Origin of the sequence: Herbaspirillum hiltneri N3 (assembly GCF_001267925.1) — a bacterium.
Lineage (GTDB): Bacteria > Pseudomonadota > Gammaproteobacteria > Burkholderiales > Burkholderiaceae_D > Herbaspirillum > Herbaspirillum hiltneri.
In genome coordinates this window covers 3546840-3604510 of record NZ_CP011409.1, presented here as the reverse complement: position 1 = coordinate 3604510, position 57671 = coordinate 3546840, and the positions used below count along the sequence as shown (strand labels likewise).

Here is a 57671-nt window from a genome sequence, read left to right as displayed (position 1 = left end):
GCACAAGCTGAAACCCGTGCAGAACATCGGTACAATCCGCCCATCATCCACACAGTGAGCCCGCCATGGAAATCAACCTGCTCCCGCACGCACTCAACATCACCACGCTGGCGCTGTTTGCCGTCGTCGCGCTCGTGACCATCGCCACCCCCGGTCCGACCGTCTTGCTGGCGCTGGCAAACGGCGCGCGTTATGGCGTGCGTCGTTCCTTGCCCGGCATGCTGGGCGCGGTGTCGTCGGACTTCGTGCTGGTCGGATCGGTGGCGCTCGGCCTGGGCGCGGTGCTGGCGGCGTCGGAGTTCTGGTTCTCGGTGGTCAAGTGGATCGGTGCGATTTACTTGGCGTGGCTTGGTATCCGGCTGTTGCGCTCCAAGGGCGGACTGGATCTGTCGCGTACGCAGGCCGACGACGGCGAAGCGGCGCCGATGCGTATCTTCGCCAAGTCTTTCCTGGTGGCGGTGACCAATCCCAAAGGCTATCTGTTCTGCTCGGCGCTACTGCCGCAATTCATCAACGCGGCCGAACCGCAGTGGCCGCAATACGCAGCCATCAGCGTCGTGTTCGCGGCGCTCGATTTCTCCGTGATGCTCGGCTACGCCATCATCGGTGCGCGCGCCGTCAGCTTGTTGCGCCGGCGTGCAGTGCTGTGGCTCGATCGTTCCTGCGGCGCCATCCTGCTGGCGCTGGCGGGCACCATGGCGTTTTATCGACGCAGCGCAAATTGAAGATGCTGAAGATGCGTTGACGATGCGACACTGAACGCGCAAAAAAACCGGCATGAACCATGCCGGTTTTTTTATTGCCGCATTGCCTTGAGACTTATTGTTTCAGCAAGCTGCACTTCGATTCCGCAACAGTCGTGAACGCCTGTTCGCCTGGGATCGTTTCCACCAGTTTCAGGTAGTCCCACGGCTTCTTCGATTCGGCCGGCGACTTGACCTGATACAGGTACATGTCGTGGATGTTGCGGCCATCGGCGCGGATGTAGCCCTTGTTGTAGAAGTCGTCGATCTTCATCTTCTTGAGCTCGGCCATGACCTTGGTCGAGTCATCCGTCTTGATCGCCGCGACCGCCTTCAGGTAGGTCGTGGTGGCGGAATAAGCCGCGGCCTGGTGCGTGCTCGGCATCTTCTTCATCTTCAGGAAGAAGCGGTTGGCGAACTGGCGCGAGGCCTCGTCCTTGTCCCAGTACCAGCTGTCGGTCATCATCAGGCCCTCGGCGTTGTTCAGGCCGAGAGCATGGATGTCGTTGATCACCATCAGCAGGCCGACCAGCTTCATGGTCTTGGTGACGCCGAATTCCTTGGCCGCCTTGATCGCATTCACGGTGTCGTCGCCCGCATTGGCCAGGCCCAGGATCTGCGCTTTGGAGCCCTGCGCCTGCAGCAGGAAGGATGACATGTCGGAGGCGAACAGCGGATGTTTCACCGAACCCACCACCGTACCGCCATTGGCCTTGACCACGGCACCGGTGTCGCTGGCCAGCGCATGGCCGAAGGCGTAATCGGCCTCCAGGAAGAACCACGATTTGCCGCCTTGCTTGAGGACCGCCTTGCCGGTGCCCTTGGCCAGGGCCACCGTATCGTATTCATAGTGCACCGTGTAGGGCGTGCATTCTTCATTGGTCAGGCGCGCCGAGCCGGCGCCGATGTTGATGTAGACGCGCTTCTTTTCCGCCATCACCTTGTTGGTCGCCAGCGCGGTGGCCGAATTGACGCCGCCGATCAGCATGTCGAGGCCGCGCTGGTCGGCCCATTCGCGCGCCTTGGTGGCGGCGATGTCGGCCTTGTTCAGGTGGTCGGCGGACATTACTTCGATCGGCTTGCCCAGGACCTTGCCGCCGAAGTCGGCCACCGCCATGCGGATTGCTTCGAGGCCGCCGGCGCCGTCGGTGTCGGCGTAGGGGCCGGACATGTCGGTGATGAAGCCGATGCGCACGGCGTCGTCCGACACTTGCGCCTGCGCGGCGCCAGCTCCGGTGCAGACCAGTGCGGAAGCCGCGATCAGGCGGGCGAGGGTGTTCAGTTTGAATTGTGCTTGCATGTTGTCTCCTGGTTATCGATGCTTTCTGATGAAGCGATCTTTTTTGTGTTGCGGGTGCTTCTTGTTTGTTTTTTATTTGGTGTTTATTTTCCGCGACGCTGGTTGAGCAGCTTAACCGCAAAATCGACGCGCACGTCCTTGGCGGCGACCATTTGCTGCACTACCCAGTCCATCTCGTCTGCGGAGGCGCCCGCCGCCAGACCGATATTGCGCGCGTGCAGCGCCATGTGGCCGCGCTGGATGCCTTCGGTGGCGAGCGCGCGGAGGGCGGCCATGTTTTGTGCGAGGCCGACGGCGACGGCGATCTCTGCCAGTTCCTGCGCCGACTTGACGTCCATCATCTTGAGCGCCAGGCGCGCCAGCGGGTGCGTCTTGGTGGCGCCGCCGACCAAGCCGACCGGCATCGGGATTTCCAGCGTACCGACCAGATGGCCGTCGTTGCCGATTTCCCAGGTGGAGAGAGAAGTGTAGTGGCCGTTGCGGCAGGCGTAGGCGTGCGCGCCTGCTTCCACTGCGCGCCAGTCGTTGCCGGTGGCGACGATGACGGGATCGATGCCGTTCATGATGCCCTTGTTGTGCGTGGCGGCACGATAGGGATCGACGGCAGCGAAGGTGTAGGCGTCGACGATGCGGTTGATGACGTCGGCGCCGTCGTAGTCGGCCGTGGTCAGCGCTTCAGGCGAGACGCGCACATGGGCGCGTGCCAGGCGCAGGTCGGCCAGGTTGGACAAGATGCGCAGGCGCACCTTGCCGCCGGTGATCTGTTCGATATGGCCGGCCACCGCTTCGGCCATGGTGTTGACGGTGTTGGCGCCCATCGCGTCGCGCACGTCGACGATCAGGTGCACGATCACCATCGCGCCGCGCGCGGTGTCGGGGAACACGTGGACTTCGATATCCTTGCAGCCGCCGCCCAGGCTGATGAGCAATTGGTCGCGGCTGTTGGCGATGTCGATGATGGCCTGGCGGTCCTTGAGAATGGCCAGACGCGCGCCGTAAGGATCGCTCACGCCGATCACTTGCACCTGGGCGCGCATCAGCGGCGCGCTGCTCGAGGTGTGGAAACCGCCGCAGTCGCGGATCAGCTTGGCCATGAAGGAAGCGGCCGCGACTACAGACGGTTCTTCCACGGCCATCGGCACCAGCACGTCCTTGCCGTTCAGCTGGAAGTAACCTGCCACGCCCATTGGCAGCTGAAAGGTGCCGATCACGTTTTCGATCATGCCGTTGGCGACTTCCAGTGGCAGTGCGGCCGGGTTGGCGAGCAGGGCGACTTCGTCGGCGGTCAGGTTGGCGCGCTGGGCGATCTGCTCCAGGCGCTGCTGCGGGTTGAGCGAACGGAATTGCGGGAGTCGGGAGTCGACGGTCATGTGAACCTCTGCCTTTTTGTCTCAGTGTTGTCTTGGTTTTATGCGCCGGCAGGCGCCGGATGGAATGCAGCAAGAATAGCAGGCTGTACCCAATTTATTTGGTACACTTTTGACGAACAGTGCAGTAACTGTACCCAAGACACTTGTCCTGCGATGCAACATCCGCCCGGAGCCGCCATGCCCAGCGTTTCACCTTCTTCTTCCATTCCTTCCACGCTAACTCAGCGACTGGTCCAGCTGATACGCCGCCAGATCAGCGAAGGCGTTTACGCTCCGGGGACACGCCTGCCGTCGATCCGCGACATGGCGAAGACCCATGACTGCGCCAAGAACACTATCGTCAACGCCTTCGATTACCTGACCGCGCTGGGCGTGCTGGAGCCGCGTCGCGGATCCGGTTTCTTCGTCTGCGCGGCGGCGCCGGCGATCAAGGACGACGACGAAGCCTCGTCGCTGAGCCGCGCGATGGATGTGGTCTGGCTCATGCGGGAACAGTTGAAGAGTGATCCCGAGCACTTGCGACTGGGCGACGGTTTTCCGCCGGTGGACTGGCTCAACGAAGTGCGGCTCGACAAATTCCATCAGAAGGTGGTGCGCACCGGCCTCGGCGCCTTGTTCGGCTACGGCAGCCGCTTCGGCTACCAGCCGCTGCGCCAGCATCTGGTGCACCGGCTTGCGAATCACGGTATCGAGGCCTCGGCCAGCCAGATCGTGCTGACGCACGGCGCCAACCAGGCGCTCGACATCGTGATCCGCAATTTCGTCAAACCGGGTGATCGCGTGCTGGTCGACGAGCCCGGCTATTACATGCTGTTCGGCAAGCTCAAGCTGGGTGGCGCACGCATCGTCGGCATTCCGCGCCTGGCCGACGGGCCGGACCTGGAAGCGCTGGAGCGCGAACTCAAGATCGGCAAACCTTGCCTGTTCTTCACGCAGACGCTGGCGCACAATCCGACCGGTTCCGACACCTCGCCGCACAAGGCGCACAAGATCCTGCAACTGGCCGATCGCTACAACGCCATCATCGTCGAGAACGATACCTTCGCCGATTTCAAGCCCAACGCCGCGCCGCGCATTTCCACGCTGGATCAACTGCGGCGCACGATCTACGTCGGCAGTTTTTCGAAGTCGGTGTCGGCGGCTTTGCGGGTCGGCTTCCTGGCCTGCCATCGCGATCTCGCCAGCGACCTTGCCGATATCAAGATGCTGGTGCACGTAAGCAGTTCCGAATACTGCGAACGCACGCTCGACGTCATCCTCAGCGAAGGTCATTACAGCCGTCACGCCGCGCGCCTGCGCGACCGCCTGACCCACGCCACGGAGAGCGCACGCCGTCTGCTCGAGAACATGGGCGCGGAACTGTTCTGCGCACCGGCGCAGTCGATGTACCTGTGGGCGGCAATGCCGGGTTATCCGGATTCCAAGACGCTGGCGCAGGCCTTGATGCGGCAGAACATCGTCACGGCGCCGGGCAGCATTTTCCATATCGACACCGAAGCGCCGTCGCGCTGGTCGCGCTACAACGTCGGCCTGCTCGGCGATCCGCGTTTCGCGGCGGCGATGCAGGGCTTGCTGCGCTGATGTGTTTAGATATATGAATCCATTTTTTTTTGAAAAAACTCAGTGAACGTTGAATGCATTTGTAGATGATTTTTTCTTGTCCTGCGATTTTCTTCACGGGCTGATTTCCTTAGAAGAAAGCGGCATAGAATCCTCGCTCTTCACGGCCTTCCGTCATGGCGGGCGAACGGAACGACTTCTTTGTTGGACTTAAAAAGGAAATTCCATGCCATCGTCTACCCGCTTTCGATATCGTATTTTTTTCATGGTGCTGCTGGTTGCGGTCATTAACTACATTGATCGTGGCGCACTTTCATATGCCTCGCAACACATCCTGAGCGAATACGGCTTTGACAAGAAAGAGTGGGGCGCAGTATTGGGATATTTCGGTTACGGGTATATGTTCGGTGCATTGGTCGGCGGTGCCTCAGGGGATCGCTTCGGCCCCCGTAAAGTCTGGCTGTGGGCTGGCGTTGCCTGGTCAGTGTTCGAAGTCGCCACCGCTTTCGCAGGAGATTTGGGACTGGCTTTTTTTGGTGGCTCGGCGCTGGCCGGGTTCGCCATGATTCGCGTCATGTTTGGCTTCTGCGAAGGCCCGGCCTATTCCATTATTAACAAGACCGTCTCGAACTGGGCTACGTCCAGAGAGCGCGGTTTTGTGGTCGCCCTCGGCTTACTCAGTACACCTTTGGGGGCGATGTTGACCGCGCCGGTATCCGTATTCTTGTTGACCGTCACCGGAAGTTGGCGGTGGATGTTTGTCGTACTGGGTGTGACAGGTTTGCTGGTACTCATATTATTCATGAAGATATTCACCAATCTTCCAGAGCAAAATCCGCGAGTCGGTGCGCTGGAGCTGGCGGAGATCCATGCCGGACGAAATCCCGCGCAGTCCGCAGGCCGCACTGCGACGGCAGGCGAGGCGTCTGTATCGTGGAAGGATTTCTTCCGCAGCCGTACATTGATGTGCAATACGCTTGGTTATTTTTCCTTTGTCTATGTCAATTTTCTGTTGCTGACATGGACGCCAAAGTACCTGCAGGATCAATTTCATTTCAGTCTGTCGTCTCTTTGGTATCTGGGTATGATTCCGTGGATCGGCGCCTGTTTCACGGTACTGCTGGGAGGACGATTCTCTGACTGGATGCTTCGCAAGACCGGCAATCTGGTCTATGCACGCAGCTGGTTTGCCGCGTTGTCGCTATTGTTGACGACGGCAACTTTTCTGCTGGTGTCGCAGGCGGAGAGTGCGACAGCGATTATCTTGCTCATGACGATCGCCAACGCCTTTAACGCCTTGCCTAACTCGGTTTACTGGGCAGTTGTGATTGATACATCGCCATCTTCTACGATTGGCACGTTTAGCGGCATGATGCATTTCATGGCGAACATCGGTGTAGTGCTGGCGCCCACATTGACGGGATATCTGGTGACCGCATTTGGTTATCCGGCGATGTTTATCGCCGCGGCGGTGGCGACTTGCGTAGGCATGGCAGCCATGTTGCTGGTGCGGCCGGGAAAACTTTAGGAGAAACAGAATGAGTCATCTTCCAAAAATCGCCATTGGATCGTTGGGTGGCACCGTAAGCATGACAAGTTCCCAGCCGGGAGAAGGCATCAGCTCGCGCCTGACAGCCGGGGATTTGACTGCCGCTGTGCCGGGCTTGGGGGATATTGCGCAGATTCAGGCAGCTTCGTTGCTGCAACTGGCCAGCGGATCGCTGAGGTTCGACAATTTGCTTGCATGTTTGCACTGGGCCGAGCAGCAACTTGCCGAAGGCGCGGACGGCGTCGTGATGACGCAGGGAACCGACACAATGGAAGAGACGGCATTCTTCTTCGATCTTTTCTGGCGACATGAGCAGCCCTTGGTGATCACCGGTGCCATGCGAGGGCCGCAGCAGGCCGGAGCAGATGGCCCTGGAAATTTGTTCGCGGCTGTTGTTGCCGCAGCCGCGCCAGCCAGCCGGGGGCGGGGCGTGCTGGTTGCAATGAACGACACCTTGCATGCGGCGTCGCGCGTGCGCAAGACGCATACGCTGGCAACAGAAACATTCAGTTCGCCAGTGTCGGGACCATCGGGAGTCGTAGTCGAAAAGCAAGCACTCTATTTTTCTCCTCCCCGTGTGCGTCAGCCAATTCCATTGCCGACATCGGCGGGAATACGCGTTGCCCTCCTTGAGTCGTGTCTCGATGCCGACACAGGATTGCTTGATGCCGTGTTGGCAGCGGGTTATAACGGTCTGGTAATCAGTGCCTTCGGCGCTGGTCATATCGCCGCGGAATGGGCGGTTAAGCTCAGCGAGCTATTGCCCCGCATGCCGGTGATCGTTGGCTCTCGAACCGGCGCCGGCGGCACTGCAACAAAAACCTATGATTATCCCGGCAGCGAAATGGATCTGCAACGGCGCGGCGTTGTGCTGGCAGGTTGGCTATGCCCGCGCAAGGCGCGTATTTTGCTGTGGGCGCTGCTTGGCAACGGATGCGCTATTCATGAGCTGAAAGCTCGCATTGACGCGTATGGTCCGATGAGTACAACGACCGCGGCCGCGTGAGCGGTTTTCCAGTCTGTACCCGGATGTTGTTTTCCGGCGGAAAGATTGCGTGCCGGACGGAGGGCTGTTCCGGCGGTAGTGTCTTGGTTTGCACTAGAATGGATGCCTTTCCAGGGCAATCACTTACCTTCCTATGCTAGTCAAACCACCACTGCTGAGCGTCGCCGAAGCATTGAAATTCCTGCTCAAGTCGGCCGTGCCGCTGAGCGAGGCCGAAACCATCTCCACGCTGGAAGCCAACGGCCGCGTGCTGGCGGCGGCGCAGGTATCGCAGATCAACGTGCCGGGCATGGACAATTCGCAAATGGATGGCTACGCCGTGCGTGCGGCCGAATGCGTGAGCGGAGAGACGCGCCTGCGCGTGTTGCAGCGCATTCCGGCCGGCCATGTCGGCATCGCGCTGGAGCCGGGTACGGCGGCGCGCATCTTCACCGGTGCGATGGTGCCGCCGGGCGCCGACGCCATCGTCATGCAGGAAGCCTGCGAGATCATCAAGGATGCCGACGGCGACCATGTGATCGTGCGGCATGTGCCGCAAGCGGGCGAGTGGATCCGTGAAACCGGCGAAGACATCAAGGTTGCCGACACCATCCTGCCGGCGGGCGTGCGCCTGCGTCCGCAGGCGCTGGGGCTGGCCGCATCGGTCGGCCTGGCGAGTGTGCCGGTGCTGCGCAAGCTGCGCGTGGCGGTGTTTTTCACCGGCGATGAACTGACCATGCCGGGTGAAGCGCTCAAGCCCGGCGCGATCTACAACTCCAATCGTTTCCTGCTGCGCGGCCTGTTGGAAAACCTCGGCTGCGAGGTGAAGGACTTCGGCATCGTTCCCGACCAGTTGCAAGCCACGCGCGACACCTTGCGCGCGGCGGCGGCCAGCCATGACCTGATCATCACCAGCGGCGGCGTCTCGGTCGGCGAAGAAGACCACATCAAGCCCGCGGTCGAGGCCGAAGGGCGTCTCAACATGTGGCAGATCGCCATGAAGCCGGGCAAGCCGCTGGCCTTCGGCGAGATCAATCGCAGCAGCGGGAGCAATGGCAACGGCAACGGCGGCAACAAGGCATTTTTCCTTGGCTTGCCGGGGAATCCGGTGTCGACCTTCGTCACTTTCCTCGTGTTCGTGCGGCCGTTCCTGCTGCGCCTGCAAGGCGTGGACAACGTCGCGCCGCGCGCATTGACGCTGCGCGCCGATTTCAACTGGCCCAAGGCCGACCGCCGCCAGGAGTTCCTGCGCGCGCGCTTCAATGACGCCGGCGGCCTCGACCTGTTCCCGAAGCAGGGCTCGGGCGTGCTGACTTCAACCGTCTGGGGCGATGGCCTGATCGACAATCCGGCCGGCAAGACCATCGCCGAGGGCGACCTGGTGCGCTTCATTCCCTTCGATCACTTGCTGAACTAAGCACACGATATTCTTCAGGACCTGAAACACATGAAAATAGAACTCCGTTTTTTTGCCAGCGTGCGTGAAGCGCTTGGCGTTACGCAAGAGATCGTCGACTTGCCCGGCCACGTCAAGACCGTCGGCGACGTGCGCGCTTTCCTGATGGGGCGCGGCGGCCTCTGGATGGAAGTGCTGTCGCCGGAGAAGGCGCTGCGCATGGCCTACGACCACAACATGGTCGAGCCGGATACGCTGATCGAAGAGGGCGGCGAAGTCGCGTTCTTCCCGCCCGTGACCGGCGGCTGATGTGGCCCTGAGCAAAGACATGCCATTGCCGAAGGAAGAACTCGAACGCATTGCCGGCGGTACGCTGGCGCACTATGAAGGGCGCGCCGAGGACTTTCGCGAAGGCACGCGCGACCATGACGTCAGCCAGAACATCAACGCCTTGCTCGACGCCATCGCACAGTCATCGTCATTATCACTGTCGGCGCCGCTGACGATACTCGACTTCGGCTGCGGTCCCGGCCGCGACCTGAAAACCTTCAGCAAGCTGGGTCACCGCGCCATTGGCCTCGACGGCACCGCGAGTTTCGTCGAGATGGCGCGCGCCGATTCCGGCTGCGAAGTCTGGCACCAGAACTTTTTTGAACTGGACTTGCCTGCGGCTTTCTTTGATGGCGTGTTCGCCAACGCCTCGCTGTTCCACGTGCCGGCCGCGGAGTTGCCGCGTGTGCTCGGCCAATTGCATGCTGCGCTGAAGCCGGAGGGCGTGCTGTTCTGTTCCAATCCGCGCGGCAGCAACAGCGAAGGGTGGAGCGGCGGACGCTACGGCTCCTATCACGATCTCGACGCGTGGCGCGGTTTCATGACGGCGGCGGGGTTTGTCGAAATCCGGCACTATTACCGTCCCGACGGCCTGCTGCGTTCCGAGCAGGCGTGGCTGGCCACGGTGTGGCGCAAGCCTTCCTGATCCATCGCAACCGGAAGCCCGACCATGACGCTGCAAACTTTCTTCCTCTATCTCGCCGCAGTGTTCGTGCTGACCGTCACGCCCGGTCCCAGCGTACTGATGTGCATTACCAACGGCATTCACCATGGCGTCCGGCGCGCATTTGCCGGCGCGCTTGGCAGCGTGACGGCGGTGTGCCTGATCATGGCGGTGTCGGCCGCGGGACTCGGCGCCATTCTTGCAGTTTCGGAGAAAGTGTTTCTCATTTTGAAATGGTGCGGGGTCGCCTATCTCACGTATATTGGCGTGCGCACTTTTTTCTCGGCCCAGAGCACGATAGAGGCAGGTCGCGATGGCGATGCCGAACGCACACGGAAATCGCGTGCAGGTTTGTTCTGGCAAGGATTCCTGGTCGGCGGCAGCAACCCCAAGGCGCTGCTGTTCTTCACCGCGTTCTTCCCGCAGTTCATCAATCCGCACGCCGCGCAGTTGCCGCAGTTTTTGGTGCTGGGTGCGACCTTCGTCTGTTTTGAATTGTTCTGGCTGACGTTCTATGCCCACTTCGCCGCGCGCGTGGCGCCGTGGTTGCGGACGCCGGGCCGGGCGAAGATGTTCAACCGTATTTCCGGCGCGACCTTCATCGGCGCCGGGGCCTTGCTGGCGACAGTCAGGCGCAGTTAAAAACAGCCTGGCGCCAACGTAGCGCACGGCAAAAAAACGGCAGGAAAAACAGGTGAGGAGACGCTCATATGCTTGAAGACAAGGAGATATCTTGCACCTGACCACTGAAATTGCCGCCTGGGCGGCCCAGGACACGCGCCTGCTGCTGTCCGTCCTTATTGCGCTGATCGCCATCGTCGTGCTGATCAGCGTACTCAAAATCGCTCCCTTCCTCTCGATCCTGCTGGGAACCTTCATCGCCGGCACCGGCGCCGGCTTGCCGCTGGAAAAGATCGCGTCCGCGTTCAGCAAGGGCGCCGGCAGCATCCTCGGCGAGGCCGGCATCATCATCGCGCTGGGCGCCATGCTGGGCGCGCTGATGGCCGACTCGGGCGCGGCCGACAAGATCGTTACGACGCTTTTGCGCTATGCCCGTGGCGCGGCGATTCCGTGGATGATGGCGCTGGTGGCGCTGGTTGTCGGCCTGCCGCTGTTCTTCGAAGTCGGGCTGGTGATGATGGCGCCGATCATCTTCGTGATGGCGCGCCGTTCACAGCAACCGATCCTGCGCGTGGCGATTCCGGCGCTGGCCGGCATGACCACCTTGCATGCCTTGTTGCCGCCGCATCCGGGGCCGCTGATCGCGGTGAGCGCCTTGCATGCCGATCTCGGCACCACCATGCTGCTGGGGTTCGTGGTCGCGATTCCGGCGGTGATCCTCGCCGGTCCGCTGTACGGTATGTGGCTTGCGCCGCGCATGCCCATCGGCGAACCGGAGCAGATCGGCGCCTTGTTCAAGGGCCAGCAGGCGCCGGAGATGCAACCCGGTTTCCTGCCGTCGCTGATCACCATCCTGTTGCCGGTGGTGCTGATGCTGGGACGCACCGTCGCCAAGATCTGGATCACTCCTGAGACGACGTTGTTCGAGATGCTCAACTTCTTCGGCGAGCCCATCATTGCGCTGACCGTAACGGTGCTGTTTGCAGTGGTGGTGCTGGGTTGGGGACGCGGCGTCAGCCGCACCGACGTCGGCGCCATCCTGCGCAAGGCCTTGCCCCCGATCTCCGGGCTGCTGCTCACCATCGGCGCGGGCGGCGGCCTGAAGCAAGCCCTCTTGACCGGCGGCATCAGCGACACCATCACCAAGGTGGCGACCGGCACCCACATCCCGCTGATCCTGCTGGCCTGGCTGATCGCCGTGGCCTTGCGCCAGGCCACCGGTTCGGCCACCGTGGCTACTACCGCCACGGCCGGCATCGTCGCGCCGCTGGTGGCGAGCCTGTCGGGTACGCACAATGCGCTGATGGCGCTGGCGATCGGGGCGGGTTCGGTGTTCTTCTGCCACGTCAACGACGCCGGCTTCTGGATGGTCAAGGAATACTTCGGCCTCGATCTCAAGCAGACCTTCGCCACCTGGTCGGTGATCCAGACCATCGTGTCGGTGGTCGGACTGGGCATGACGCTGTTGCTGTGGGGCGTGCTGGCCTGAACATCGTTTCCTCGCTTTCCTCGTGCAGCGCAAGTCCCGGCAAGTCCGGGACTTGTCGTTTCTGCGGCAGGGGATGCGGCCACTTTAGGTACAATGGACGCGATTCCAATTTCCCGCTTCTTCCATGCCGATCCGCGTCCAGACTGCCGACTTTGACCTCAGCGCCGAGATCGCCGCGCTGCGCCTGGACAATCCCAAAGTCGGGGCGGTTGTGAGCTTCGTCGGCACGGTGCGCGACCTTAACGACGGCGCCAGCGTGCAGGAGATGGAGCTCGAACACTATCCCGGCATGACCGAAAAGGCCCTCGAGCAGATCGTCGTCGACGCCAAGGCACGCTGGGAGATTTTCGATGCGCTGGTCATTCATCGCGTCGGTCCGCTGCAGCCGCTCGAGCAGATCGTGCTGGTGGCAGTGACGGCGAAGCATCGCGGTGTGGCGTTCGCCGCCTGCGAATTCATCATGGATTACCTCAAGACGCAGGCGCCGTTCTGGAAAAAGGAACAGACGCCCGAAGGCGCACGCTGGGTCGATGCGCGCGAGAGCGACGACCAGGCGCTGGCGAAGTGGCAATCCGGTTCTTCTCCTTCCAATGCCGACTGAGCTTTTCCTCCTCCAACAATAACAATATGTTTCGCCTGCCGACCACCGCCACCGCACCGTTCTGTCCCTCCGAAGTATCCGGCAGCGTCGCCGTCCCTCCGCACGCCACCATCTGGCAAAAACTCAAGGTCTACGTCGGCCCCGGCCTGCTGATTTCGATCGGTTACATGGACCCGGGCAACTGGGCGACCTCGGTGCAGGCCGGCTCGCAATTCGGCTATCAGCTGCTGTTCGTGGTGATGTTGTCGAGCCTGGCGGCGATCGTGCTGCAATGCCTGTGCGCGCGGCTGGGCATCGTCACCGGCAAGGACCTCGCGGTGCATTCGCGCGAAAACTATCCGCCGGCGGTCGGCAAGGGCATGTGGGTGTTCGCCGAGTTGTCGATCATCGCCTGCGACCTGGCCGAGGTGCTCGGCTGCGCGCTGGCGTTCAAACTCTTGCTGGGCGTGTCGCTGCCGGTCGGCGTGTTGCTCACGGCGCTCGATACCGTGATCGTGCTGGGCTTGCAGGGCCGCGGATTCCGCCAGGTGGAAGCGATCATCCTCGGGCTGGTGGTGACGATTGCGGTGTGCCTGTTTGCGCAGCTGGCGTTCGTGAAAGCCGACTGGCAGGCCGTAGTGCAAGGCTTCGTGCCGTCGCTGGCGGCGCTGTCGAGCCGCGAGCCGCTGTATCTTGCCATCGGTGTGCTCGGCGCCACGGTGATGCCGCACAACCTCTATCTGCATTCCTCCATCGTGCAGACGCGCGCGGTGAAACGCGACCGCGCCGGCCTGCTCGAAGCAATCCGCTACACGCGCGTCGACACCACGGTATCGCTGCTGATTGCGATGGCGATCAACGCCGCCATCCTGATCCTGGCGGCGTCTGCCTTCCATCGCAGCGGCCGCACCGACGTGGTCGATCTGGACGTTGCCTATCATCTGCTCGATCCGATCACGGGCACTTCGCTGGCGGCGATCCTGTTCGGCGTGGGCTTGTTTGCTGCGGGACAGAGTTCGACCTTCACCGGCACGATTGCCGGCCAGGTGATCATGGAAGGCTTCCTGAAACTGAAAATCCCGTGCTGGCAGCGCCGCCTGATCACGCGCGGGCTGGCGCTGATTCCGGCGTTGATCGGCGTGGTGACGCTGGGTGAACATTCGGTCGGACGCCTGCTGGTGCTCAGCCAGGTGGTGCTGAGCCTCCAGCTGCCGTTTGCGATGTTCCCGCTGATCCGGCTGACCGGCAGGCGCGACCTGATGGGCGACTTCGCCAATCCTGTCTGGCTTGCCGCGCTGGCATGGATGTTGTTCCTGGGGATCGGCGCGGCCAATACCTGGCTGGTGGTTCAGCTTTTCATTTGACGTCTTTGCGGCTGCCGGGCTCCAGCGTCACGGTGCAGGTCAGGCCCGCGGCCAGCAATACATCCTTTGGCACTTCATCAATGTGGATGCGTACCGGAATGCGCTGCGCCAGCCTCACCCAGTTAAAGGTCGGATTGACATCGGCCAGCAACTCGCGGCTCTGCGGATTGTCGCGGTCGTAGATGCCGTGCGAGATGCTGTCGACGTGGCCGCGCAAGGTGGCGCCGTTGATCAGCTGGATTTTTGCCTTGTCGCCGACGGCGACGTAGGGCAGCTTGGTCTCTTCAAAATATCCGTATACCCAGAACGAATGGCTGTCGATGATGGCGATCTTGGCGGCGCCTGCGCTGGCGTAGTCGCCGCGGCGCACGCTCAGGTTGGTGATATAGCCGTCGACCGGTGCGATTACCTTGGTGCGGTCCAGATTCAGGCGGGCGCTGTCGCGCTGGGCGATGGCAACCTGGTATTGCGCTTCGGCACCGGCGACCTGGCTGCCGGCGTCTTCACGGTTTTCGCGGGACACCACCAGGCTGTCGAGATCGGCACGGCGACGCGCTTGGGCGCGGCGCATGTCGAGGTCGGCCTTGCGCGCGGCGAGGGCGGCTTCGGCCTGTTGCAGCGCCAGCTGGTAGCGTGCAGGATCGATCTGCATCAGCAGGTCGCCCTTGTGCACCAGCTGGTTGTCGCGCACGGGCAGGTCGACTACCTGGCCGGCGACATCCGGCGCGATGTTGACGACGTCGGCGCGCACGCGGCCGTCGCGGGTCCACGGCGACACCATGTAGTGCTGCCACAGGCTCCAGGCGAGGAAGATCGCCGCCAGGAAAATCAGCGCCGTGATGAGGAAACGAAAAATCGATTTGACCGACATGATGGATAACTCCCGATGAATTCTGTATCTGTTGTTTTATCTGGAAACGCTTAACGGTAGATGGCGAGTCCGAGCAGCGCTGCGATGCACGTGAACAGGCTCACGCGAAACAGCGCCGGATGCCACACCAGGTTGTACAGGCCGATGCGCACCAGGATGCGATCGGCGACCAGCGCGATGACGCCGGCGGCAATGACTGCCAGCAGCAGCGTCGGCACGTAGGCGTCAAAAAATGAGATTTCACGCGGCATGGTTGACTCCTGAAGTGGCGGCAAGGGCGGTTCCGCCCTGATGCATGGGTTGCAGCGGCGACTGCGGATCGAGCAAGGCGGTGCGGATGAAGTGCAGGTAGCTCAGCGTGCGTTGCAGGCGATGGCGTTCGCTGCGTTCGCGGTAGTGCGGGCCGATGGCTTGCTGGACTTCGGCGATGGTGCGGTTGTTGGCGTCGAGTACGGCCGCCAGCGTGGCCGGCGTCGGCTGTTCGAACAGCGCCGGCAGCGTTTCGCGCAGGCGATCCAGCGCGGCGTAGGCGGCCGGCGACAGCAGGCCGGGATTGCCGCTGCGGATGCCGTGCAGCTCGGTGCGCAGCTCGATGACGGCGTGGCCGATTTCCAGCGTGGCGAACATCCAGCCGAAGGCGTCCTTGCGCAATGCAGGACGGCTGCCGGTGAGCATGGTGATCTGGTGCATCAGGTCGCGCGTGCCGCTTTCGAACTGCAGCGTCAGGTGTGCCAGCCGGGCGAAACAGGCTTGCACGACCTGCTTGCGCAATTGTTTTTCGAGATGGCGCACGGTCCAGTTGGTGGTGGGCGGCAACAGCACCATGAAAGCGCCCGTCGTCACGATCAGCGACACCATCAGCGCGATCGATTCGTTGAGGTAACCGGCGGCGTTGAAGTGGGCCAGGTTGTCCGGCACCGCCACGAACGGGAAGAAGATGCAGATGCCGAGACCGTAACCGGCCAGCGTCGGCCTGGTGGTCAGCAGCACCGCCAGCATCAGCACCGGCGTCAACGCCGCCGCCAGCATCCAGAAACCGTCCAGCTGCGGCACGATGTGGAACGTGTAGAAGTAACCCAGCACCACCGCCAGCGCCACGCCCATGGTGACGGTGCGGGTGGCCTTGGCGGGATCCGGCGCGGCCGAGGTGATGGCGCAAAAGGCGGCGGCATTGAGGGCTGCGACATCGCCGCTGGGCCAGCCGCTGAGGATCCAGAACGTCGACAGGCCGATCAGCGTGATGGCGGCACGGGCGCCGGCGACACTCGCGGTGACCATGCTGGTCTTGGGCGCATAGGCGTGCTCCCATTGTTCGCGTTCGTGGCGGCGTTGCACCAGCGAGGCGTAGGTCAGGGTGTAGGCGTGCAGCTCTTCGATCACGCGGTACAGCAATTCGGAGGCGGTGTCGAAATCCAGCACGGCGTCATCGTCGAGTTTCTGTGCATGGGCATTGCGGGTGGCGCGCACGCGGCGCGGCAATTCCCGTTTGTAGCTTTCCAGCTTGAGCGCGGCGTCGGCGGCGTCGACCGCAGTCATCACCGGTTCGCCGCCGCTGCGGGTCAGCAGGGGCTGGACTTCGCGGAAGTAAGGCGAGATCGCATCGATGACCAGTTGCGCCGACGGATTGCGGCTGTCGTGCAGGCGGTTCATCAACTGGTGCAGCCCGTGGACGCGTGTCGACAGCGCCATGAACTCGCTGTTCATGCGCGTGAGGCGGCCGCTGCGCAGGCGGATTTCCGGATCCTCGAAGATGGCCGAGCTGCGCAGCGCTTCGAGGCCGATGATGTCGCCGACGAAGCGCGCATTGGCGGCTTCCAGCGCCTTGCGGTCGGCGCTGCCGCCGAGCGTGCTGCCGATCAGGTCGACGAAGGCGGTGAAGCGGCCGCGAATGACGCGCACCAGGCCGGGTGCGCTGGCTTGCGGGAACACCAATGCGCTGACCACGCCGGCGCAGACGATGCCGACCGTGATTTCGGTCACGCGCGTCATGACCGAGTCGAAGGTCAACGCCGGATTGAGCGCCGCGGGTATGCCGATCAGCGCCACCGTATAGCCCGACAGCACGAAGCCGTACGAGCGGAAATTGCGGTTGAGCGCCGAGCCGAACGTGCACAGGCCGATCCAGCAGGCGGTGGCGAGTAGGAACAGTTCCGGCGTCTGCGCGAACAGGCCGACGAAGACCACCACCGCGACCGAACCGACCAGCGTGCCGATGACGCGATAGAAACTCTTGGCGAGGATCATGCCGCTTTGCGGCTGCATCACGATGAAGACAGTGATCAGGCCTGAGCGCGGCGACTCGAGGTCGAGTGCGTAGCCGATGCCCAACGCCAGCAAGCCGGCGAAGACCATCTTGAACACGTAGATCCAGTTCGGGAAATCGGTCTGCCACCAGTCGGCGGCGGCGTCGTGCAATTGCCGCCCGAACGATTGTGGCGCCGTAGCGTCGGCCGTGGCAGGAGAGACTGAGGTGTTCACTGCGCAGCTCCAGTTTGCAGCGGCGCGGCAGCATCGGTCTCAGGCACCGAAACTTCCAGTCCGCCGCCGAGCGCGACAGTGAGGCTGGCGTAGGCGGTCAGCTTCTGCGCCAGCAATTGCTGCACGACTTGCTGCTGGTGCTGCCATTGGGTCTGCGCGGTCAGCACGTTGACGTAGTTGGTCAGGCCGCGCTGGTAGGCGCGCGTGGCGATGTCGATGTTCTTTTGCGCTGCCGCTACAGAGAGGTCGGCCTGCGCCTGCTGGCGCTGGATCGCCTGCAGCGTGACGATCTGGTCGGCGATGCTCTTGAGCGCCTGGCTCAGGAGCAGGTTGTAGTGCTCCACATCCATGTCGTAGCCGGCGGTAGTGGCGCCCAGCTGGCCACGCAGGCGGCCGCCTTCGAAGATCGGCAGCGAAATCGCCGGGCCGTACGTGGTGGTGATGTTGGGTGCGCTCAGGAAACTCAGCAAGCCGCCGCCGGCTGCAGTCGGACCGATGCTGGCCAGCAGGTTGATATTGGGATAGAACGCCGCCTTGGCCACGGCGATGCCCTTGACCGAGGCTTCCACGCGCCAGCGCGCCGCGCTGATATCGGGGCGTCGGCCGATCAGTTCGGCCGGCAGGGCGCTGGGCAGTCCCAGCGCGGCCTGCAGGTTCATGACCGGGCGCGTGATGCGGTCGCCGGCGCCGGGGCCTTCGCCGAGCAGGGCCGCCAGCTGGTTGCGGGTGAGGGCGATATTTTCATTGAAGACTTCGATCTGGCGACGGGTTTCCGGCAGCGGGACTTCGGCCTGGGTGATTTCCATCTGGGTGCCGATGCCGCCCTTGAAGCGGCGATTGGCGAGATCGAGAATCTGTTGTTCCTGTTTCAGCGTGTCGACGGTGCTGTCGAGCAGGCCATATTGCAGCGACAGCTGGATGTAGGTGCGCACCACGTTGCTTTCGAGCTCGAGCTGGGCGGCGCGGGCATCGGCGGCAACGGCGTGGAGTTCATCCTGGGCGCGTTCGGTGGTGTTGCGGTTGCGATCCCACAGGTCGAGGTTGTAGGACAGGCTCAGCACTGCGGTGTTGTTCCAGGTCAGCTTGTCGCGGAAGCTGGCGCCGTAATAAACGTTGTCGGACCAGTCCTTGCGGCCGACGGCGGCGTCCAGCTGCGCCTGCGGCAATTCGCCGGCATGCGCGACCACCGCCATGGCCTGGGCCTGGCGCACGCGCGCGGCGGCAATCGCCATGTTGGGATTGCCGGCGACGGCAGCGGCCACCAGGCGATTCAGTTGCGGATCGGCGTAGTTTTCCCACCAGGCGCGCTTGGGCCAGCCGGCTTCCGCGCCGGCCTGGCGGATCGCATTGCCGACGTCGAGCGCAGCGGGTTGCCGCACGGCCGCCTGCGGCCGGATGCCGCCATTGTCGGCGCAGCCGGCCAGGGCGAGGCAGAGCGCCATCATCATGAGCGGCGCAACAATGCGGCGGTTGTCAGCAGAGGTGTTCATCAGACTATCCCAAAAAATGCAAATATCCAGCTTTTGTTATTCTATTTGGTAAAGATCTTCAGAAAAACTGCAGGGAACACAAAGGGTCTTTTCAATTACTGCAATAATGATTTTGCCGTTTTGGGTAACAATGCAGCTTCCGGAGCCGCGTTTTGTTGCTATCCACGCGCTTTCATGCGATGCGACCGGATTGAAGACAGGAAGATATGGATACTTTGCAAAACATGCGCATTTTCATGCGTGTTGTCGATGCTGGCAGCTTTACGCTGGCTGCGCAACAAATGGAATTGACCACCGCCCACGTGTCCCGCGCGGTGGCAGACCTGGAGCGCCGTCTGCGCACCCGGCTGCTGAACCGCACCACGCGCCGCATTGCCTTGACCGAGGCGGGCGAACGCTACCTGCTGCGCTGCGAACAGATCGTGTCCTACGTGCGCGAAGCCGAAGCCGAGGCCAGCGACGCCTATGTCAGGCCGTCCGGGCGGCTGCGCATCCACACCATGACCAGTTTCGGACAGCGCTATGTGATTCCGGCGGTGTCGAGCTACCAGAAGCGCTATCCCGATGTCGCCATCGAGCTGACGCTGGCGCAGCGCGTACCGGATCTGCTGGAAGAGGGCTTTGACGTCTCGCTGGTGCTGGCGCGCGAGTTGCCGGATTCCGGGTTGATCTTTCGCCAGCTCAGCAGCATCTACAGCATCCTGTGTGCGTCGCCGCTGTATCTGGAGAAGCGCGGCGCGCCGCAAAAGCCGCAGGAGCTGCTCAATCACAGTTGCCTGCAGCTGGTCAGCCCGGTGTCGCCGCTGGACGAATGGGCGATGCAAGGTCCGGACGGCAGGGAAGTGGTCGCCATCAAATCCAACTTCCACGTCAACGTCGCCGAAGCCATGCTGCTGGCCCTGAAGGAGGGCATGGGCATCGGCGTGCTGCCGCTCTATTCTGCGGTGGACGCCTTGCGCGCCGGCACCATCGTGCGCGTGCTGCCGCAGTACCGCATGCAGGACATGGGCGTGTACGCGCTGTATCCGTCGCGTCAGTACCTCGACGCCAAGATCAGCACCTGGGTCGACTGGATGCATGAAAGCGTGGACAAGGCCTTGCAGGATGATCATCAGGCGCTTGACCGACTTACAATTCATTCGCCATGATCGCGTATTGATAAAAGATAACAAAAAGGAGTGACGATGCAATGGATTGCGGTCGGAATGGGGGCGGCGCTGGGCGCTTGGCTGCGCTGGGGACTGGGCCTGTGGCTTAACGTTGCCGGTCAGGCGTTGCCACTGGGGACGCTGGCGGCCAACTGGGGCGGCGGCTTCGTGATCGGCTTCCTGGTGGCGTTTTTTGAAGGACACCAGGGCTTGCCGGTGGAGTGGCGCCTGTTCCTGATCACCGGTTTCCTGGGCGGCCTGACAACATTTTCCACCTTCTCGGCGGAGGCCATGCTGCTGCTGCAACGTGGCAACTATGTCTGGGCGATCGCACATTCAGGGCTGCATCTGCTGGGTTCGGTGGCCTTGTGCGCGGCGGGTTTTGCGGTGTATCGCGCGGCGTTTTCCTAGCCGGATTTGATTTGGATCAATTCCACTGCTGATTTGCAATTGCAAGCGCGGACGATTCCTTGAAATATGTCCGTACGTCCCAATTTTCCTAGTATTCAAAATTCGGAGCGAAAGCACATCATGCGTCTCGACAAACTCACCACGAAATTGCAGGAAGCTCTGGCGGATGCCCAGAGCCAGGCTGTCGGCAACGACAACCAATACATTGATCCGGTCCACCTGGTGCTGGCCTTGCTGGCCCAGGACGACGGCGGCGCACGGTCGCTGTTGCAGCGCGCCGGCGTCAACGTGGCCGGACTGAATTCGGCATTGCAGCACGCCTTGACGCGCCTGCCCAAGGTCTCTGGCACCGGCGGCGAAGTCCAGATCGGCCGTGAGCTGGTGGCCTTGCTGAACCTGGCCGACAAGGAATCGCAAAAGCACGGCGACCAGTTCATCGCCAGCGAAATGGTCTTGCTCGGCCTGGCCGAGGACAAGTCCGACGCCGGCCGCGCCGCGCGCGAGAACGGCCTGTCGCGCAAGTCGCTGGAGTCCGCCATCAGCGCCGCGCGCGGCGGCGCCAGCGTATCCTCGCAAGAGGGTGAAGGCCAGCGCGAGTCGCTCAAGAAATACACCCTCGACCTGACCGAGCGCGCGCGTGCCGGCAAGCTCGATCCGGTGATCGGCCGCGACGATGAAATCCGTCGCGCCATCCAGGTGCTGCAACGCCGCAGCAAGAACAATCCCGTGCTGATCGGCGAACCCGGCGTCGGCAAGACCGCCATCGTCGAAGGCCTGGCGCAGCGCATCGTCAGCGGCGAAGTGCCGGACAGCCTCAAGTCCAAACGCGTGTTGTCGCTCGACATGGCGGCCTTGCTGGCCGGCGCCAAGTACCGCGGCGAATTCGAAGAACGCCTGAAGGCCGTCCTCAAGGAGATCGCCCAGGACGAAGGCCAGACCATCGTCTTCATCGACGAGCTGCACACCATGGTCGGCGCCGGCAAGGCCGAAGGTGCGATGGATGCCGGGAACATGCTCAAGCCTGCGCTGGCGCGCGGCGAACTGCATTGTGTCGGCGCCACCACGCTGGACGAATACCGCAAATACATCGAAAAGGATGCAGCGCTGGAGCGCCGCTTCCAGAAGATCATCGTCGACGAGCCGAGCGTGGAAGCGACCATCGCCATCCTGCGCGGCTTGCAGGAAAAGTACGAGGTGCATCATGGCGTCGACATCACCGACCCGGCCATCGTGGCGGCGGCGGAGTTGTCGCACCGCTATATCACCGATCGCTTCTTGCCGGACAAGGCGATCGACCTGATCGACGAAGCCGCCGCCAAGATCAAGATCGAGATCGACTCCAAGCCGGAAGTCATGGACAAGCTCGACCGTCGCCTGATCCAGCTCAAGATCGAGCGGGAAGCGGTCAAGCGCGAAAAAGATGAAGCATCGCAGAAGCGTCTGACGCTGATCGAGGAAGAAATCGCCAAGCTCGAGCGCGAATACGCCGATCTGCAAGAAATCTGGAAAGCCGAAAAAGCCACGGTGCAGGGCAGCCAGCATCTGAAGGAAGAAATCGAGCAGATCCGCTTGCAGATGGATGAGGCCACCCGCAAAAGCGACTGGCAGAAAGTCTCCGAGCTCAAGTACGGCAAGCTGGCCGAGCTGGAGAAGGCGCTGGAAACGCAGAACAAGCAGGATGCCGCCAGTGAGCAGACTGTCGGCAAGCCGCGCCTGGTGCGCACGCAGGTCGGCGCGGAAGAAATCGCTGAAATCGTGGCGCGCGCCACCGGCATCCCGGTATCGCGCATGATGCAGGGCGAGCGCGAGAAATTGTTGCACATGGAAGAGGTATTGCACGAACGCGTGGTGGGGCAGGACGAGGCGATTGTTGCGGTCTCGGATGCAATCCGCCGCTCACGCGCCGGCCTGGGCGATCCGGACAAGCCTTACGGCTCGTTCATGTTCCTCGGCCCCACCGGCGTGGGCAAGACCGAACTGTGCAAGGCGCTGGCGTCCTACCTGTTCGATACTGAAGAGGCGATGATCCGCATCGACATGAGCGAATTCATGGAGAAGCACTCGGTGTCACGCCTGATCGGCGCGCCTCCGGGTTATGTCGGCTATGAAGAAGGCGGCCACCTGACCGAAGCGGTGCGGCGCAAACCGTACAGCGTGATCCTGCTCGACGAAATCGAGAAGGCGCATCCGGATGTGTTCAACGTCTTGCTGCAAGTGCTCGACGACGGCCGCCTGACTGATGGGCAAGGCCGCACGGTGGACTTCAAGAATACCGTGATCGTGATGACCTCCAACCTGGGATCGCACAAGATCCAGGCGATGGAAGACAGCGATCCGGCGGTGGTGAAGATGGCGGTGATGGCCGAAGTCAAGCTGCACTTCCGTCCGGAGTTCATCAACCGCGTCGACGAGATCGTGGTGTTCCATGCGCTTGATGAAAGGAACATCGGTGCGATCGCCAAGATCCAGCTGCACATCCTCGAGGAACGTCTGGCCAAGATGGATATCGGCCTGGTCATTACCGACGCCGGATTGCAGAAGATTGCAGAGGCGGGCTTCGATCCGGTGTATGGCGCGCGACCCCTGAAACGGGCGATCCAGCAGGAAATCGAGAACCCGTTGTCGAAGCTGATCTTGCAGGGCAAATTCGGTCCCAAGGATGTCGTCCATGTAAGTGTCCAAAATGGCGCACTTTCGTTTGAGCCGAACTGAAATGTCTTGATTAACTCTTTGTAATTATGCTATCTAGTTCCCTGAGCTCCTGAGTGAAATACTTCGATAAAACGGGTATTTTTCAGGATTCAGGGAATTTTTTTATATAAACGATTAAACTCTTTGGTTCCGTGCCGGATGCGCGAAATGAGGCGCAAAATGACGCCAAGTCATGTATAAAAAAACAATAAAGCACGTGAAATAACAGTTCAAGACGATCGTGGTCAGCGTGGCATAAGCAAGGGGTGAATTCTGAAGCAATCTTCATTACAACGGCTGTTCATTCTGCCGTTTGTATTTCTGATGTTATGCCTGGCGGTGACGATAGGCTGGTTTCTGTATCGCGCCGGCGATGATGCCACCGAGGTGCTGGCGCGTAATGCATTGATGGACACCATGAACCGTGTCGGCCAGGCGACCGACCGGCAACTGCTGGGCGCGCGCGAGACGCTGCGCGTGGTGGCGCCGGATCCGATTCCGCCGGCTGAAAAGGGCGGTCAGCCGATCTACATCCCGTTTCCCAAGGACAAAGCTGCACTGGAAGAGCGCCTGTGGCTGGCCAACAGCCTGTTCGACGATCCCAGCTATGTCTATTTCGGCGGCGCCGACGGCAGTTTCCTCGGTGTGAAGCAGGAAGAGATGAACCTCTTCATGTACAGCACCCGCGATCCCCAGGGCAAGAATTACGTCTACCATTTGCGCGGTCCCGGCACTACGCCCACCCTGATCGCCACCCAGGATTACGAGCCGCGCAATCGTCCCTGGTATCGCCAGGCCATCGAGCGCAAGAAGGAAACCTGGTCGCCGGTGTTTACGGATTTTCGTCTCAAGTTCCTCGGCATCACTTTGTCCAAGCCGGTCTATTCGCCCGAGCAAGTCTTGCTGGGCGTAGCCACCAGCAGCATCGGCCTGCTCCGCCTGAGCGAGTTCCTGCAAGCTTTGCCGCTGACGAAGAATGGCGTCGCCTTCATCGTCGAGATGTCGGGCGACCTGATCGCCACCTCGGTGAACGAGCCTATCCATAAGGTCGACGGCGCCAACTTCGTGCGCCTGAATGCCGGCCAGAGCACATCGCCGATCGTGCGCCAGGCATTTGCCGATCTGGGCGCCTACATGAAGACGCAAAAGCTTGAGCCGGGCAAGCTGGTGATCCAGTCGTTGCAGACCGACGGCCCCAAGACCGAACTGGCGTTCCGCCTGCATCATGACGATGCCGGTCTGGACTGGGTGGCGGTCAGCGCGGTGAGCCGCTCGGACTTCCTCGGTTCGGTGACCGGCGGCGTCTACCAGACGCTGCTGCTGGGTTTCATCGCCGTGTGCATGACGTTCGTGCTCGGCTTCGCAATCCTGCGCTGGGTGCTGCGCGACATCCGCAAGCTGACGCTGGCGGCCAAGAGCATCGGTAACGGCGAGCCTTTCCCGTCGCTCAATATCGACCGCCGCGACGAAATCGGCCAGCTGGCGCAGAGCTTCCAGGAAATGGAACGCAACCTGCGCACCGACCGTCTGACCAACGTACTCAACCGCGATTCCTTCATCGCGCAGATCGACTTCCGCCGGCGCAAAGGCACTGAAGTGACGCCGTTGCAATTTGCGCTGCTGTTCATCGATCTCGACAAATTCAAGGCGATCAACGACCAGTATGGACATGACGAAGGCGACAAGGTCCTGATTTCGGCGGCGTCGCAATTGCAGCACGCCTTGCGCAAGGACGACTCGGTGGCGCGTTTCGGCGGCGACGAATTCGTGGTCTACCTGCATGGCGTGACGGATGAGAACATCGCCAAGTCGATCGCCGAAAAGATCCGCAACTTCCTCAACCAGCCTATCGAGGGGCGCGACGGCAACCAATACCACGTCGATGCGTCCATCGGCGTGGCCTTGTTCCCGCAAGACGGCCTGGATATCGAAACGCTGTTGCGCGTCGCCGACGAGCGCATGTTCGAGCAGAAGCGCATGCATCGGATTCTTTCGTATGACGGCAAGGACAAGTAGTAAGCGGCGCGTGAACCAAACCGTGCCCGGCACTAATGCCGTTTAGTTAAGGTAAAAAAGCGCGCTCCGAATCATTTCGGAGCGCGCTTTTTCATTGTTTCAAGCCGATTTGGGGAATCGTTTCGAACAAAAATGGGGGATAGCTTTTGAATTGGCTGTAGCTGTGTTCGTCCGAATCGAACTTTTATATTTTTGTGGCAACTAAATCATGTAACGTTTGACGTTTAACGTTAAACGTTATAGTGTGTCACCATGATACTTAGCTTCCAATGCAAAGATACCGAGTCCTTTTACCAAGGGCAGAGCGTTGCGAGGTTTGCAAATTTCAGAAACACAGCTGAACGCAAACTGCAAATGCTTGACTCCGCAGTAACGTTGGACTTTCTCCGTTCTCCACCGGGAAATCGGTTGGAGGCGCTCATCGGCAATCGTGCCGGGCAGCACAGTATCAGGATCAACGATCAATTCCGTATCTGTTTCGTGTGGACTGATAAGGGACCAACTCAAGTCGAGATCGTGGATTACCACTGAGAGGCAAGACATCATGACTAAATTAATTAATCGTATGCGCCCGGTTCATCCGGGCGAAATTCTTAAAGAAGACTTTCTTGCTCCTGCAGAGTTGAGCGCCAATGCATTGGCTATTGCCTTGCACGTCCCTGCTACGCGTATTGGGGAAATCATCAATGAACGCCGAGGTATTACTCCGGACACCGCCTTGCGACTCGCGCGCTTCTTTGGCGGCGACGCCCAATCCTGGCTGAATCTGCAGCTCGCTTACGATCTCAAAATAACTGAGATGGAAGTGGGCGAACGGATCGAACGAGAAATTCAGCCTATGGCGCAGGCTGCATAAGGACCGGTAAAAAGCCGCTTTTTGCTACGGTTAGTAGGCTGGTTTAGTCCCGGGCTTGCCGGTATCGGGATTTGCATTGCCCTTCGTAGACCAGTTATTGAGCTTGGTATCGTCCCGAGTGGATCTATTGTGCTGATCAACATGAGTGCCGTTACTTTTGTTATAGCTGCTTACATGCGAGCTTTCGGTCTTTGAGCCTGTGCCGTAGCCGGAAGAATAGGAATGGCTGCCGCCAGAAGAATGGCCGCCGGCACCACCTTTTGCACTTGCCAATCCCACGGTTCCCAGGATCAGTGCCAAGGCTGCAATTTTTATCGCTATTTTCATCGTCTCCCCCTTAATGGATTGTTATAAATTATTGTCAGGAACTATAGCAGATGCGTAAAAAAGCCCGCGAGTGTGGGCGCAGAGGACGTAAAAAACATGCCGTTCAGTAAGGTAAAAAAGCGCACTCCGAATCATTTCGGAGTGCGCTTTTTCATTGTTTCAAGCCGATTCAGGGAATCGTTTCGAACAGAAAATCCTCTTAACTGAACGGCATTAATGCCCGGCACGGTTTTTTTCGTCTGTCACCAGGCGCCGTCAACGCCACATCAAAGCAATTCGACGTTGGGCAGATTCAGGTAGCTGGTTTCGCGTGTGGATGCGACGAAATCGGCCAGATACGATTTTCCCGACAGTTCCGGCAGGCATGCCGCATACAGTCGTCCGGTCAGGCCGTCCGGGGTGATGCGCTTGGCCAGCACATAGTCCCGCTTCAGATAGTTTTGCGCCGCCCATAGCGGCAGCGTGGCGATGCCGCGCCGGCTGGCGACCAGTTGCAGCATCGCTACCGTGAGTTCGGTGGTGCGGCGCTGGGTGGTGACGCCGGCCGGTTTCAGCACCTGGCGCACGACGTCGAGCATGTCGTCCGGCACCGGGTAGGTGATCAGCGTATCGGTCGCAAAGTCCTGCGCGGTCAGGTAATCCGCGCCTGCCAGCGGATGGTCATGCGCCAGCAGCGCCACGATCTCGAAGCGGAACAGCGCGTGGTAATCGACCGGCTCGTCGGCGTCGATTTCAGCCACGATGGCGACGTCCGCGCGGTGTTCGTAGAGCAAGCCGACGGGGTCGGCCTGGAAGCCGGAAACGATGTCCATGTCGACCTCCGGCCAGCGCATGCGGAACACATCCATGGACGGCATCAGCCAGTCGAAGCAGGTATGGCATTCCACCGCAATGCGCAGCTGTCCGGCTTCGCCCTGCTGCAGGCGGGCCAGATCGCGTTCAGCGTCGGCAATGCGCGGCAGCACCTCGTCGGCCAGCCGCAGCAGGCGGTCGCCGGCCGGGGTGAACCGGACCGGCACCGATTTGCGCTCGAACAGCTGGGTGCCGTGATGGTCTTCGAGCTGCTTGATCTGGTGCGACAGCGCCGATTGCGTGACATTGAGCAGGGTGGCCGCACGCAACAGGTTGCCGGCTTCCCTGAGGGCTTGCAGGGTCTTCAGGTGACGCAATTCGAGGAGGGAATGCATTATTAGTAAAATTCAAGTTGATTCTAAAAATATATCGTTTGAATCATAGTCCATGTTCGCTCAACATGCCAACCATCGGGATGGTGTGGCAATCGGTTGCACCATCCCCCGTCATATTTAAAGGGGAATGGACGATGGCCGGTTCTGCAGCGCAGGGAGAATATGTCGCGCACGTGTTGGGTTTTCCGCGCATCGGTGCACAGCGCGAGTTGAAAACAGCGATGGAGTCGTTCTGGAAAGGCGAGTCCGACGAAGCCGGACTGCGCGCCACCGGCAAGGCATTGCGCGCCCGTCACTGGCAGGTCCAGGCGGCGGCCGGCATGGACTACGTTACCGTGGGCGATTTCGCCTGGTACGACCACGTGCTCGGCACGCTGGCGTTGCTGGGTGCGCTGCCGGCCCGCTTCGGGTTGGACTCCGGCAAGCTCGACCTGGCTGCGTACTACGTCATGGCGCGCGGCGACAAGGACCACTTCGCCATGGAAATGACCAAGTGGTTCGATACCAACTATCACTACCTCGTGCCGGAATGGACGCCTGATCTGACCTTCGATCACGGCGTCGACTGGCTGTTCGACGAGGTGGCCGAAGCGCAAGCGCAGTCGCATCAGGCCAAGGTGGTATTGCTGGGGCCGCTGAGCCTGCTGTTCCTCGGCAAGATCAAATCGGGCCTGTCGCACAAGCTGGAGCTGTTGCCGAAAGTCGTCGCCGGTTATGAAAAGCTGCTGCTGCGTCTGCGCGGGCAGGGCGTGACGCTGGTGCAGATTGACGAGCCGATCCTGGCGCTGGAGCTGGGACGCGAATGGCTGGATGCCTTCCTGCCGGTCTACCTCACGCTCGCCAATGCCGCGCCGTCCTTGCTGCTGACAACCTATTTCGACACGGTCAGCGCGCATGCCGATCTGTTGCGCAGCCTGCCGGTGGCAGGCGTGCATCTGGACGGCGTGCGCGGCGTTGCACAGTTGCAGGAGTTCGCCGACAAATGGCCGCAGGACAAAGTACTCTCGGTCGGCATCGTCGACGGCCGCAATATCTGGCGCTGCGATCTGGACGCCGCACTGGCGACGCTGAAGCCTTTGCACGACAAGCTGGGCAAGCGTCTCTGGGTGGCGTCGAGCTGCTCGCTGCTGCACGTGCCGGTTGATCTGGCGAACGAACACAAGCTTGATGGCGAGATCAGGCAATGGCTGGCGTTCGCCACGCAAAAACTCGATGAAATCTTCGTGCTCAGGCAAGCGCTCAACGGCAGCGCCGACGTCGTTGCCGGCCAGTTCGCTGCCGCGCGGACGGCGCTGGCGGGTCGCCGCAGTTCGCCGCGCATCCACAACGCATTGGTGCAGAAACGATTGAAGGCGGTCACGGCCGCCGATGCCGACCGCAGCTCGGCCTTCCCGGCGCGCATCGCGACGCAGCAGAAGCGCTGGAAGCTGCCGGCGTTCCCGACCACGACCATCGGTTCGTTCCCGCAGACGCCGCAGATACGCGCGGTCCGCGCCGCCTACAAGCGCGGCGAAACCGGCCATCTGGATTACCTCAACCGCATGCGCGACGAAATCCGTTTGGTGGTGGAGCGGCAGGAACAACTCGGCCTTGACGTGCTGGTGCACGGCGAGCCGGAACGCAACGACATGGTGGAGTATTTCGGCGAGCAGTTGTGGGGCTACGCCTTCAGCGCCAACGGCTGGGTGCAAAGCTATGGCTCGCGCTGCGTGAAGCCGCCGTTCATCTATGGCGACGTGTACCGGCCCGAAGCGATGACGGTGGGCTGGAGCCAGTTCGCGCAAAGCCTCACGCAAAAGCCGATGAAGGGCATGCTGACCGGGCCGGTGACGATGCTGCAATGGTCATTCGTGCGCGACGACCAGCCGCGCTCGACCACGGCCTTGCAGATTGCGCTGGCCTTGCGCGACGAAGTCTGCGACCTGGAAAAGGCCGGCATCGGCATGATCCAGATCGATGAGCCGGCCTTCCGCGAAGGCCTGCCGCTCAAGGCCGGCGACTGGAAGGAATATCTGGACTGGGCGGTGCGTGCCTTCAGGATCAGCGCCGCGGGCGTGAAGGACGAGACGCAGATCCACACCCACATGTGCTATTCGGAATTCAACGACATCCTGCCGTGGATCGCCGCGATGGACGCCGATGTCATCACGATCGAGACCTCGCGTTCCGGCATGGAGCTGCTGGACGGTTTCGGCCGCTTTCAATATCCGAACGACATTGGCCCGGGCGTGTACGACATCCATTCGCCGCGTATTCCGCAGGCCGGCGACATGGTGCGGCTGATGGAGAAGGCGCGCGGCGTGATTCCCGACGAGCGCCTGTGGATCAATCCCGATTGCGGACTGAAGACGCGCAACTGGCCGGAAACCTATGAAGCCTTGTCGCACATGGTGCAGGCGGCGCGCGAGTTGCGGGAGCGTGCACGAAGCAAGCCTGCTGCCGCCTGAAGCGAAGGAGGCCGGGCAACCGGGGTTAGTGTTTCTGAACGGTATTCCTGCCGTTGTTCATGCGGCCTCCGCTTTGCGCAGGATGCTTTCGATGGCGCCGGTTTGCGCCACGATCTCCTGCAGGTCGTTGTCGAGCAGGGCGGAGCGGCGTCGGAAGGTATGCCAGCCGGACCATTCGGCGACATCGGGCTGGATCGCCGGCGCGATGTCTTCGGCAGCCGCAGTTTCCGCCAGCGGACCGGCGGGTACGACTTCTTCCACCGGCACGGTCGCGGCTGCTGCTGCAGCGCCGCCGGGGCCGGCCAGGATGCCTTGCGCGTGCAGCAGGTGGGCGGTGGCGTTTTGGTAGGTCTGTTCGATGAGCTTGTTGACCGGGTCGCGCGGCAGGCCTTCCGCATGGCGGCGCAGCAGGATGCGCAAAGCGGCGATATGGGCGGCCACCAGATAGTTCTGCACCACGAAACGATTGATCTCGCGCACCGCGCGCTGCTTGCTGATCGGTTCGTCCATCATGCGCACCTGCGCCGAAATCAGCGCCGACAGGCTGTCCATGAATCCCTTGCGGCAGACGCGGTAAAAGAAATCATCGCCCACTTTGCCTTCCAGCATGTCGCGGCTGGCCTTGATGTAGCGATGGCTGGCGTGCAGCACGTTCTTGAGCAGGCGCGGCAGGTCGCGGTACTCCCAGCTCGGCAGCACGTAGCTGAAGATGGTCGCGATGGCCACGCCGATGATGGTGTCGATCAGGCGTTCACTGACGACGCTGTGATGGCCGGCCGGCAGCAGCAAGTTGAGCAGCATCAGGATCTGCACCGAGGCCGCGATCGCGGTGTAGCGGTATTTGACGTAGGTGAAGGCCGGCGCCGCCACGCTGGCGATGAACAGCACCGCCAGCAAGCCCATCGGATCATGCACGAAGCGCAGGATCAGCGCGGTCAGCAGGCAACCGATGATGGTGCCGATCAGGCGGTCGCTCATGCGTTGCTTGGTCGAGCTGAAATTGGGCTTGAGGATGATGACGATAGTCAGCACGATCCAGTAGCCGTGCGACATGTACGGCAGGTGCGCGGCGATCCACAAACCGGTCGAGACCGCCAGCGCCACACGGATGGCGAAGCGGAAGATCGGCGATTGCCAGCGCAGGTTGGCGATCAGGAGGCCGGCCTTGTACTTTTGCTGGGTCAGGAACGGGGTCATGTCGGACCCCGGCAGGATGGGGATCGCATCGATCGGGGTTTGCGTGGCCAGGTGCAGTTGCGAGATCAGCTCGATGATGTCGAGGATCTTGTTGTAGGTGACACGCAGCACGGTGATGGCTTCGTCGGGGATGTGGCCGGCCAGGTTGTCCTGCTGCAGCTGCTGCATTTCGTATTGCACGGCGCGCAGCTCCGCCTTGTAGTTGACGGTGGGTGTCGAGACGCGCTTGCGGGTGACGGCATAGGCGATCGATTCGATGTCTTCGGCGGTCTTGTTGGCCAGGTCGCGCAGGAAGATGATGACGTCGGAGTCGCCGAAATGGCTGCGCAGCAGGGCGTAATCGGCATGCGTCGACAAGACCTGTTCGTACAGCTCCAGCATGCCCAGATGGACGTGCACCAGCAAGCCGTCCTGTTTCGTATGCATATCGCGCAACACCAGGTCGCGCGACGCCTGCAGCTTGTCGGCCAGCACGATCTGCTGGCGCACCAGCGTCGTGAACTGCGTCTGCAGGTCGCTGCGCACGTCGTAGAAATCGGCCTTGATGCGCAGATAGCGCGCCAGTTCGAACAGCGCCTCCGCCAGCACCTGCTGTTTGACGCGTCGCCGCAAAAAATAGGACACGATCATCGAGTAGGTCAGGTAGCCGAGACCGCCGGCAAGGAAGAAGCCGGCATGCAGGAAGGCTTCGTCAACCGGTACGCTGTTTTCCATCGACAGCGTCATCACCATCAGTGCGGCGAACTGCAGCGGCAGGGTCTTCTTGCCGTAGACCACCATCATGCTGGCAAGGAAGCTCACCAGCACCATCGCCACGCTGACCAGCCAGTGGATCGGCGCGCAGAGGCTGATGACCAGCATCACCAGCGTGCATAGCAGCACGCCGGCAAGCATTTCATTGAATTTGTGGCGCAGCGGGCTGGGCAGGTCCATCAGGCTGGTGCACAGTGCGCCGAGGAAGACCGTCATGGTGGTCTGCATGTCGGCCATGTTGAACACCAGCATGGTCAGGCCGACGACGCCGGTGGCAATGCGCAGGCCGGTATAGAAATAGTGGCTGAAGAGGAAGGTGCGTATATCCAGGGCGTAATGCATGGGGGCGTCGGCTGATTTCTATTAGCGCCATTCTGACTCTTCTGCCTGCAATAGACAACCGATAGGCAACCGATAAGCAATCGATAAGCAATCGATGCGTGTCGGACGGCTGCTGAAAGAGACGTGGGGCTCTTCGGCAACCGTCGTGCGCCACGTTACGGCAGCGGGAACACCAGGCAGGTTGTCGTCGCGTGCGCATAGATCTTGCCGTCGGCATCGACAATGCGGCCTTCGGCGATGCCGATGCGATTGCCGACCTGGATCACCTTGCCTTCGGCGCGCACCGGTCCGGTCTTCTCGGTCAGGGCGCGGATCAGGTTGACCTTCAGTTCCAGCGTGGTGTAACCCATCCCTTGCGGCAGGACGGAATGCACCGCGCAGCCAACAGCCGAGTCGAGCAGGGTGCAGAAGTAGCCGCCGTGCACGCTGCCCAGCGGGTTGTAATGCTGTTTGCCGGGCGTGCCCTGGAATACGATGCGGCCCGGCTCGCCTTCCACCGGAATGAAATCCATGGTTTCGCCGATCGGCACCGACGGCAACTCGCCGTCCCAGATGCGCTGGAGGAAATCCATGCCGTTGCCGGCCTTCAGGTCATCCATCGACGCTACGCCGGGCGCAGCCAGTTTGGCGCGCACTTCGGCTTCGCGGGCTTGCCATTGACGCAGTGTCTCTTCTCTGTTGGTGGTGGGGTTCATGGAGGTCCTTATTGTTTATATCGTTATGAAATGGCGATCAAAACGGCGATCGTTTTGCATTGATGTTTGATGCGTGACTTTTATGATGAAAGACAGAATGCATTATGCCCCGGCATCCGCGCCACGGCAAAAGGGGCAGATCCGGCCCGGTTTTCATGATGCAAAAATGTTGTTTCACATTGTGAAAAACTCGATTGCGCAGCATCATGAAAGCATTTCATTTTCAGAAATTTCATTTCGTATCGCAAAAACTGAATATTAACTTATTGAATATTAATGATAAAAATTTATTGATATGTCTTATATAAGACATTGTTGCTCTGCACCGAAAAGCCTACTATGAAGTCATGGATTTCACTTTCTGACCTCCATTTTCTGATTACCTTAAGGAGATTGACCATGACGACACGTGAACAACAAATTCAGGCACTGGCTAAAGACTGGGCGGAAAACCCACGTTGGAAAGGCGTCAAGCGCAACTACTCGGCCGACGATGTGGTGCGTCTGCGCGGCTCGGTGCAGATTGAGCACACGCTGGCCAAGCGCGGCGCCGAAAAGCTGTGGAATCTGGTCAACAACGAACCCTTCGTCAACGCGCTCGGTGCGCTGACCGGCAACCAGGCGATGCAACAGGTCAAGGCCGGCCTGAAGGCGATCTATCTGTCCGGCTGGCAAGTCGCCGGCGACGCCAACCTGGCCGGTGAAATGTACCCCGACCAGTCGCTGTATCCGGCCAATTCGGTGCCGATGGTGGTCAAGCGCATCAACAATACCTTCCAGCGCGCCGACCAGATCCAGTGGTCGGAAGGCAAGAACGACATCGACTTCTTCGCGCCGATCGTGGCCGATGCGGAAGCCGGTTTCGGCGGCGTGCTGAACGCCTATGAACTGATGAAGTCGATGATCGATGCAGGCGCCGCCGGTGTCCACTTCGAAGATCAGTTGGCATCGGTGAAGAAGTGCGGCCACATGGGCGGCAAGGTGCTGGTGCCGACCCGTGAAGCGGTCGAGAAGCTCAACGCGGCGCGCCTGGCTGCCGACGTCTCCGGCACCACCACGCTGGTGATCGCCCGTACCGATGCAGAGGCGGCTGACTTGCTGACGTCCGACGTGGACGACAACGACAAGCCTTTCCTGACCGGCGAGCGTACCGTCGAAGGTTTCTTCAAGACCCGCCCGGGCATCAACCAGGCGATCTCGCGCGGTCTGGCCTATGCGGAATACGCCGATCTGGTCTGGTGTGAAACCGGCAAGCCGGACTTGGCCTTCGCGAAGAAATTCGCCGAAGCCATCCATGCGAAGTTCCCGGGCAAGATGCTGTCGTATAACTGCTCGCCGTCGTTCAACTGGAAGAAGAACCTGGACGACGCCACCATCGCCAAATTCCAGAAGGAACTGGGCGCCATGGGCTACAAGTTCCAGTTCATCACGCTGGCCGGCTTCCACGCGCTGAACTATTCGATGTTCAACCTGGCGCACGGCTATGCGCGCAACCAGATGTCGGCCTTCGTGGAACTGCAGGAAGCCGAATTCGCCGCTGCCGACAAGGGTTTCACCGCCGTCAAGCATCAACGCGAAGTCGGTACCGGTTATTTCGACGCGGTCACCCAGGCGATCCAGCAAGGCCAGTCGTCGACGACCGCCTTGCACGGCTCGACCGAAGATGAACAATTCTTCGACGGCAAGGAAAAGAAGGTAGCGTAAGAATTTTGCCTAAAGGCGATTGAAGTTTCAGGAGGTACCCACCTCCGTCCTGCGGGAGCCGCACTCCACAAGAGTGCGGCTTTTTTATTATGGACGGGAGATCATGCCGTCGCGCACCTCGAACACGGCGTCGCCGAGCACCTCGACGTCGGCGGGATCGTGGGTGATGATCAGCATCGGCACGCGCAGCTGCTGTTGCAGTTCGCTGAGTTCGTGACGCATGCGTTCGCGCAGCGACAGGTCGAGCGCGGAGAAGGGCTCGTCCAGCAGCAGGATGTCGGGTTGCGCCACCAGCGCCCGCGCCAGGGCGACGCGCTGGCGCTGGCCGCCGGAAATTTGCGAGGGATAACTGGCGGCGGTGCCTTCCAGGCCGAACGCCTCCAACCAGCGGGCGACCGAGGGATGCGAAGCCGGCCTGCGCAGGTTGAAGCAGCCGCGCTGCAATCCGAAGGCGATATTTTGCGCCACCGTCAGGTGCGGGAACAGCGCATAGTCCTGGAACAGATAGGCAACATTGCGTTGCTGCGGACGCACGTTGACGCCGTGTGCGGCATCGAACAGCGTGCGCTGGTTCAGCGTGATCCTGCCTTCGTCGGGCGTCATGAGACCGGCGACGGCCTTGAGCGTCAGGCTCTTGCCGGCGCCCGAAGGACCGTACAGCACGATGCGGTCGCTGTCGGAGACAAAGTCGATGCTGAGCCGGAAGGTGCGGTCGTCGGCGCGCAACTCCTTGCGGATGTGGACGGCGACGCTCATGACAGGTCCGCCCGGCGCGTGTGTCCCGGCATCAGGCGGCCGGCGATCAGCAACACGGCGACGCAGGTGACCGAGGTGATCACGACCAGCAGGGTAGCGGTGGAGTCGTCGCCGGCCTGCACCGCTTCGTAGATGGCGACCGAGAGCGTCTGCGTGCGCCCCGGCAGATTGCCGGCGATCATCAGGGTCGCGCCGAATTCGCCCAGCGCGCGTGCAAACGCCAGCAGCACGCCCGCGGCAATGCCGCGCGCCGCCAGCGGCAGGCTCACGCGAAAGAATACGCCGGCTTCGGACACGCCGAGCACGCGCGCGGCGTTTTCCAGCTGCTTGTCGACATTTTCAAAGGCGGCGCGCGCCGACTTCAGCACCAGCGGGAAGGCCACGATGGTCGAGGCGATCACTGCGCCTTGCCAGGTGAACACCAGCTCGATGCCCATGCCCGAGAGCCAGGCGCCGAAGGTGCCGCGCTTGCCGAACAGCACCAGCAGGTAATAGCCGAGCACGGTCGGCGGCAGCACCAGCGGCAGGGTGAGGATCGAATCGATCAGGTCGCGCAGCGGCGAACGCCACCGCGACAACCCGTAAGCCGCCGCGACGCCGAAGAAGAGATTGAGCACCGTTGCCCAGCCCGCGACCTTGAGCGAGAGCAGCAACGGGGTCCAGACTGCACCCATAAGAGACGTGATGGAGAGTTGATCAGCCCGCAGCGTATCAGGGTTTGAGGAAGCCGTAACGCGCCAGTACTGCCTGGCCGGCGACCGATTGCACATAGGCGAGGTATTTCGCGGCCAGTTCCGCCTGCGCGGTGCTTGCCGTCACCGCGATCGGATAGGTGGCGGGCGTATCAGAGGGAATGCGGATGGCGACCTTGACCTTGTCCGGCATGACGGCGGCATCGGTGGCGAAGACGAAGCCGGCTTCGACTTCACCGCGCGCGACGTAGTCCAGGCTCTGGCGCACGTTTTGCGCCATGACGCCCTTGGCCAGCACGGCGTCCCACAGGCCGGCGCTTTCCAGTGCGGTCCTGGTGTAGCGGCCGAACGGCACCGACGCCGGATTGCCGAGTGCGATCTTCCTGACGGCGGGCCGGGTCAGGTCCTTCAGGCTGGCCAGCGGCAGGGTGCTGTCGCCGGGAACGATCAGGACGATCTGGTTGGCGGCGAAATTCCTGCGCGTGGACACTTGCACGGCCTTTTCCGCAACAGCCTTGTCCATTGCAGTCTGGTCGGCCGAGGCGAAGACGTCAGCCGGTGCGCCGCGCACGATTTGCTGCATCAGGATGTCGGAAGCGCCGAAGTTGTTGATCACCTTGACGCCGGGATTCTGTTGTTCAAACGCCGTGCCCAAGTCCTTGAACGCGTTGGTCAGGCTGGAGGCGGCGGAGACGACGAGGTCTGTCGCCTGCGCCGTTGCGGCCATGAAAGGCAGCGCCGCCAGCACGACCGCTGTGATCGCTGTGGTCGCGGCGAGCCGGCGCATGGCATGGGCGGGGAAGGGGGTGGGCATGGGAGTTCCTGTTTTTCTGATGGAGTGAAGAATCTTGTCGGAATATACGTAAGGATATAACGATAGTCAATTCGCTGCCGCATAGTCATGTAATTTGCTCGGAGCCCTTGCTACAATCGCGGTCATGACAAATTCCAAAACCGTACGCCTGCGCGTAATGCAGGGCGACACGATCGCCTTCGGCCCCGGCAAAGCCGCCTTGCTGCTGGCGATCGACCGCACCGGATCGATTTCCGGGGCGGCGCGGGAAATGGAAATGTCATATCGGCGCGCGTGGCTGCTGGTCGAAGAAATGAACCGCTGCTTCAAGCAACCGCTGGTGGCAACCGCAACCGGCGGCGCCAAGGGCGGCGGCGCCAGCATCACCGAACTGGCGCGCGAGGTGGTGGCCTGCTACCAGCACATGCAAAAGAAGGCCGACAGCGCCGTCGAAAAAGACATGCAGCACCTGCAATCGCTGATCGCCGGCAAGGACTGAACGCCGACCGATGCGCAACGCCCTACTCAAATACCGGTTCCGCCTGCAAAACTGGCTGCGCATGTCGGAGAGCCATGCGATGCTGCTGTGGGCGGCCGTGATCGGCTTCGTCGGCTCGCTGGCGACGATCGCTTTCCGTGAATGCATCGAAGCCGTGCAATATCTGCTGACCGGACATAGCGGCAGTTTTGTCGAAATCGCCAAGGGTTTGTCCTGGCAAATGCGCGTGCTGTTGCCGACCGGCGGCGGTGTGGTGGCCGGTCTGATTCTGCTCTGGGCCAAACGCATGCCGGCCGGCGCCGCCTCGGACTACATGGAAGCAGTGGCCATCGGCGACGGCCGGATCCCGATTCGCCACACCTTGCTGCGCAGCCTGTCGTCGCTGGCCACGGTCGGCTCTGGCGGCTCGATCGGGCGGGAAGGGCCGATGGTGCAACTGGCGGCCTTGTGCGCCTCGCTGGTCGGCCGCTTCGCCCACTTTCCGTCGTCGCGCATGCGGCTGCTGGTGGCGTGCGGCGCTGCGGCCGGGATCACCTCGGCCTACAACGCGCCGATCGCAGGCGCCTTCTTCGTCACTGAAATCGTACTCGGCGCGCTGGTCATGGAGAGCTTCGGTCCGGTGGTGGTGGCGTCCGTGGTGGCGAATATCACGATGCGCGAGCTACCGGGTTACAAGCCGGCTTACGAGATGCCGTATTTCCCGGAAGTGGCCGGCGTCGAGATCATCCTGTTCGTGGTGCTGGGCGTGATCGCCGGATTGCTGGCGCCGCAATTCCTGCGCCTGCTCGAGTTGAGCAAGGCCCTGTTCCGGAAGACACGCCTGCCGCTGCCGTTGCGGCTTGGCCTGGGGGGGCTGCTGGTCGGCCTGTTGTCGGTGCGCGTGCCGGAAGTGTGGGGAAACGGCTACAGCGTGGTCAATTCGCTGCTGCACACCGACTGGCTGTGGTCGACGGTGCTGATTGTGATGATTTACAAGATCGTCGCGACGGCGCTGACCACCGGTTCGGGCGCAGTCGGCGGGATTTTTACCCCGACCTTGTTTGTCGGCGCGGCCATCGGTTTCCTGTTCGGCGATGCGGCGCATATGTTGTGGCCGCATGCGATTTCGCAGCCGTTCGCGTATGCCATGGTGGGCATGGGCGCGTTCCTGGCGGCGGCGACCAATGCGCCACTGATGGCGATCCTGATGATCTTCGAGATGACGCTGAGCTATCAGGTGGTGCTGCCGCTGATGCTGTCATGCGTGGTGGCGTATGTCATCGCGCGCAGCCTGGACGGCAATTCGATGTACGAAATCACGCTCAAGCGTCATCGCGACGCCGCGGAACGCATCCGCCTGCGCGGCACCCACATGAGCGAGCTGATCAAGCCGGCCGAAACGGTATTACCCAAGGATGCGCCGTTTTCGGAGGTGACCCGCATCTTCCTGCAATATCCGGTCAAGTACATCTACATCACCGATCAGGAAAACCGCTACCTGGGCGTGGTGGCCTTGCAGGACGTGACCTCGCTATTGCTCGACAAGGACGATATCGGGACGAAGTGCGCCGGGGATTTCATGCGCACCCACTTCCTGCATGAAGTGACGCCGGACATGTCGCTGGGAGAAGCTTTGCAACTGTTCCTCGATCATCAGGGCGAACGCTTGCCGGTGATTTCCAGCACCGAAGATCCTCGCCTCCTGGGCGTGGTGTTCAAGACGTCGTTGCTGGATGCGTATTTCCGCCTGGATCGTTCGGACGAGTAGGTTGCTTAAAAAGTTGTTGATGGCTTTGTAACATTCGGGAGCCGGCCGACTATTCGGCAAGCAACCTTGTTAGAATGCGAAATTAAATGTGAGAAACTACCAAATTACGCGGTTTTTTGCGTGATCTTGGTACAAGCACTGCCATAGCCGATAACGGCCACCACCATTTCAGGGATTCGAACGATTTTATGCTGAGTTACCGCCATGCCTTCCACGCTGGCAATCACGCTGATGTGCTCAAGCACATGGTGACGATCCAGTTGATGCGTTATCTCGGCCAGAAAGACACTCCCTACATGGTGATCGACACCCATGCCGGCGGAGGCGTCTATGCGCTGGACGGGAACTACGCCAGCAAGAACGCCGAATACGAAACCGGCATCGCCCCGCTGTGGGATCGCACCGATCTGCCCGAAGCCGTTGCCGACTACGTGCAACTGGTGAAAGACCTCAATCCCAGCGGCAAGATGCGTTACTACCCGGGTTCGCCGTATTGCGCCAATCAGGTAATGCGCGAGCAGGATCGCCTGCGGCTGTTCGAGCTGCATACGACCGAAAGCAAGGTGCTGGCCGACAATTTCCGCAAACTCGATGCGCACGCCGCCGAGCAGGGCAAGCGCCCCAGCGCGCGCGGCAAGCGCGTAATGATCGAGCGCGGCGACGGTTTCCTCGCGCTCAAAGCCTTGCTGCCGCCGCCGTCACGGCGCGCGCTGGTGCTGATCGATCCGCCTTACGAAGACAAACGCGACTACCAGAAGGTCAAGGAAGCCCTGCAGGATGCGCTGGTACGCTTCCCGACCGGCACCTATGCGGTCTGGTATCCTGTGCTGCAACGGATTGAGTCCAAACAGTTTTCCGACCGCCTCAAGCGCCTCGGGGCCAAGAGCTGGATCAATGTCACGCTGTCGATCAGTTCGCCGTCGCCGGATGGCTTCGGCCTGCACACCAGCGGCATGTTCGTGCTGAATCCGCCCTGGACGCTGCTGGCGACCCTGAAGGAGGTCATGCCGTACCTGGTGAAGGTGCTGGGTCGCGACAGCGGCGCCGGTTTCCTGCTGGAATCGGGAGAGGCCTGAATGTACCGTTCCGACGAGGCTTGCGCCGGCATGTTTTGCCGCCGTCTCATCTGTGAAATGTTTTTTGGTAGCGACGATGCATCAGGGCATACAATAGAAGATCATGCCAAAGTTTCATTGCCTGCCGAAAGTGCCGGGGTTATTCAAAACAAGAAATCATGACCGACTCGTCTCCTGATCACGGCGCCGCCCCGGCGCATCATGCCCATGATTTTTTCCTGGCCCGACAACCGATCCTGAACCGTGAACAGGAACTGATCGGTTACGAGCTGCTGTTCCGCAACGCCGCGTTCGGCCCGGCCAACGTCAATGATGACGTTTCCGCCACCGCATCCGTCATCGCGCACGCGTCGGAACTGGGCCTCAACAACGTCATCGGCAGCCTGCACGGCTTCATCAACGTCGACGCCACCGTGCTGATGAGCGACTTCATCAATTTCCTGCCGGCCGACAAGGTCGTGCTGGAAATCCTCGAAACCGTCAAGGTCACCCCCGAACTGGTCAAGCGCGTCAACGAATTGGTCCGCGCCGGCTATGTATTTGCGCTGGACGACGTGATCGCCGAATCGGAAGACATCGCGCAACTGCTGCCGCTGGTCAAGATCATCAAGATCGACGTGATGGAGCTGGATTCGAGCAAGCTGCTCAAGCTGAGCGTGCACTTCAAGCGCGCGCAAAAGATGCTGCTCGCCGAAAAGGTCGAGACGGTCGAACAGTTCCGCGATTGCGTGACCTTCGGCTTCGACTACTTCCAGGGCTATTACTTCGCCAAGCCGGTGATCCTGCAGGGCAAGAAGCTGGAAGCGTCCAAGATCGTCATCATGCACATCCTGACGCTGCTGGTGCGCAACGTCGACAATGGCGAGATCGTGCGCTACATCAAGCGCGACGTGGCGCTCAGCCTGACGCTGCTGCGTCTGGTGAATACCCCGGTGTACGGTTTCATGAAGCATATCGATTCCCTCGGCCAGGCGCTGATCGTGCTGGGCCGTCGCCAGCTCAAGCGCTGGATGCAGATCCTGCTGTTCGCCAATACCGAAAAGGACAAGGCGCATACGCTGTCGCCGTTGCTGATCCTCGCGGCCACGCGCGGCAAGATGCTGGAACTGATTACCGAAAAGATTCGTCCCGGTCGCCGCAAGATGTCCGAAATTGCGTTCACCGTCGGCATCATGTCCCTGGTTGACGCCTTGTTCGGCATGCCGATGGAAGCCATCCTCACGCAGATCACGGTCAGCGCTGAAATCCGCGATGCGCTGCTGTTCCGCACCGGTTTCTACGGCGAGATACTGCAACTGGCTGAAGCGACCGAGAAAGCCGACAAGACGCCGGAACAGATGCTGGAATTGCTCAACGGTCTGCAACTGAGCGCAGAGGATTTCTACGAGGTGGAAACTCAGGCGTTCGAGTGGGGCAATAACATTTCCACCAACATGGGACATGTGCCGGAGAAGAAAGTCGAAGCCGAAGCCGGCGCCGGCAATGTTGCCGAGCAGGACAGCTGATTCACTGCCGCCGACGCCATGTCGGCGGACGCATCCTCATACTTGTTCCCCGGTTATTCCCGATCACGCCGCCTTGCGGCGTATTTTCTTATCATGCGCGCCAGGCGATTGCCCTGGCCGCTACGTCCGTTACGAGCGCCCAAACGCTCTTTGACCGATGCCCACCAGCGCCGTCGCGCCGCCTTGAACGTCGCGAGTCCGGCCTCGACCTGCTGCCACGCGCGCGTTGCACGCAGTTGCGCGATCATGCGGTCCTTGAAGCGCAGCACGATATCCCGATAGCGGGCAAACCACGGCAACGACAGCAACGCTTTTTGCGTCAGCGTATACAGGCGCGCCACCAGCGCCGTGCCGAGCACCTTGGCGCTGACGATGATGATCAGGCCCAATGTCGGATGGCCGTGAGCAATCGACATCAGGGCCAGGATTTTGACGGGAAGCAACAACAGGCTGGGCGCCACAAAAATAACCAGGGCGACGTAGGGCGGAACGCCGGCTATCCAAGCTTCCAGGCGCGCCACAAAGGGAATCAGCGGCAGCCGGGCGAAGAGGCGCTTGCTGGCGTTCCACAGCCATTCTTCGAGCAGCAACAACAGTGCAGCCGTGTAGACGAAGGGCGCCAGCAGGTATTTTCTGATCTTGTGCGACAAGGAAGTCCTCAAGGATGCGCGAAGGCCGCTACAGGCATATGTTGGGCGGGCGCGCCAAAAACAAGCCGGACTTGCCTCAGGGAATTCCTTGCGCGCGTTGCGCGGGTCAGCGCACCTGGCGCTGGTTGATCAGGGTGAGCCAGCGATCGCCCCATTTTTCATCGCTCATGCAGGAGGCGTAGCCGGTCACGGTGCGTGCGGCGCGTTCCAGCAGCTGGATGTCGGCTTCGTGCTGGCGCGCCACGTGCGGGTCTTCCAGGAACAGCACGCGGCGGCATTCGTGTTCGAGGATCAGCTCGGCGATCTGGGCGTCGCCACCCAGCGGACCGCTCAGGAAAGGCTTGACCCAGTTGCGGCCCGCTTCGCCCTTGATCTTGACGGCCAGCTCGTTAAGCAGCCCGCCGGTGGTGCCGGTGGCGCAGCGGAAGCCGAAGCTGTCGAGTACGTCGAAATGGCGTTCGGCCAGTTGCAGCATGCGCGTTTTCATCGAATCGTGGGCGATCAGGGCGATGCCTTCGTCGGCCAGCCTGAACGAGCCGTCGCGAGCCGGGTCGGGCGCAGCGCCGCCGGCGATTGCCTCCAGCTCGAACCATTCCTGCGCGCCGGCCAGCGTCGACAGGAAGGGTTTGCCGTGAATCACGCACTGGCGCTTGAGCGCCACCGCTTCAGGGAAGGTCGAGGATGGATCGACCGGATCGATCAGGTAAATGATGGCGTCCAGCATGCGCGCTGGGTCGCTGTCGACCACGCGCGACACCAGCTTCATCAGGCCGCCCTGGCGCCCGTAAGGGAAACGCTCGATGTGCGGATAACCCGGCAGCAGGCCGAGATGGCCGATGGCGTCGAGCGTGCGTCCGACCACGACCAGTTCCGGTTGCAGCGCTTCGATGCGCGCGCGCGAACCCTGGAGCAGTTGCACCAGCGCAGAGTTGGGGGCGTCCTGATGGGCGCGGTTGGCGGCCAGGCCGATACGGTAGCGAGTCGTGGAAGAAGTCATGGAAAAGGCGGAAGAAGTCTGTGCGGGGGGCTTAGCGTCGGCGCAGTGTAATTGCGCTCTCGGGGACTTTAACATACCGCTACAATGATGGACAGGTTCAAGACTTGGACCAGATCGAATATGCAAGCGAGAACATGAATAAAGCATTCGTAAAAGAATCCGACGGCGACGACGACGAGGAACTGGCGTTGCCAGCCATCCCTGCGGGCACCAAGAACTACATGACCCCGGCGGGGCACAAGCGCATCAAGGACGAGCTGTTGCAACTGATCGATGTCGATCGTCCGGAAGTGGTGCGCATCGTGCACTGGGCCGCCTCCAACGGCGACCGTTCGGAAAACGGCGACTACATCTACGGCAAGCGCCGCCTGCGCGAGATCGATCGCCGCATCCGCTTCCTGACCAAACGCCTCGACATCGCCGAAGTGGTGGATCCCAGCATCCATCACGGCAACGACCAGGTCTTTTTCGGCGCCACGGTCACGTATGAGAACCAGGATGGCATCGAACACACCGTGACCATCGTCGGCATCGACGAGCTCGATCCGCTCAACGGCAAGATCAGCTGGATCTCCCCTGTGGCGCGCGCCTTGACCAAGGCCCGCGAAGGCGACGAAGTCACGTTGCAGACGCCGGCCGGTGTGGAGCAATTGACCATCCTCGACGTCAGCTATCCGGCGCCGGGGAAGTGAGCCGTCCTTGAGCCGTCCCTGAGCCGGTGCGTTGCCGGTCCGGCCGCACAGCGCTTGGAACGGATTCTGCTTCCGGTTCCTGCAGCGACCTCGTATCGATTTCCCGATTTCTTCCGATCAAGTCAAAGGCCCGTCCATGTCCATCGTCTACGCCAGCCTGAATCATCCGCAACGCGTGGCTCTTGCCGCGGAAGTGCATTCGCGGCCGTTCCTGCACCTGAGCGCGCCGGAAAGCCTGACCCATCTCGCGGTCTACCTGCGCGACCAGGACGGCGCAGGCGCCAGCACCGACGCCAACCATCACGTCACTTTCCAGCATGCCTTGCTGTCGGACCTGTGCCTGCATTTTGGCGTGACCGCGCCGGGCACGGATGCCAAGCATTTCTTCCATGACTTCGGCCGTTTCCGCCTCAAGTGGGAATGCCATACCGAATTCGCCAGTTACACCTTTGCGCAGAGCCATGACGCGGCGCTGACGACCGATGAAGCTTTTGCCGCCGCGCCGCTCAGGCATGTACCGCAGCAGTGGCTGCTGGCGTTGCAGGGAAAAATCATGGTTGCCGCACACGTGGTGCTGGAACGTGCGCCCGAACATGACGCCGCCGCAAGCATGGCGCGCCTGTTCGAAGGCAAGCTCTTGTCCTCGAGCAAGGTATTGCAGGGCGGTGAAATCTGGACCGATTTCGTGATCCAGGCGGACGGCTTCAGCCGCTTCGTGGTGCGCGATATCGACTTGCGCGACCTGCAGGGCGGACGCCTGGTACAGCGCATCCTGGAAATCGAAACCTACCGCATGATGGCCTTGCTGGGCTTGCCGCATGCGCTGCAGGCCGGACCGGTGCTCAACGCTATCGAAAGCGACCTGGCCACGCTGACGGCGGCGATGGTGGATGCCGAACATGGCGGCGGCAATACCAGCGCAGGGCACGCGGAGGACGAGCGGATCCTGCGCGAGATCACCGGACTGGCGGCGCGCATCGAAAAGATGTCGCTCGAGAACAGTTATCGCTTTTCGGCGTCGCAGGCGTACTTCCGGCTGGTCAAGGCGCGTATTGAAGAGCTGCGCGAAACGCGCGCGGAAGGCGTACCCACCATCGGCGAATTCATGGAGCGCCGTCTCGCCCCTGCAATGGATACCTGCACATCGGTGGCCCATCGTCAGAAAGCATTGGCGGAACGGATTGCGCATACCAACGATCTGCTCCGCACGCGCATCGGCATCGTGCAAGAGCAGCAGAATCGCCAGATCCTCGAATCGATGAATGCCCGTGCGGCGCAGCAGCTGCGCCTGCAACAGGCGGTCGAGGGTTTGTCGGTGGCGGCGATTTCCTACTACATGGTGGGATTGTTCGGCTATCTCGGCAAAGCGCTCAAGGCGGCCGGTGTGCCGATCAATCCGGACGTGGCCACAGGGCTGATGGTGCCGGTGTTCGCGGTCGGCGTGTGGTTCGGCTTGCGGCGCTTGCACAAGAGCGTGCATGTACCTGAAATGAACTGAAAAATACGCAGGCGCAAAAAAGCCGGATCGTGATGATCCGGCTTTTTTGCCTTCGGAAAGCCGATCAGACGAGTGCGCTGATCTTTTCCTGTGCTTGCGATACGGTCTGCCTGGCTTTTTCTTCACCCATCGATACGCCTTCGGCGGCGATCAATTCAACGTCGGTGATACCCAGGAAACCCAGCACGCTGCGGATGTAAGTGCCGTTGAAGTCCAGCGGTTGCGCAGGACCTTCGGAATAGACGCCGCCGCTGCTGAGGATCACGACGGCGCGCTTGCCGCTCAGCAGGCCGGTGGGTCCGTTTGCCCCGTACAAAAAGGTGCGGCCGACGCGGCTGATATGGTCAACCCATGCCTTGAACGCCGATGGCGGCGCGAAGTTGTACATCGGCACGCCGATGACCAGCGTATCGGCGGCGATCAGTTCGTCCACCAGCTTGTCGGATTCGGCGATGATGGCTTGCTGTTCCGCGCTGCGCTTATCGGCAGGCGTGAAATACGCGCCGATCATGGCTTCGGTGATGTGCGGCAGCGTCTGGCTTGCCAGGTCGCGTCGGACGACTTTGCCGCCGGCGTTCCTGGCTTGCCATTGCTCGGCATAGGCAGCGCTGAGCTGGCGGGTGAGGGAGCCGGTGTAGCGGGCGCTGGAGTCGATGTGCAGAAGAGTGCTCATATTGTTTCCTTGGAAAGTTGCCTTGAATTATCGGGTCGCGTTGGATGGCGATGAAAGGAATATAGAGGCTTTCCAATAACTTCAATAGGTGGGAGAATCTGCTTTCACCAGTCCATTTTTAGGATGAATGTCATGTTGGATCTGAACGATGTCTCCGTTTTCGTCGAAGTCGTGCGCGCCGGCAGTTTTGCCGCCGCAGGGCGCCGCCTTGGCATACCTTCGAACACCATCAGCCGGCGCTTGCAATTGCTGGAGGAAAACCTCGGTGTGCGGCTGCTGCAGCGCTCGACGCGGCAGCTGAACATGACGGCGGCGGGGCGGGAGTTCTTCGACCGCTGCGCGCCCGGCATCGAAGACATCCAGCACGCCGGCGCCAGCCTGTCAGAAGGCAACCGGGAGCCGAGCGGGGTCTTGCGGGTGGCGGCGCCGGCGGACTTTTTCGACAATTTCGCCATGGAGTGGATGGCTGAATTCATGCAGCGCTATCCGCGCGTGCATCTGGAGTTTCAGCTCAGCGACGAGCGCGTCGATCTGATCGCCGAAGGCATTGACCTGGCTTTTCGCGCCGGACAGTTGCCCGACTCCAGCCTGGTGGCGCGCAAACTGGGCAACAGCCATCGCGGGCTGCTGGCCAGTCCTTCGTATCTGGCCAGGCACGGCGCACCGGAATCGCTGGAAGCGCTGGCCCGGCACGACTGCCTGGCCGCCTCCAATACCCCGCAAGCCGCGATATGGCGGCTGGAAGGGCCGCAAGGAGTGGAAAGCATCCGTGTAACGCCGCGCCTGTGCATCAACACCGCACAGGGATTGCTGCGCGCAGCCAGGGCAGGACTCGGCATTGCGTTGTTGCCGATGCTGGTGGCCTCGGAAGATTTGCGGCGCGGCTCGCTGGTCAGCATCTTGCCGCAGTACCAGCGCGATATCAGCGGCATGTACGCGGTGTATCCGAACCGGCGCCAGTTGTCGCTGGCGGTCAGCGCCCTGATCGAGTTCGTGGCGGACAAGGTCCGGCACGGCGCGTGCAACGGTGAGCAGAGCATGGAGTTTGCCGTGCCGGAGACACAGGCGGCACTGGCATAAGGTCTGATGAGGTCTGTGCAGGCCGATAGCGCCATCCGCGGCGGGTGATGCAGCCTGCTCGACAACAAATGATCCATTTTTTGTATTCGCAAGTGACGGCATTCGTATCTCTTTGAGTTCTTCACGGTTTTTCAGACTTGTTGACGCATCTGGTGCGGTGGCCCAAACAGCGGGGGTTAAGATATTTTTTTGACGATACGCGATACCGTCAAATACCCGTGATGTTTGTCAATGGAATGGAGAAGCCGCTGCAATGATCTCGAAAATGATTTTCCCGACGGTGCTGTCCGTTATCGTCGCCTTGTCTTTGCATGTTTCAGCGCAGCCGACGGACGGCAGTCTGCGATTGCAGCAAGTGCTCATGTTCAGTCGTCACAACCTGCGCGCGCCGTTGGCCGACAACGGCAGCGTGCTGGAACAATCGACCAGGAAACCGTGGCCGCAGTGGGAAGTGCCGGGCGGCCATCTGACCGCCAAGGGCGGGGTGCTCGAAGTCTATATGGGGCACTACACCCGCGCGTGGCTTGCGCAACAGGGATTGGCGAAAAAGTCGGAGTGTCCCGCGCCTGACGATGTGCTGGTCTACGCCAACAGCTTGCAGCGCACCGTTGCCACCGCGCAGTTTTTTGTCGCCGGCGCTTTTCCCGGTTGCGAGATTGCGGTGACCCATCAGCGCAAGATGGGCACGATGGATCCGACCTTCAATCCCGTTGTCGCCGATGGCAGTGAGGGTTTCAATCGAAGCGCCCTGGCCGCCATGAAGAGTGTGGAAGAGACCCTTCGCCTGGGATCGGCCTACGAGCATCTGGAAAAGATCATCGATTACAAGAGTGCGGCAGCGTGCGAAGGAAAGCCGGACTGTTCGCTGAGCGGCGGCATGCCGAACAAATTCAGCGCCGTCAGCGGCAAGGAGCCGGCGGTAAGCGGGCCGTTGAAGGTGGGGAATTCCCTGGTGGATGCGTTTACGCTGCAATACTATCAAGGCTTTCCCGAGGCGCAGATTGCCTGGGGCCAGATCACGACGCCTGAGCAGTGGCGCGCGTTGTCGGAAATCAAGAACGGCTACCAGGATGCGCTGTTCACGTCGCCGCTGATGGCACGCGAAGTCGCCGCGCCATTGCTGGCATATATCCGCAAGAGCATGATCGACCAGGATAAAACGCGCGCACCGAAAGTGATCCTGATGGTCGGTCACGACTCCAACGTCGCATCGCTTCTCAGCGCGTTGGATTTCAAGGCTTATGACTTGCCGGAGCAGAACGAGAAGACGCCGATTGGCGGGATGGTCGTCTTTCAACGCTGGCATGACGCCAGGAACAATAAAGCGCTGATGAAGGCCGAATATGTCTATCAGAGCGCCAGGCAGCTTCGCGACGCCCAGCCCCTGAACATGGAAAATCCGCCGAAGAGGGTAGTCTTGCAGATGAATGGCTGTCCGGTGGACGCCGACGGCTACTGCGCTTGGGAAGCCTTTGTGCAAGCCCTCAATCGGGCGCAAAAAGAGACTGCGCTGCCTTAGCTTAGTTAGCTTAGCTGCGTTCGCGCAGGATGCGCGCGACGCTGTCGATGCTGCGGATGCCACGCATGGTGCGGGCAAGGTGGACGCGGTCTTCGACCTGGATGGTGAAGCGCAGATGCTTCATCGACGGATCGCCGTCGTCGTCCATGCTGACCGAGACGATATGGGCATCGGCTTCGCCGATTTCGGCGGCGATGCGCGCCAGCGTGCCTTTCTGGTTATGCGCCAGGATGGTGATGCGGCATTCAAAGCGGCGGTTGAGCTCGCCCGCCCAGGTGACTTCGATCCAGCGGTCCGGTTCTTTCTCGCGATGCCGTTTGGCGGTTTCGCAATCGTCGACGTGGACAATCAGCGCCTGATCGTGTTTCAGATGGCCGATCAGCTTGTCGCCCGGAATCGGCTGGCAACATGTCGCCAGCTGGACGGTTGCGCCTTCGTTGCCGGTAATGACCACCGGATCCGGTTTGCTCGGCAGCATATGGCCTTCGACATCGAGCTGCGGCACTGCGCCGCCATTCTCGGTCATCCCCATGATGTGACGCGCCACCAGCGGCGCCATGCGTGTACCGATGCCGATGTCGGCATATAGCTCATCCATGGTCTTGGCGCTGGATTCGTTGAGCAGGCGCTCGATCAATAGAGTCGGCAGATCAGGATCCAGTCCGAGCGTATTGAGTGCGTTGGTCAGCAGGCGCTTGCCGAGAGCTTGCGACTCGGCCAGGTTGACCGTGCGCAGGCGATGGCGGATCGCCGAGCGCGCTTTGCCGGTGCGGACATAGCCGAGCCAGTTCGGGCTCGGGCGCGAGGACGGCGAGGTGATGATTTCGACGATGTCGCCGTTGTGCAGTTCGGTGCGCAATGGCGCCGGCTCGTGGTTGATCACGACCGAGGTGGTCTGGTCGCCGATGTCGGTATGGATGTTGTAGGCGAAGTCCAGCGCCGTGGCACCGCGCGGCAGGGCGATGATCTTCGACTTCGGCGTGAAGACATAGACCGAGTCCGGGAACAGGTCGACCTTGACGTGTTCGAGGAATTCGGCCGAGTCGCCGGTCTGTTTCTGGATGTCCAGCAGCGATTGCAGCCAGGCGTGGGTGCGTTGCTGCAGGTCGGTCAGGCTGCCTTCGTCGTCCTTGTACAGCCAATGCGCGGCGACACCCGATTCGGCCACGCGATGCATGTCTTGCGTGCGGATCTGGAACTCCACCGGCGTGCCGTAGGGGCCGATCAGCGTGGTATGAAGCGACTGGTAGCCGTTCAGCTTGGGAATCGCGATGTAATCCTTGAACTTGCCCGGCATCGGCTTGAACAGCGAATGCAGCGTACCCAGTGCGACGTAGCAATTGGCGAAGCTGTCGACCACCACGCGGAAGCCGTAGACGTCCAGCACCTGGGAAAACGTCAGGTGCTTGTTGCGCATTTTGCGGTAGATGCCGTACAGGGTCTTTTCGCGGCCGTCGACCTGGGCCGGGATGCCGGCGGCGATTAGCGTGCTGGTGACGGATTCGAGAATCTTGGTGACCACTTCGCGGCGATTGCCGCGCGCGGCCTTGACCGCCTTCGACAATGTCTTGTGGCGCAGCGGATGGAGATGCGAGAACGACAGTTCCTGCAGCTCGCGGTAAATATTGTTGAGACCGAGGCGATGCGCGATCGGCACGTAGACTTCCATCGTCTCGCGGGCGATGCGGCGCTTTTTCTCGGGAATCATCGCACCGAGCGTGCGCATGTTGTGCAGGCGATCGGCCAGTTTGACCAGAATCACGCGCACGTCGCGCGCCATCGCCAGCAGCATCTTGCGGAAGTTTTCCGCCTGGGCTTCGATCTGGCTCTGGAATTCGATCTTGTCGAGCTTCGACAAACCGTCGACCAGCGAGGCCACCGGCGCGCCGAAACGCTCGATCAGTTCTTCCTTGCGTACGCCCTGGTCTTCCATCACGTCGTGCAACAGCGCCGCCATCATGGCTTGCGCGTCGAGCTTCCAGTCGGCGCAAATTTCAGCGACCGCGAGCGGATGCGAGATGTAGGGTTCGCCCGACTTGCGCATCTGGCCCAGGTGCGCCTCATCCGAGAAGCGATAGGCTTCTTTGACCTTCTTCAGTTCGGAAGGCGTGAGGTATTCCTCGAGCTTGTGCGTCAGATGGGTAAACGTCGCCACGCCGCTGTGCAAAGCGGGAGCAGGAGGTGTCGCGGGAGATTTTGGGGAGTTCTGTTTTGACGCCGAGCGTCCGGAAGACGCTCGGGGAGTACCGTTGCTGCCAGTCGTACTAGTTGCGGATAACGGAGAACCGAGGGTTGAATCTGGGGGAATCAGGCTCATACGTTGGCGTTATCGGCAGCATGGACGAGAGTGAAACTCAGGCAGGCACTTTTTTCAGCATCTCGATGCCGACCTTGCCGGCTGCGATTTCGCGCAGGGCCGTCACGGTTGGCTTGTCCTTGGCGTCCACTTTCGGGGTGTGGCCTTGCAGCAGCTGGCGTGCGCGATAGGTTGCGGCCAGGGTCAGCTGGAAGCGGTTAGGGATTTGCTTGAGGCAATCTTCGATGGTGATACGGGCCATAAAAACTCCTGATTTCGTGTTGCTTGGTGATTCTGAATGATTCTGGTGGTTCCGGTTCAGCCGGCGTCCGCATTTTCATCGGATCCGGCCAGAGTGGTGCGCCTCGGGAGCGATTTACTCATCAACTCAGGTGATGGCATGAATGCCGAGCTGAGTGAACAGGAAGGTGTTGCGTGCAGCCTGTTGCGGGAAGCGGCAACGTGCTGCTTTCACAATTGCCGTCAATTCCGACAAAGCGACTGCAAACTCTTGATTAATAATAACATATTCGAACTCCGGCGAGTGGGCGATTTCGCCGCCGGCGGCCAGGATGCGCCGCGTGATGACGTGCGGTTCGTCCTGTCCGCGCTTTTTCAGGCGCTCTTCCAGCGCCGCGATCGATGGCGGCAGGATGAAGATGCCGATGGCGTTGGAGAACTGCTTCTTGACCTGCTGCGCACCTTGCCAGTCGATTTCCAGCAGCACGTCGGTGCCGTTGGAGATCTGGTCGGCGATCATCAGGCGCGAGGTGCCGTAGTAGTTGCCGTGCACTTCCGCCCATTCCAGGAATTCGCCTTCCGCCTGGCGCTTGAGGAAGTCGTCGGCGGTGGTGAAGTAGTATTCGCGGCCGTGTTCCTCGCCCGGGCGCGGCGGGCGCGTGGTGTAGGAAATCGACAGCTTGATCTCGGGTTCCTGCTTCAGCAGGGCGTTGACCAGCGTCGATTTGCCGGCGCCGGACGGCGCCACGACCATGAACAGGCTGCCGGAGGTTGGATTCTTGTTTGCCATGGGATGCTCTCTCGTGTCTGAATGTCGGGATCGGTTATGGTTATTCCAGGTTCTGCACCTGTTCGCGCATCTGGTCGATCAGCAATTTTAATTCCATCGACGCGTCGGCGAGCTCTTTCATGGCGGCTTTCGAACCGACCGTGTTGGCTTCCCGGTTGAGCTCCTGCATCATGAAGTCGAGGCGCTTGCCAACCTGGCCGCCTTTTTTCAGGATGTGGCGGGTCTCGGCCAGATGCGCCGACAGGCGCGCCAGCTCTTCGGCGATGTCGATGCGGATGCCGTACAGCGTGACTTCCTGGCGGATGCGTTCCAGCACTTCTTCGCGCGGCAGCGACGCAACGGCGCCGTCTTTGCTCGCCAGACCCAGTGCTTCCTGCATGCGTTCGGTGGCCTTTTGCTGGAATTGCGCCACCAGTTGCGGCACCAGCGGCGTGATGCGCGCGACGATGGCTTCCATGGCATCGATGCGGGTTTCCAGCACCGCCTGTAGCGCCGCGCCTTCACGTGCGCGGCTGTCGAGGAAGGCGGTCAGGGTTTGCTGCAGCGTCGCCAGCACGTCGGCTTGCAGCGTGTCCTGGCCGATTTCGGCCTCTTCGATGACGCCCGGCCAGCGCAGCAGCTCGGCCACGCTCAGCGGCGCCGCATCGATGAATTGCGCGCGCACCTGGCTTTGCAATTCCGCCAGCGTCGCCAGCAGGGCCTGGTTGAGCGCCTGGCTGGCCCCTTCGGCGGTCTTGCGGCCGAAGCTCAGGCGGCATTCGACCTTGCCACGCACCAGCTTGCTGATGATGGCCTCGCGCATGGCGGGCTCGACCGCGCGCAGGTCGTCGTTGACGCGGAATTGCAGGTCGAGGAAGCGCGAGTTGACGCTCTTGAGTTCAACGGTGATGGCGCCGGCGGCGGTGTCGCGCTTGGTGACGGCGTAGCCGGTCATGCTGTAAATGGTCAATCGATTCTCCGGATGTGGCGGGCCGCAGCTTGTGGCCGGCGACGTGAATGATGTGCAGGGAAGGCCGGCAATGCCAGGCTTCCTTTACAAACCGGCAATTTATCAAGACAATGCCGGTAAAAATTTAGCTCACCAACTTCAATAAGCTCATTGAGCTCGATGAGGCGTGATTGTATTTGGGTTTGGATAGCGCATTGTAAAAAGTTTGCTTGCCGCGCGCCATCAAAACCTCTTCTCCGGTTCTGCCCGGCCAACATGGCCCCAAGGCGTCCGTCACCGATTCCATAGGAAAAACCATGACCGCATTCCAACGTCCCAGCGGACGCGCCACCGCCGATCTGCGCACCGTCCGCCTGACGCGCCACTACACCAAGCATGCCGAAGGCTCCGTACTGGTCGAGTTCGGCGACACCCGCGTGCTGTGCACCGCCAGCATCGAAGAAAAGGTGCCGGGTTTCCTCAAGGGTAAAGGGCAGGGCTGGATGACCGCCGAATACGGCATGCTGCCGCGCTCGACGCATACCCGCATGGACCGCGAAGCCGCCAAGGGAAAACAGTCCGGCCGCACCCAGGAAATCCAGCGCCTGATCGGTCGCGCCCTGCGCGCCGCATTTGACCTGGAAGCCTTCGGCGAGCGTACGCTACACCTCGACTGCGACGTCCTGCAAGCCGACGGCGGCACCCGCACCGCAGCCATTACCGGCGCCATGGTCGCCGCCTATGACGCGTTTTCCGTGCTGCAGGGCCGCGGCCTGATCAGCGCCATCCCGGTCAAGCATTTCGTCGCGGCGATTTCGGTCGGCGTCTATCGCGGCGTGCCGGTGCTGGACCTGGATTACGTGGAAGACTCCGACTGCGACACCGACATGAACGTCGTCATGACCGATGCCGGCCATTTCGTCGAAGTGCAGGGCACCGCCGAAGGCGCCGCCTTCGATCGCGCCACCCTCAACAGTCTGCTCGACATCGCCGACAAGGGCATCAAGGAGTTGCTTGCCTTGCAGAAAGAAACGCTGGGCCTGGTCAAGTAACGACGCACCATCGTCTTGCGCAAAAAAAGGACGCCCGGCCAGCAGCCGTGCCCAAATCCTTTTACAATCCCGCTATGCCATGTCCGCGCCCTGCGGGCATGGCGTTTTTACTTGATCTCTTGCTATTTCCCGCCATTCAATCGTCATGACCCAAAAAATCGTCCTCGCCTCCAACAACCCCGGAAAACTCCGCGAATTCGGCTCCTTGCTCGGCGAAATCGGCCTGGACGTGCGTCCGCAAGGCGAGTTCGATGTGCCCGAAGCCGAAGAGCCCTTCGCCACCTTCGTTGAAAACGCGCTGGCCAAGGCGCGCCATGCCTCGCGCCTGACCGGCCTGCCGGCGCTGGCTGACGATTCCGGCGTTTGCGTCAACGCCCTGGGCGGTGCGCCCGGCGTATGGTCCGCGCGCTACGCCGGCGAGCCGAAGTCGGACGCCGCCAACAACGCCAAGCTGATCGCCGACCTGGCCGGTCACGACGACAAATCGGCTTATTACTACTGTGTGCTGGTCTACGTGCGCCACGCCGACGATCCGCAACCGGTCATCGCCGACGGTTCCTGGCACGGTGAAATCGTCGAGGAAGCGCGCGGCGCCGGCGGTTTCGGCTACGACCCGTATTTCTGGCTGCCGGCGCTGAACCGCACCGCCGCCGAACTGAGCAGTGCCGAAAAGAACGCCCACTCGCATCGCGGCCAGGCTTTGCGCGCGCTGGTAGAGAAGCTGCGATGATCATTCCGATCAAGCCGGTCAGCGTGAATCTGCCGTCGCTGTCGGGACAGTCCGCACAGCAGGGCGGCCCGGCCCAGGCCGCGCTGGCCTTTCTCAAGCCGGGCAGCCTGCAATTGTCGGCCCTGCCGCCGTTGTCGCTGTACGTGCATTTCCCGTGGTGCGTGAAAAAGTGCCCCTATTGCGATTTCAATTCGCATGAAGTCAAGGGCAGCTTTCCCGAAGATAGTTACCTGGACGCCTTGCGCGCCGACCTCGAGTCGGCGCTGCCGCTGATCTGGGGCCGCAAGATCTACTCCGTTTTCATCGGCGGCGGCACACCCAGCCTGCTGTCGGCGGCCGGGCTCGACCGTCTGCTGTCGGATATCCGCACCTTGCTGCCGCTGGACATCGACATCGAAATCACGATGGAAGCCAACCCGGGCACCTTCGAAGCCGAGAAATTCAAGTCCTACCGGGCCAGCGGCATCAACCGCCTGTCGATCGGCATCCAGAGCTTCAACACGGCGCACCTGGCCGCGCTCGGCCGCATCCATGACGGCGACCAGGCGCGCAAGGCGGTCGAGATCGCACACGCCAATTTCGACAACTTCAACCTCGACCTGATGTACGCCTTGCCGTCGCAGAGCGTGGAAGAGGCGCGCCGCGACATCCGGACCGCCATCGACTGCGCGCCGCCGCACCTGTCGCTGTACCACCTGACGCTGGAGCCGAACACGCTGTTCGCCAAATACCCGCCGCAGGTGCCGGACGACGACGCCAGCGCAGACATGCAGGACATGATCACCGAGCTGACCGGCGCCGCCGGCTATCAGCACTATGAAGTGTCGGCCTACGCCAGGCCGAAGCGCCAGGCGCGCCACAATCTCAATTACTGGCAGTTCGGCGACTACCTCGGTATTGGCGCCGGGGCGCATTCCAAGTTGTCGTTCCCGCACCGCATCGTGCGCCAGGCGCGCCACAAGCATCCACAGACTTATATGGAAAAAATGCGCACCGGCAACGCGATCCAGGAAGAGGGCGAAATCGGCCGCGATGCGCTGGGCTTCGAGTTCATGCTCAATGCGCTGCGTCTGGAAGACGGTTTTCCCGTCAACCTGTTCAATGAGCGCACCGGCATGAGCATCAACGCCATCGACGCCGCGCTCAATGACGCGGAGAAGAAAGGCCTGCTGTATCGCGACCACGCCATCATCCGTCCGACCGAGCTGGGACGCCGTTTCCTGAACGATTTGCAGGAAATGTTCCTGTTTGAATGAACATTTAGGCAAGTCCAGTTTTCTCAGGTATATTTGGTAAATATTTGGATTTAGATAAGAATTCTTTTCGGAAACTTGCTTATTTATTTTTCATAACTAATTAGAAATATTGCGGTTGCTCCCCGCAATCCACACACAAAATGGCTGTCCAGGATAAAAGCATCCCTTTTCCTCTCGTTTTTCTACAGCCCGTTGCAGACGTCCATTACCTGTGGACGGCGCTATCGTTGCATGTGTCACCGTTCGATGAGAACGGTTGTGACCTGTTTTCCCGACTTTTCAACGAATTCGGCCTCGGCGAAGCGCTCGGCCGGCTTTCGTGCATCCTCACGGTTCCGAATCCCGACAAATTCGCCGGCGAGTTCGGGGCGCCGCCCAAGGACACCCAGCTGATCTTGCGCGTGCCGGTCGAATATTGCGCCGATCCGGCGCGACAACCGTTGCTGGAACGCCTCACGAAAATGGGCTACGGTCTGATCGCCGACGGCATTCCGCCGCGCACGGCCTTGTTCCCAGATTTCATCGAATCGCTGTCGCTTGATTGCAGCGCCGGCATTCCCGCTGACGCGAGTGCCTGGCTCACGCGCATGCGCGGTCCTCATCTGGCCGAAAACGTGCCCGATCCGGTCAGCTTCGATGCCTGCCGGGCCGAAGGCTTCCGCTGGTTCAGCGGTGAATATCCGTTGCTGCCGTCATCGAACGTCGCGCAAAAGGATGCGATTTCGCGCGGCCGCCTGGTGAAACTGCTGGAGCTGGTCTCGCACGATGCCGATGCCCCTGCGCTGGAAGGCTTGCTCAAGCAGGATCCGGCCTTGTCGTACCAGTTGTTCAAGCTGGTCAGTTCGGCGGCGTTCGGCTTCTCGGCGCACATCACCAATTTCACCCAGGCCATCAACCTGCTGGGCCGCCGCCAGCTGCAACGCTGGCTGCAGCTGCTGCTGTATGCACGCTTCCCCGGCGACGAATCGGCCAATCCGCTGCTGCCGCGCGCTGCTGCACGCGCCGCCATGATGGAGGCCATGTGTCACCAGATCGACGGCGACCGCGACGAGCAGGACCGTGCTTTCATCGTCGGCATGTTCTCGCTGCTCGACGTATTGCTGGCCATGCCGCTGCGACTCATCATCGAGCCGCTCAAACTGCCGCAGGACATCGTCGACGCGCTGATGCAGCGCCGCGGTCGCCTCGGTCGTCTGCTGGACGTGGTGGAGCGCGCCGAATACGGTCGCATTCCCTTGCGCCATACCGATCTGGCAGCGGCCGGCGTTACTCCCGAAGGCTATTGCCGCGCACTGATCCAGGCCTACCGCTGGGCTTCCAAAGTCAGTCACGAGGCTTGACGCGATGATCGCCACGCTCAGCAGCAACGATCTGGCCTGCTGCTCGGCACTGCTTGATGCGGTGCTGGGCCTCGAAGGCATTGCGTTGCATGAGGCGTTAAGCAATATCGTATCGAGTTTCCTCGGCCGCCCGGGCGGCCGTTATTTTTCCGACATCGCCAATGCGCTCGATACGCAGCAGCTGATGCAGTCGGTGGCGCACGAGGGCCTGAGCTATGGTCACTACATCTTTCCCGAGCCCGCCGATAGCTACACTGAAGCCGAAGCAGGGCGCCTGGCGTCGTTTGCCGCGCTGACC

General features: G+C 61.3%; 54 protein-coding genes (2 of these 54 cut by a window edge). 34 read left to right on the top strand and 20 right to left on the bottom strand.

The window, feature by feature from the left end; translation table 11 throughout:
- Positions 1-11 carry the end of an alpha/beta hydrolase family protein gene (locus F506_RS16460; RefSeq protein WP_053199196.1) on the top strand. Its footprint begins 853 nt before the window's first position, so the window shows 11 of its 864 coding nt (coding positions 854-864); the start codon falls outside the window, past its left edge; it ends in the stop codon at positions 9-11.
- 54 nt (positions 12-65) lie between these two features.
- The gene (locus tag F506_RS16455; protein WP_053199194.1) at positions 66-725 is read left to right on the top strand and encodes a LysE family translocator; all 660 of its coding nucleotides are present in this window, start codon (positions 66-68) and stop codon (positions 723-725) included.
- Between the two features lie 94 nt (positions 726-819).
- Here F506_RS16455 and F506_RS16450 read toward each other — a convergent pair whose 3' ends face one another.
- Together F506_RS16450 and F506_RS16445 are read right to left on the bottom strand one after the other, a co-directional pair.
- Positions 820-2043, bottom strand: a complete 1224-nt coding sequence (locus F506_RS16450) for an ABC transporter substrate-binding protein (protein WP_053199192.1) — start codon at positions 2041-2043, stop codon at positions 820-822.
- An 83-nt stretch (positions 2044-2126) separates the two neighbouring features.
- Complete coding sequence (locus F506_RS16445; protein WP_053199191.1) at positions 2127-3413, bottom strand: hydroxymethylglutaryl-CoA reductase, degradative; 1287 nt, start codon at positions 3411-3413, stop codon at positions 2127-2129.
- A 177-nt stretch (positions 3414-3590) separates the two neighbouring features.
- Between F506_RS16445 and F506_RS16440 the strand changes: the two genes are divergently transcribed.
- The 10 genes from F506_RS16440 to F506_RS16395 all read left to right on the top strand — a co-directional run bounded on the left by F506_RS16440 (position 3591) and on the right by F506_RS16395 (position 13951).
- Entirely contained in the window at positions 3591-4994 is a 1404-nt protein-coding gene (locus F506_RS16440; RefSeq protein WP_053199189.1) for an aminotransferase-like domain-containing protein, read from the top strand.
- A 205-nt stretch (positions 4995-5199) separates the two neighbouring features.
- Complete coding sequence (locus F506_RS16435) at positions 5200-6501, top strand: MFS transporter (protein WP_053199186.1); 1302 nt, start codon at positions 5200-5202, stop codon at positions 6499-6501.
- Between the two features lie 10 nt (positions 6502-6511).
- Positions 6512-7528: an asparaginase gene (locus F506_RS16430; protein ID WP_053199185.1), complete on the top strand. Its 1017-nt coding sequence runs from the start codon at positions 6512-6514 to the stop codon at positions 7526-7528.
- Between the two features lie 133 nt (positions 7529-7661).
- A complete protein-coding gene (locus tag F506_RS16425) occupies positions 7662-8924 on the top strand; it encodes a molybdopterin molybdotransferase MoeA (protein ID WP_053199183.1) in 1263 nt (420 codons plus the stop codon).
- A 30-nt stretch (positions 8925-8954) separates the two neighbouring features.
- A complete protein-coding gene (gene moaD, locus F506_RS16420; protein ID WP_053199181.1) occupies positions 8955-9212 on the top strand; it encodes a molybdopterin converting factor subunit 1 in 258 nt (85 codons plus the stop codon).
- A gap of 19 nt (positions 9213-9231) precedes the next feature.
- Complete coding sequence (locus F506_RS16415) at positions 9232-9879, top strand: class I SAM-dependent methyltransferase (RefSeq protein ID WP_053199178.1); 648 nt, start codon at positions 9232-9234, stop codon at positions 9877-9879.
- Positions 9880-9903: 24 nt separating this feature from the next.
- Positions 9904-10539, top strand: coding sequence for a LysE family translocator (locus F506_RS16410; protein ID WP_053199175.1), 636 nt, complete (start codon positions 9904-9906; stop codon positions 10537-10539).
- 91 nt (positions 10540-10630) lie between these two features.
- Complete coding sequence (locus F506_RS16405; RefSeq protein ID WP_053199173.1) at positions 10631-12007, top strand: GntT/GntP/DsdX family permease; 1377 nt, start codon at positions 10631-10633, stop codon at positions 12005-12007.
- A 124-nt stretch (positions 12008-12131) separates the two neighbouring features.
- Positions 12132-12608, top strand: coding sequence for a molybdopterin synthase catalytic subunit MoaE (gene moaE, locus F506_RS16400; RefSeq protein ID WP_053199170.1), 477 nt, complete (start codon positions 12132-12134; stop codon positions 12606-12608).
- Positions 12609-12634: 26 nt separating this feature from the next.
- A complete protein-coding gene (locus tag F506_RS16395) occupies positions 12635-13951 on the top strand; it encodes an Nramp family divalent metal transporter (protein ID WP_053199169.1) in 1317 nt (438 codons plus the stop codon).
- Here the strand turns inward: F506_RS16395 and F506_RS16390 are convergent.
- From F506_RS16390 to F506_RS16375, 4 genes are read right to left on the bottom strand one after another with little or no spacing between them, the layout of a single operon-like run.
- Positions 13944-14822 carry an efflux RND transporter periplasmic adaptor subunit gene (locus F506_RS16390; RefSeq protein WP_053199167.1) on the bottom strand — a complete coding sequence of 293 codons (879 nt, stop codon included), beginning with the start codon at positions 14820-14822 and terminating at the stop codon, positions 13944-13946. The two genes, F506_RS16395 and F506_RS16390, sit on opposite strands and share 8 nt — an antisense overlap.
- A 50-nt stretch (positions 14823-14872) precedes the next feature.
- Entirely contained in the window at positions 14873-15073 is a 201-nt protein-coding gene (locus F506_RS16385; protein WP_053199165.1) for a DUF1656 domain-containing protein, read from the bottom strand.
- Positions 15063-17300 carry an FUSC family protein gene (locus F506_RS16380; RefSeq protein ID WP_053199162.1) on the bottom strand — a complete coding sequence of 746 codons (2238 nt, stop codon included), beginning with the start codon at positions 17298-17300 and terminating at the stop codon, positions 15063-15065. The genes F506_RS16385 and F506_RS16380 overlap by 11 nt, the downstream gene beginning before the upstream one ends.
- The gene (locus F506_RS16375; protein WP_053199160.1) at positions 17297-18790 is read right to left on the bottom strand and encodes an efflux transporter outer membrane subunit; all 1494 of its coding nucleotides are present in this window, start codon (positions 18788-18790) and stop codon (positions 17297-17299) included. Before F506_RS16375 ends, F506_RS16380 begins: the two co-directional genes overlap by 4 nt.
- A gap of 206 nt (positions 18791-18996) precedes the next feature.
- Between F506_RS16375 and F506_RS16370 the strand changes: the two genes are divergently transcribed.
- The 6 genes from F506_RS16370 to F506_RS16345 all read left to right on the top strand — a co-directional run bounded on the left by F506_RS16370 (position 18997) and on the right by F506_RS16345 (position 25912).
- Positions 18997-19938 (top strand): LysR family transcriptional regulator, encoded by a 942-nt coding sequence (locus F506_RS16370; protein WP_053199159.1) that lies wholly within the window; start codon positions 18997-18999, stop codon positions 19936-19938.
- Positions 19939-19974: 36 nt separating this feature from the next.
- The gene (crcB, locus tag F506_RS16365; protein ID WP_053199157.1) at positions 19975-20349 is read left to right on the top strand and encodes a fluoride efflux transporter CrcB; all 375 of its coding nucleotides are present in this window, start codon (positions 19975-19977) and stop codon (positions 20347-20349) included.
- Between the two features lie 120 nt (positions 20350-20469).
- Positions 20470-23061: an ATP-dependent chaperone ClpB gene (gene clpB / locus F506_RS16360; protein ID WP_053199155.1), complete on the top strand. Its 2592-nt coding sequence runs from the start codon at positions 20470-20472 to the stop codon at positions 23059-23061.
- Positions 23062-23364: 303 nt separating this feature from the next.
- Positions 23365-25056: a sensor domain-containing diguanylate cyclase gene (locus tag F506_RS16355; protein WP_053199153.1), complete on the top strand. Its 1692-nt coding sequence runs from the start codon at positions 23365-23367 to the stop codon at positions 25054-25056.
- A 252-nt stretch (positions 25057-25308) separates the two neighbouring features.
- Positions 25309-25587: a type II toxin-antitoxin system RelE/ParE family toxin gene (locus F506_RS16350; protein ID WP_053199151.1), complete on the top strand. Its 279-nt coding sequence runs from the start codon at positions 25309-25311 to the stop codon at positions 25585-25587.
- 13 nt (positions 25588-25600) lie between these two features.
- Positions 25601-25912: a HigA family addiction module antitoxin gene (locus F506_RS16345; protein ID WP_053199149.1), complete on the top strand. Its 312-nt coding sequence runs from the start codon at positions 25601-25603 to the stop codon at positions 25910-25912.
- A 30-nt stretch (positions 25913-25942) separates the two neighbouring features.
- Here F506_RS16345 and F506_RS22740 read toward each other — a convergent pair whose 3' ends face one another.
- Positions 25943-26239 (bottom strand): hypothetical protein, encoded by a 297-nt coding sequence (locus F506_RS22740; protein ID WP_083457962.1) that lies wholly within the window; start codon positions 26237-26239, stop codon positions 25943-25945.
- Positions 26240-26505: 266 nt separating this feature from the next.
- Complete coding sequence (locus F506_RS16340; protein ID WP_053199147.1) at positions 26506-27426, bottom strand: LysR family transcriptional regulator; 921 nt, start codon at positions 27424-27426, stop codon at positions 26506-26508.
- Between the two features lie 134 nt (positions 27427-27560).
- On the opposite strand from F506_RS16340, the gene metE reads away from it, so the two are divergent.
- Positions 27561-29873 carry a 5-methyltetrahydropteroyltriglutamate--homocysteine S-methyltransferase gene (metE, locus tag F506_RS16335; protein ID WP_053199145.1) on the top strand — a complete coding sequence of 771 codons (2313 nt, stop codon included), beginning with the start codon at positions 27561-27563 and terminating at the stop codon, positions 29871-29873.
- Between the two features lie 57 nt (positions 29874-29930).
- Here the strand turns inward: metE and F506_RS16330 are convergent, their stop codons facing one another.
- Both F506_RS16330 and F506_RS16325 read right to left on the bottom strand, forming a co-directional pair.
- Positions 29931-32165, bottom strand: coding sequence for an FUSC family membrane protein (locus tag F506_RS16330; protein WP_053199144.1), 2235 nt, complete (start codon positions 32163-32165; stop codon positions 29931-29933).
- A 155-nt stretch (positions 32166-32320) separates the two neighbouring features.
- Positions 32321-32860, bottom strand: a complete 540-nt coding sequence (locus tag F506_RS16325) for a PaaI family thioesterase (protein ID WP_053199142.1) — start codon at positions 32858-32860, stop codon at positions 32321-32323.
- 399 nt (positions 32861-33259) lie between these two features.
- On the opposite strand from F506_RS16325, the gene aceA reads away from it, so the two are divergent.
- On the top strand, positions 33260-34564 hold the full coding sequence (gene aceA / locus F506_RS16320) for an isocitrate lyase (protein ID WP_053199141.1): 1305 nt from the start codon (positions 33260-33262) through the stop codon (positions 34562-34564).
- A gap of 87 nt (positions 34565-34651) precedes the next feature.
- Here the strand turns inward: aceA and F506_RS16315 are convergent, their stop codons facing one another.
- Genes F506_RS16315 through modA form a run of 3 tightly spaced genes read right to left on the bottom strand, consistent with a single transcriptional unit; the run spans position 34652 to position 36826 of the window.
- Positions 34652-35320, bottom strand: a complete 669-nt coding sequence (locus F506_RS16315) for an ABC transporter ATP-binding protein (protein WP_053199139.1) — start codon at positions 35318-35320, stop codon at positions 34652-34654.
- A complete protein-coding gene (gene modB, locus F506_RS16310) occupies positions 35317-35994 on the bottom strand; it encodes a molybdate ABC transporter permease subunit (protein ID WP_053199136.1) in 678 nt (225 codons plus the stop codon). The genes F506_RS16315 and modB overlap by 4 nt, the downstream gene beginning before the upstream one ends.
- Positions 35995-36031: 37 nt before the next feature.
- Entirely contained in the window at positions 36032-36826 is a 795-nt protein-coding gene (modA, locus tag F506_RS16305) for a molybdate ABC transporter substrate-binding protein (protein ID WP_200907677.1), read from the bottom strand.
- Positions 36827-36950: 124 nt separating this feature from the next.
- On the opposite strand from modA, the gene F506_RS16300 reads away from it, so the two are divergent.
- The 5 genes from F506_RS16300 to F506_RS16285 all read left to right on the top strand — a co-directional run bounded on the left by F506_RS16300 (position 36951) and on the right by F506_RS16285 (position 41632).
- On the top strand, positions 36951-37304 hold the full coding sequence (locus F506_RS16300) for a winged helix-turn-helix domain-containing protein (protein WP_053199132.1): 354 nt from the start codon (positions 36951-36953) through the stop codon (positions 37302-37304).
- Positions 37305-37314: 10 nt separating this feature from the next.
- Positions 37315-39051, top strand: a complete 1737-nt coding sequence (locus F506_RS16295; RefSeq protein WP_053199131.1) for a ClcB-like voltage-gated chloride channel protein — start codon at positions 37315-37317, stop codon at positions 39049-39051.
- Between the two features lie 188 nt (positions 39052-39239).
- A complete protein-coding gene (locus tag F506_RS16290) occupies positions 39240-40127 on the top strand; it encodes a 23S rRNA (adenine(2030)-N(6))-methyltransferase RlmJ (RefSeq protein ID WP_053199129.1) in 888 nt (295 codons plus the stop codon).
- Entirely contained in the window at positions 40128-40289 is a 162-nt protein-coding gene (locus F506_RS23415) for a hypothetical protein (RefSeq protein WP_158443133.1), read from the top strand. It begins immediately after the preceding gene.
- Entirely contained in the window at positions 40286-41632 is a 1347-nt protein-coding gene (locus F506_RS16285) for an EAL and HDOD domain-containing protein (protein ID WP_053199126.1), read from the top strand. The genes F506_RS23415 and F506_RS16285 overlap by 4 nt, the downstream gene beginning before the upstream one ends.
- Positions 41633-41685: 53 nt before the next feature.
- On the opposite strand, the gene F506_RS16280 is transcribed toward F506_RS16285, so the two are convergent.
- On the bottom strand, positions 41686-42282 hold the full coding sequence (locus F506_RS16280) for a hypothetical protein (RefSeq protein WP_053199124.1): 597 nt from the start codon (positions 42280-42282) through the stop codon (positions 41686-41688).
- Between the two features lie 106 nt (positions 42283-42388).
- A complete protein-coding gene (locus F506_RS16275) occupies positions 42389-43279 on the bottom strand; it encodes a hypothetical protein (RefSeq protein WP_053199122.1) in 891 nt (296 codons plus the stop codon).
- Between the two features lie 134 nt (positions 43280-43413).
- Here F506_RS16275 and greB point away from each other — a divergent pair, with 134 nt between their 5' ends.
- Both greB and F506_RS16265 read left to right on the top strand, forming a co-directional pair.
- The gene (greB, locus tag F506_RS16270) at positions 43414-43971 is read left to right on the top strand and encodes a transcription elongation factor GreB (RefSeq protein WP_053201725.1); all 558 of its coding nucleotides are present in this window, start codon (positions 43414-43416) and stop codon (positions 43969-43971) included.
- Positions 43972-44107: 136 nt separating this feature from the next.
- A complete protein-coding gene (locus tag F506_RS16265; RefSeq protein ID WP_053199119.1) occupies positions 44108-45469 on the top strand; it encodes a DUF3422 family protein in 1362 nt (453 codons plus the stop codon).
- A gap of 64 nt (positions 45470-45533) precedes the next feature.
- On the opposite strand, the gene F506_RS16260 is transcribed toward F506_RS16265, so the two are convergent.
- Positions 45534-46142, bottom strand: coding sequence for an FMN-dependent NADH-azoreductase (locus F506_RS16260; RefSeq protein ID WP_053199117.1), 609 nt, complete (start codon positions 46140-46142; stop codon positions 45534-45536).
- 132 nt (positions 46143-46274) lie between these two features.
- Here F506_RS16260 and F506_RS16255 point away from each other — a divergent pair, with 132 nt between their 5' ends.
- Both F506_RS16255 and agp read left to right on the top strand, forming a co-directional pair.
- A complete protein-coding gene (locus tag F506_RS16255; protein WP_053199114.1) occupies positions 46275-47222 on the top strand; it encodes a LysR family transcriptional regulator in 948 nt (315 codons plus the stop codon).
- Between the two features lie 253 nt (positions 47223-47475).
- On the top strand, positions 47476-48741 hold the full coding sequence (gene agp, locus F506_RS16250) for a bifunctional glucose-1-phosphatase/inositol phosphatase (RefSeq protein WP_053199112.1): 1266 nt from the start codon (positions 47476-47478) through the stop codon (positions 48739-48741).
- A gap of 10 nt (positions 48742-48751) precedes the next feature.
- Here the strand turns inward: agp and F506_RS16245 are convergent, their stop codons facing one another.
- From F506_RS16245 to F506_RS16230, 4 genes are all read right to left on the bottom strand, one after another.
- Positions 48752-51058, bottom strand: coding sequence for a RelA/SpoT family protein (locus F506_RS16245; protein WP_053199110.1), 2307 nt, complete (start codon positions 51056-51058; stop codon positions 48752-48754).
- Between the two features lie 37 nt (positions 51059-51095).
- Positions 51096-51299, bottom strand: a complete 204-nt coding sequence (rpoZ, locus tag F506_RS16240; RefSeq protein ID WP_007881846.1) for a DNA-directed RNA polymerase subunit omega — start codon at positions 51297-51299, stop codon at positions 51096-51098.
- 126 nt (positions 51300-51425) lie between these two features.
- A complete protein-coding gene (gene gmk / locus F506_RS16235) occupies positions 51426-52067 on the bottom strand; it encodes a guanylate kinase (protein WP_053199108.1) in 642 nt (213 codons plus the stop codon).
- Positions 52068-52107: 40 nt separating this feature from the next.
- Positions 52108-53016, bottom strand: coding sequence for a YicC/YloC family endoribonuclease (locus F506_RS16230; RefSeq protein WP_235471183.1), 909 nt, complete (start codon positions 53014-53016; stop codon positions 52108-52110).
- Positions 53017-53312: 296 nt separating this feature from the next.
- On the opposite strand from F506_RS16230, the gene rph reads away from it, so the two are divergent.
- From rph to F506_RS16205, 5 genes are all read left to right on the top strand, one after another.
- A complete protein-coding gene (gene rph, locus F506_RS16225) occupies positions 53313-54047 on the top strand; it encodes a ribonuclease PH (protein ID WP_053199105.1) in 735 nt (244 codons plus the stop codon).
- Positions 54048-54192: 145 nt separating this feature from the next.
- Positions 54193-54777 (top strand): RdgB/HAM1 family non-canonical purine NTP pyrophosphatase, encoded by a 585-nt coding sequence (gene rdgB, locus F506_RS16220; RefSeq protein ID WP_053199102.1) that lies wholly within the window; start codon positions 54193-54195, stop codon positions 54775-54777.
- Positions 54774-56033, top strand: a complete 1260-nt coding sequence (gene hemW, locus F506_RS16215) for a radical SAM family heme chaperone HemW (protein WP_407638187.1) — start codon at positions 54774-54776, stop codon at positions 56031-56033. The genes rdgB and hemW overlap by 4 nt, the downstream gene beginning before the upstream one ends.
- Before the next feature lie 140 nt (positions 56034-56173).
- Entirely contained in the window at positions 56174-57373 is a 1200-nt protein-coding gene (locus F506_RS16210) for an HDOD domain-containing protein (RefSeq protein WP_053199100.1), read from the top strand.
- Positions 57374-57377: 4 nt separating this feature from the next.
- Positions 57378-57671, top strand: the beginning of a protein-coding gene (locus F506_RS16205) for a putative bifunctional diguanylate cyclase/phosphodiesterase (protein WP_053199098.1). It continues 1749 nt past the right edge of the window; the window shows 294 of its 2043 coding nt (coding positions 1-294); it begins with the start codon at positions 57378-57380; the stop codon falls past the right edge of the window.

Bases quoted from the DNA above. Each gene is read 5' to 3' on its own strand.
- F506_RS16455 (WP_053199194.1), top strand. From the start codon at position 66: ATGGAAATCAACCTGCTCCCGCACGCACTCAACATCACCACGCTGGCG.
- F506_RS16450 (WP_053199192.1), bottom strand. From the start codon at position 2,043: ATGCAAGCACAATTCAAACTGAACACCCTCGCCCGCCTGATCGCGGCT.
- F506_RS16445 (WP_053199191.1), bottom strand. From the start codon at position 3,413: ATGACCGTCGACTCCCGACTCCCGCAATTCCGTTCGCTCAACCCGCAG.
- F506_RS16440 (WP_053199189.1), top strand. From the start codon at position 3,591: ATGCCCAGCGTTTCACCTTCTTCTTCCATTCCTTCCACGCTAACTCAG.
- F506_RS16435 (WP_053199186.1), top strand. From the start codon at position 5,200: ATGCCATCGTCTACCCGCTTTCGATATCGTATTTTTTTCATGGTGCTG.
- F506_RS16430 (WP_053199185.1), top strand. From the start codon at position 6,512: ATGAGTCATCTTCCAAAAATCGCCATTGGATCGTTGGGTGGCACCGTA.
- F506_RS16425 (WP_053199183.1), top strand. From the start codon at position 7,662: ATGCTAGTCAAACCACCACTGCTGAGCGTCGCCGAAGCATTGAAATTC.
- moaD (WP_053199181.1), top strand. From the start codon at position 8,955: ATGAAAATAGAACTCCGTTTTTTTGCCAGCGTGCGTGAAGCGCTTGGC.
- F506_RS16415 (WP_053199178.1), top strand. From the start codon at position 9,232: ATGCCATTGCCGAAGGAAGAACTCGAACGCATTGCCGGCGGTACGCTG.
- F506_RS16410 (WP_053199175.1), top strand. From the start codon at position 9,904: ATGACGCTGCAAACTTTCTTCCTCTATCTCGCCGCAGTGTTCGTGCTG.
- moaE (WP_053199170.1), top strand. From the start codon at position 12,132: ATGCCGATCCGCGTCCAGACTGCCGACTTTGACCTCAGCGCCGAGATC.
- F506_RS16395 (WP_053199169.1), top strand. From the start codon at position 12,635: ATGTTTCGCCTGCCGACCACCGCCACCGCACCGTTCTGTCCCTCCGAA.
- F506_RS16390 (WP_053199167.1), bottom strand. From the start codon at position 14,822: ATGTCGGTCAAATCGATTTTTCGTTTCCTCATCACGGCGCTGATTTTC.
- F506_RS16385 (WP_053199165.1), bottom strand. From the start codon at position 15,073: ATGCCGCGTGAAATCTCATTTTTTGACGCCTACGTGCCGACGCTGCTG.
- F506_RS16375 (WP_053199160.1), bottom strand. From the start codon at position 18,790: ATGAACACCTCTGCTGACAACCGCCGCATTGTTGCGCCGCTCATGATG.
- F506_RS16370 (WP_053199159.1), top strand. From the start codon at position 18,997: ATGGATACTTTGCAAAACATGCGCATTTTCATGCGTGTTGTCGATGCT.
- crcB (WP_053199157.1), top strand. From the start codon at position 19,975: ATGCAATGGATTGCGGTCGGAATGGGGGCGGCGCTGGGCGCTTGGCTG.
- clpB (WP_053199155.1), top strand. From the start codon at position 20,470: ATGCGTCTCGACAAACTCACCACGAAATTGCAGGAAGCTCTGGCGGAT.
- F506_RS16355 (WP_053199153.1), top strand. From the start codon at position 23,365: ATGTTATGCCTGGCGGTGACGATAGGCTGGTTTCTGTATCGCGCCGGC.
- F506_RS16350 (WP_053199151.1), top strand. From the start codon at position 25,309: ATGATACTTAGCTTCCAATGCAAAGATACCGAGTCCTTTTACCAAGGG.
- F506_RS16345 (WP_053199149.1), top strand. From the start codon at position 25,601: ATGACTAAATTAATTAATCGTATGCGCCCGGTTCATCCGGGCGAAATT.
- F506_RS22740 (WP_083457962.1), bottom strand. From the start codon at position 26,239: ATGAAAATAGCGATAAAAATTGCAGCCTTGGCACTGATCCTGGGAACC.
- F506_RS16340 (WP_053199147.1), bottom strand. From the start codon at position 27,426: ATGCATTCCCTCCTCGAATTGCGTCACCTGAAGACCCTGCAAGCCCTC.
- metE (WP_053199145.1), top strand. From the start codon at position 27,561: ATGGCCGGTTCTGCAGCGCAGGGAGAATATGTCGCGCACGTGTTGGGT.
- F506_RS16330 (WP_053199144.1), bottom strand. From the start codon at position 32,165: ATGCATTACGCCCTGGATATACGCACCTTCCTCTTCAGCCACTATTTC.
- F506_RS16325 (WP_053199142.1), bottom strand. From the start codon at position 32,860: ATGAACCCCACCACCAACAGAGAAGAGACACTGCGTCAATGGCAAGCC.
- aceA (WP_053199141.1), top strand. From the start codon at position 33,260: ATGACGACACGTGAACAACAAATTCAGGCACTGGCTAAAGACTGGGCG.
- F506_RS16315 (WP_053199139.1), bottom strand. From the start codon at position 35,320: ATGAGCGTCGCCGTCCACATCCGCAAGGAGTTGCGCGCCGACGACCGC.
- modB (WP_053199136.1), bottom strand. From the start codon at position 35,994: ATGGGTGCAGTCTGGACCCCGTTGCTGCTCTCGCTCAAGGTCGCGGGC.
- modA (WP_200907677.1), bottom strand. From the start codon at position 36,826: ATGCCCACCCCCTTCCCCGCCCATGCCATGCGCCGGCTCGCCGCGACC.
- F506_RS16300 (WP_053199132.1), top strand. From the start codon at position 36,951: ATGACAAATTCCAAAACCGTACGCCTGCGCGTAATGCAGGGCGACACG.
- F506_RS16295 (WP_053199131.1), top strand. From the start codon at position 37,315: ATGCGCAACGCCCTACTCAAATACCGGTTCCGCCTGCAAAACTGGCTG.
- F506_RS16290 (WP_053199129.1), top strand. From the start codon at position 39,240: ATGCTGAGTTACCGCCATGCCTTCCACGCTGGCAATCACGCTGATGTG.
- F506_RS23415 (WP_158443133.1), top strand. From the start codon at position 40,128: ATGTACCGTTCCGACGAGGCTTGCGCCGGCATGTTTTGCCGCCGTCTC.
- F506_RS16285 (WP_053199126.1), top strand. From the start codon at position 40,286: ATGACCGACTCGTCTCCTGATCACGGCGCCGCCCCGGCGCATCATGCC.
- F506_RS16275 (WP_053199122.1), bottom strand. From the start codon at position 43,279: ATGACTTCTTCCACGACTCGCTACCGTATCGGCCTGGCCGCCAACCGC.
- greB (WP_053201725.1), top strand. From the start codon at position 43,414: ATGAATAAAGCATTCGTAAAAGAATCCGACGGCGACGACGACGAGGAA.
- F506_RS16265 (WP_053199119.1), top strand. From the start codon at position 44,108: ATGTCCATCGTCTACGCCAGCCTGAATCATCCGCAACGCGTGGCTCTT.
- F506_RS16260 (WP_053199117.1), bottom strand. From the start codon at position 46,142: ATGAGCACTCTTCTGCACATCGACTCCAGCGCCCGCTACACCGGCTCC.
- F506_RS16255 (WP_053199114.1), top strand. From the start codon at position 46,275: ATGTTGGATCTGAACGATGTCTCCGTTTTCGTCGAAGTCGTGCGCGCC.
- agp (WP_053199112.1), top strand. From the start codon at position 47,476: ATGATCTCGAAAATGATTTTCCCGACGGTGCTGTCCGTTATCGTCGCC.
- F506_RS16245 (WP_053199110.1), bottom strand. From the start codon at position 51,058: ATGAGCCTGATTCCCCCAGATTCAACCCTCGGTTCTCCGTTATCCGCA.
- rpoZ (WP_007881846.1), bottom strand. From the start codon at position 51,299: ATGGCCCGTATCACCATCGAAGATTGCCTCAAGCAAATCCCTAACCGC.
- gmk (WP_053199108.1), bottom strand. From the start codon at position 52,067: ATGGCAAACAAGAATCCAACCTCCGGCAGCCTGTTCATGGTCGTGGCG.
- rph (WP_053199105.1), top strand. From the start codon at position 53,313: ATGACCGCATTCCAACGTCCCAGCGGACGCGCCACCGCCGATCTGCGC.
- rdgB (WP_053199102.1), top strand. From the start codon at position 54,193: ATGACCCAAAAAATCGTCCTCGCCTCCAACAACCCCGGAAAACTCCGC.
- hemW (WP_407638187.1), top strand. From the start codon at position 54,774: ATGATCATTCCGATCAAGCCGGTCAGCGTGAATCTGCCGTCGCTGTCG.
- F506_RS16210 (WP_053199100.1), top strand. From the start codon at position 56,174: ATGGCTGTCCAGGATAAAAGCATCCCTTTTCCTCTCGTTTTTCTACAG.